At 65.0% G+C, this 56,276-nt stretch carries 50 protein-coding genes and 1 pseudogene (1 of these 51 only partly in view); 16 read left to right on the forward strand and 35 right to left on the reverse strand.

Annotated elements, in window-relative coordinates:
• Positions 1-152: 152 nt before the first annotated feature.
• The 3 genes and pseudogenes from RCI06_RS05730 to trxA all read right to left on the reverse strand — a co-directional run.
• Entirely contained in the window at positions 153-830 is a 678-nt protein-coding gene (locus RCI06_RS05730; protein ID WP_101551492.1) for a peroxiredoxin, read from the reverse strand.
• Positions 831-966: 136 nt separating this feature from the next.
• Positions 967-2,670, reverse strand: a complete 1,704-nt coding sequence (locus RCI06_RS05735; RefSeq protein WP_306574913.1) for an FAD-dependent oxidoreductase — start codon at positions 2,668-2,670, stop codon at positions 967-969.
• A 20-nt stretch (positions 2,671-2,690) separates the two neighbouring features.
• Positions 2,691-3,005 (reverse strand): annotated as a pseudogene (trxA, locus tag RCI06_RS05740) (thioredoxin); the annotation flags it as partial.
• Between the two features lie 160 nt (positions 3,006-3,165).
• On the opposite strand from trxA, the gene RCI06_RS05745 reads away from it, so the two are divergent.
• From RCI06_RS05745 to RCI06_RS05755, 3 genes are all read left to right on the forward strand, one after another.
• The gene (locus RCI06_RS05745) at positions 3,166-4,074 is read left to right on the forward strand and encodes an SDR family oxidoreductase (protein ID WP_306574914.1); all 909 of its coding nucleotides are present in this window, start codon (positions 3,166-3,168) and stop codon (positions 4,072-4,074) included.
• Between the two features lie 104 nt (positions 4,075-4,178).
• The gene (locus tag RCI06_RS05750) at positions 4,179-4,562 is read left to right on the forward strand and encodes a desulfoferrodoxin family protein (protein WP_306574917.1); all 384 of its coding nucleotides are present in this window, start codon (positions 4,179-4,181) and stop codon (positions 4,560-4,562) included.
• 17 nt (positions 4,563-4,579) lie between these two features.
• The gene (locus RCI06_RS05755; protein ID WP_101551502.1) at positions 4,580-4,762 is read left to right on the forward strand and encodes a hypothetical protein; all 183 of its coding nucleotides are present in this window, start codon (positions 4,580-4,582) and stop codon (positions 4,760-4,762) included.
• Positions 4,763-4,796: 34 nt separating this feature from the next.
• On the opposite strand, the gene RCI06_RS05760 is transcribed toward RCI06_RS05755, so the two are convergent.
• On the reverse strand, positions 4,797-5,009 hold the full coding sequence (locus tag RCI06_RS05760; protein WP_101551504.1) for a hypothetical protein: 213 nt from the start codon (positions 5,007-5,009) through the stop codon (positions 4,797-4,799).
• A 64-nt stretch (positions 5,010-5,073) separates the two neighbouring features.
• Between RCI06_RS05760 and RCI06_RS05765 the strand changes: the two genes are divergently transcribed.
• Complete coding sequence (locus tag RCI06_RS05765; protein WP_101551506.1) at positions 5,074-5,277, forward strand: hypothetical protein; 204 nt, start codon at positions 5,074-5,076, stop codon at positions 5,275-5,277.
• A gap of 59 nt (positions 5,278-5,336) precedes the next feature.
• Positions 5,337-5,489 (forward strand): hypothetical protein, encoded by a 153-nt coding sequence (locus RCI06_RS05770; protein WP_172439239.1) that lies wholly within the window; start codon positions 5,337-5,339, stop codon positions 5,487-5,489.
• Positions 5,490-5,565: 76 nt separating this feature from the next.
• On the opposite strand, the gene RCI06_RS05775 is transcribed toward RCI06_RS05770, so the two are convergent.
• From RCI06_RS05775 to RCI06_RS05810, 8 genes are all read right to left on the reverse strand, one after another.
• The gene (locus RCI06_RS05775) at positions 5,566-7,428 is read right to left on the reverse strand and encodes a bifunctional diguanylate cyclase/phosphodiesterase (protein WP_306574920.1); all 1,863 of its coding nucleotides are present in this window, start codon (positions 7,426-7,428) and stop codon (positions 5,566-5,568) included.
• Between the two features lie 251 nt (positions 7,429-7,679).
• Entirely contained in the window at positions 7,680-8,279 is a 600-nt protein-coding gene (locus RCI06_RS05780) for a GNAT family N-acetyltransferase (protein WP_306574922.1), read from the reverse strand.
• Between the two features lie 68 nt (positions 8,280-8,347).
• Positions 8,348-9,019 (reverse strand): HAD family phosphatase, encoded by a 672-nt coding sequence (locus tag RCI06_RS05785; RefSeq protein ID WP_306574925.1) that lies wholly within the window; start codon positions 9,017-9,019, stop codon positions 8,348-8,350.
• A 146-nt stretch (positions 9,020-9,165) separates the two neighbouring features.
• The gene (locus RCI06_RS05790; protein ID WP_306574928.1) at positions 9,166-10,347 is read right to left on the reverse strand and encodes an ABC transporter permease; all 1,182 of its coding nucleotides are present in this window, start codon (positions 10,345-10,347) and stop codon (positions 9,166-9,168) included.
• Positions 10,344-11,735, reverse strand: a complete 1,392-nt coding sequence (locus RCI06_RS05795) for an efflux RND transporter periplasmic adaptor subunit (protein ID WP_306574931.1) — start codon at positions 11,733-11,735, stop codon at positions 10,344-10,346. Before RCI06_RS05795 ends, RCI06_RS05790 begins: the two co-directional genes overlap by 4 nt.
• A 5-nt stretch (positions 11,736-11,740) precedes the next feature.
• Complete coding sequence (locus RCI06_RS05800; RefSeq protein WP_306574934.1) at positions 11,741-12,589, reverse strand: carbohydrate ABC transporter permease; 849 nt, start codon at positions 12,587-12,589, stop codon at positions 11,741-11,743.
• A gap of 144 nt (positions 12,590-12,733) precedes the next feature.
• Positions 12,734-13,579 carry a carbohydrate ABC transporter permease gene (locus RCI06_RS05805; protein WP_306574936.1) on the reverse strand — a complete coding sequence of 282 codons (846 nt, stop codon included), beginning with the start codon at positions 13,577-13,579 and terminating at the stop codon, positions 12,734-12,736.
• A 4-nt stretch (positions 13,580-13,583) separates the two neighbouring features.
• Positions 13,584-16,079, reverse strand: a complete 2,496-nt coding sequence (locus RCI06_RS05810) for an ABC transporter substrate-binding protein (RefSeq protein WP_306574939.1) — start codon at positions 16,077-16,079, stop codon at positions 13,584-13,586.
• A gap of 159 nt (positions 16,080-16,238) precedes the next feature.
• Between RCI06_RS05810 and RCI06_RS05815 the strand changes: the two genes are divergently transcribed.
• Both RCI06_RS05815 and RCI06_RS05820 read left to right on the forward strand, forming a co-directional pair.
• The gene (locus tag RCI06_RS05815; protein WP_101551523.1) at positions 16,239-16,919 is read left to right on the forward strand and encodes a response regulator transcription factor; all 681 of its coding nucleotides are present in this window, start codon (positions 16,239-16,241) and stop codon (positions 16,917-16,919) included.
• Entirely contained in the window at positions 16,912-18,210 is a 1,299-nt protein-coding gene (locus tag RCI06_RS05820; protein ID WP_306574943.1) for a cell wall metabolism sensor histidine kinase WalK, read from the forward strand. The genes RCI06_RS05815 and RCI06_RS05820 overlap by 8 nt, the downstream gene beginning before the upstream one ends.
• 81 nt (positions 18,211-18,291) lie before the next feature.
• On the opposite strand, the gene RCI06_RS05825 is transcribed toward RCI06_RS05820, so the two are convergent.
• The 3 genes from RCI06_RS05825 to RCI06_RS05835 form a co-directional block, all read right to left on the reverse strand.
• Positions 18,292-18,567, reverse strand: coding sequence for a hypothetical protein (locus RCI06_RS05825; protein ID WP_101551527.1), 276 nt, complete (start codon positions 18,565-18,567; stop codon positions 18,292-18,294).
• A 123-nt stretch (positions 18,568-18,690) separates the two neighbouring features.
• The gene (locus RCI06_RS05830; RefSeq protein WP_306574946.1) at positions 18,691-19,176 is read right to left on the reverse strand and encodes a sigma factor-like helix-turn-helix DNA-binding protein; all 486 of its coding nucleotides are present in this window, start codon (positions 19,174-19,176) and stop codon (positions 18,691-18,693) included.
• Positions 19,177-19,514: 338 nt separating this feature from the next.
• Complete coding sequence (locus RCI06_RS05835) at positions 19,515-20,018, reverse strand: nitroreductase (protein ID WP_306574948.1); 504 nt, start codon at positions 20,016-20,018, stop codon at positions 19,515-19,517.
• Between the two features lie 168 nt (positions 20,019-20,186).
• On the opposite strand from RCI06_RS05835, the gene RCI06_RS05840 reads away from it, so the two are divergent.
• Positions 20,187-20,612 (forward strand): Rrf2 family transcriptional regulator, encoded by a 426-nt coding sequence (locus RCI06_RS05840; protein WP_101551533.1) that lies wholly within the window; start codon positions 20,187-20,189, stop codon positions 20,610-20,612.
• 132 nt (positions 20,613-20,744) lie between these two features.
• Here the strand turns inward: RCI06_RS05840 and RCI06_RS05845 are convergent, their stop codons facing one another.
• Complete coding sequence (locus RCI06_RS05845) at positions 20,745-22,337, reverse strand: peptide chain release factor 3 (RefSeq protein WP_306574950.1); 1,593 nt, start codon at positions 22,335-22,337, stop codon at positions 20,745-20,747.
• A 195-nt stretch (positions 22,338-22,532) separates the two neighbouring features.
• Here RCI06_RS05845 and RCI06_RS05850 point away from each other — a divergent pair, with 195 nt between their 5' ends.
• Entirely contained in the window at positions 22,533-23,249 is a 717-nt protein-coding gene (locus RCI06_RS05850) for an MBL fold metallo-hydrolase (protein WP_306574953.1), read from the forward strand.
• Between the two features lie 53 nt (positions 23,250-23,302).
• Here the strand turns inward: RCI06_RS05850 and RCI06_RS05855 are convergent, their stop codons facing one another.
• The 9 genes from RCI06_RS05855 to RCI06_RS05895 form a co-directional block, all read right to left on the reverse strand.
• Positions 23,303-24,322: an electron transfer flavoprotein subunit alpha/FixB family protein gene (locus RCI06_RS05855; RefSeq protein WP_101551555.1), complete on the reverse strand. Its 1,020-nt coding sequence runs from the start codon at positions 24,320-24,322 to the stop codon at positions 23,303-23,305.
• Positions 24,323-24,339: 17 nt separating this feature from the next.
• Positions 24,340-25,122 (reverse strand): electron transfer flavoprotein subunit beta/FixA family protein, encoded by a 783-nt coding sequence (locus tag RCI06_RS05860; RefSeq protein ID WP_101551557.1) that lies wholly within the window; start codon positions 25,120-25,122, stop codon positions 24,340-24,342.
• Positions 25,123-25,138: 16 nt separating this feature from the next.
• Complete coding sequence (locus tag RCI06_RS05865; protein ID WP_101551559.1) at positions 25,139-26,278, reverse strand: acyl-CoA dehydrogenase; 1,140 nt, start codon at positions 26,276-26,278, stop codon at positions 25,139-25,141.
• A 102-nt stretch (positions 26,279-26,380) separates the two neighbouring features.
• On the reverse strand, positions 26,381-27,220 hold the full coding sequence (locus RCI06_RS05870) for a 3-hydroxybutyryl-CoA dehydrogenase (RefSeq protein ID WP_101551561.1): 840 nt from the start codon (positions 27,218-27,220) through the stop codon (positions 26,381-26,383).
• A gap of 35 nt (positions 27,221-27,255) precedes the next feature.
• Positions 27,256-28,032, reverse strand: coding sequence for an enoyl-CoA hydratase-related protein (locus RCI06_RS05875; RefSeq protein ID WP_306574958.1), 777 nt, complete (start codon positions 28,030-28,032; stop codon positions 27,256-27,258).
• Positions 28,033-28,120: 88 nt separating this feature from the next.
• Positions 28,121-29,305 carry an acetyl-CoA C-acetyltransferase gene (locus RCI06_RS05880; protein WP_256152379.1) on the reverse strand — a complete coding sequence of 395 codons (1,185 nt, stop codon included), beginning with the start codon at positions 29,303-29,305 and terminating at the stop codon, positions 28,121-28,123.
• Positions 29,306-29,531: 226 nt separating this feature from the next.
• Positions 29,532-29,885 (reverse strand): hypothetical protein, encoded by a 354-nt coding sequence (locus RCI06_RS05885; protein ID WP_121586491.1) that lies wholly within the window; start codon positions 29,883-29,885, stop codon positions 29,532-29,534.
• Positions 29,886-29,899: 14 nt separating this feature from the next.
• Positions 29,900-31,168: a DUF1576 domain-containing protein gene (locus RCI06_RS05890; RefSeq protein ID WP_306574961.1), complete on the reverse strand. Its 1,269-nt coding sequence runs from the start codon at positions 31,166-31,168 to the stop codon at positions 29,900-29,902.
• An 80-nt stretch (positions 31,169-31,248) separates the two neighbouring features.
• A complete protein-coding gene (locus RCI06_RS05895; RefSeq protein ID WP_306574964.1) occupies positions 31,249-31,641 on the reverse strand; it encodes a hypothetical protein in 393 nt (130 codons plus the stop codon).
• 209 nt (positions 31,642-31,850) lie between these two features.
• On the opposite strand from RCI06_RS05895, the gene RCI06_RS05900 reads away from it, so the two are divergent.
• Positions 31,851-34,190: a diguanylate cyclase domain-containing protein gene (locus RCI06_RS05900; protein ID WP_306574967.1), complete on the forward strand. Its 2,340-nt coding sequence runs from the start codon at positions 31,851-31,853 to the stop codon at positions 34,188-34,190.
• Between the two features lie 47 nt (positions 34,191-34,237).
• On the opposite strand, the gene RCI06_RS05905 is transcribed toward RCI06_RS05900, so the two are convergent.
• The 5 genes from RCI06_RS05905 to RCI06_RS05925 form a co-directional block, all read right to left on the reverse strand.
• Positions 34,238-35,161, reverse strand: coding sequence for a YitT family protein (locus RCI06_RS05905; protein ID WP_288234104.1), 924 nt, complete (start codon positions 35,159-35,161; stop codon positions 34,238-34,240).
• Positions 35,162-35,282: 121 nt separating this feature from the next.
• Positions 35,283-36,143, reverse strand: a complete 861-nt coding sequence (locus RCI06_RS05910) for a hypothetical protein (RefSeq protein WP_306574969.1) — start codon at positions 36,141-36,143, stop codon at positions 35,283-35,285.
• A gap of 152 nt (positions 36,144-36,295) precedes the next feature.
• Positions 36,296-38,602: a M56 family metallopeptidase gene (locus tag RCI06_RS05915; RefSeq protein WP_306574972.1), complete on the reverse strand. Its 2,307-nt coding sequence runs from the start codon at positions 38,600-38,602 to the stop codon at positions 36,296-36,298.
• Positions 38,603-38,628: 26 nt separating this feature from the next.
• Entirely contained in the window at positions 38,629-40,179 is a 1,551-nt protein-coding gene (locus RCI06_RS05920; protein ID WP_306574975.1) for a hypothetical protein, read from the reverse strand.
• Entirely contained in the window at positions 40,176-40,547 is a 372-nt protein-coding gene (locus RCI06_RS05925) for a BlaI/MecI/CopY family transcriptional regulator (protein WP_101551582.1), read from the reverse strand. The genes RCI06_RS05920 and RCI06_RS05925 overlap by 4 nt, the downstream gene beginning before the upstream one ends.
• 173 nt (positions 40,548-40,720) lie before the next feature.
• On the opposite strand from RCI06_RS05925, the gene RCI06_RS05930 reads away from it, so the two are divergent.
• The 3 genes from RCI06_RS05930 to RCI06_RS05940 are packed head-to-tail and all read left to right on the forward strand — an operon-like array spanning position 40,721 to position 43,926.
• Complete coding sequence (locus tag RCI06_RS05930) at positions 40,721-41,554, forward strand: purine-nucleoside phosphorylase (RefSeq protein WP_306574977.1); 834 nt, start codon at positions 40,721-40,723, stop codon at positions 41,552-41,554.
• A 24-nt stretch (positions 41,555-41,578) separates the two neighbouring features.
• On the forward strand, positions 41,579-42,670 hold the full coding sequence (gene mtnA, locus RCI06_RS05935) for an S-methyl-5-thioribose-1-phosphate isomerase (protein ID WP_306574980.1): 1,092 nt from the start codon (positions 41,579-41,581) through the stop codon (positions 42,668-42,670).
• Entirely contained in the window at positions 42,667-43,926 is a 1,260-nt protein-coding gene (locus RCI06_RS05940) for an amidohydrolase (protein WP_306574982.1), read from the forward strand. The genes mtnA and RCI06_RS05940 overlap by 4 nt, the downstream gene beginning before the upstream one ends.
• Before the next feature lie 66 nt (positions 43,927-43,992).
• Here the strand turns inward: RCI06_RS05940 and RCI06_RS05945 are convergent, their stop codons facing one another.
• Positions 43,993-45,234 carry an amidohydrolase family protein gene (locus RCI06_RS05945; protein WP_306574985.1) on the reverse strand — a complete coding sequence of 414 codons (1,242 nt, stop codon included), beginning with the start codon at positions 45,232-45,234 and terminating at the stop codon, positions 43,993-43,995.
• Between the two features lie 259 nt (positions 45,235-45,493).
• Between RCI06_RS05945 and RCI06_RS05950 the strand changes: the two genes are divergently transcribed.
• From RCI06_RS05950 to RCI06_RS05960, 3 genes are read left to right on the forward strand one after another with little or no spacing between them, the layout of a single operon-like run.
• On the forward strand, positions 45,494-46,423 hold the full coding sequence (locus tag RCI06_RS05950; protein ID WP_306574989.1) for a nitrilase-related carbon-nitrogen hydrolase: 930 nt from the start codon (positions 45,494-45,496) through the stop codon (positions 46,421-46,423).
• Positions 46,420-46,650: a hypothetical protein gene (locus RCI06_RS05955; RefSeq protein WP_276870650.1), complete on the forward strand. Its 231-nt coding sequence runs from the start codon at positions 46,420-46,422 to the stop codon at positions 46,648-46,650. Before RCI06_RS05950 ends, RCI06_RS05955 begins: the two co-directional genes overlap by 4 nt.
• A 21-nt stretch (positions 46,651-46,671) precedes the next feature.
• Positions 46,672-47,967, forward strand: a complete 1,296-nt coding sequence (locus RCI06_RS05960; RefSeq protein ID WP_101551598.1) for a uracil-xanthine permease family protein — start codon at positions 46,672-46,674, stop codon at positions 47,965-47,967.
• Positions 47,968-48,046: 79 nt separating this feature from the next.
• On the opposite strand, the gene RCI06_RS05965 is transcribed toward RCI06_RS05960, so the two are convergent.
• The 4 genes from RCI06_RS05965 to RCI06_RS05980 all read right to left on the reverse strand — a co-directional run.
• A complete protein-coding gene (locus tag RCI06_RS05965; RefSeq protein WP_306574992.1) occupies positions 48,047-49,171 on the reverse strand; it encodes a 4Fe-4S dicluster domain-containing protein in 1,125 nt (374 codons plus the stop codon).
• A 13-nt stretch (positions 49,172-49,184) separates the two neighbouring features.
• Positions 49,185-50,207, reverse strand: a complete 1,023-nt coding sequence (locus RCI06_RS05970) for a LacI family DNA-binding transcriptional regulator (protein WP_172439244.1) — start codon at positions 50,205-50,207, stop codon at positions 49,185-49,187.
• Positions 50,208-50,302: 95 nt separating this feature from the next.
• Positions 50,303-55,519: an Ig-like domain-containing alpha-2-macroglobulin family protein gene (locus RCI06_RS05975; protein ID WP_306574994.1), complete on the reverse strand. Its 5,217-nt coding sequence runs from the start codon at positions 55,517-55,519 to the stop codon at positions 50,303-50,305.
• A 23-nt stretch (positions 55,520-55,542) separates the two neighbouring features.
• Positions 55,543-56,276: the 3' portion of a transglutaminase domain-containing protein gene (locus tag RCI06_RS05980; protein WP_306574995.1), read on the reverse strand. It continues 439 nt past the right edge of the window; only the last 734 of its 1,173 coding nucleotides appear in the window; the start codon falls outside the window, past its right edge; the stop codon is at positions 55,543-55,545.

A 56,276-nucleotide genomic window follows, 5' to 3' on the forward strand; every position in this document is an offset into this window, starting at 1 on the left:
ACTTATCATATCCCATATAAAACAAAATTTTTTTTTGTTTTTGTACCGCCCCCCCCCCCCACCCCCCAAAACCGGGCCCGCCCCGGCGCTGGGGGGGGGGCCGGCCTCCAGGGGAGGTAAAAAAAATAAAAGATGTCAGCGTGTTTGGAGGGTCACTTTTTTTCGCGCCTGAAGCAGAGGAACCAGTCGAGGCAGTATTTTTCCTCGTCCTGCGACTCCATCCGCTCCTTGGCCACGCCGCAGGAGCCGGCGGTCGGGATGATGACGTCCTGTCCGGGGCGCCAGTTGGCCGGGGTCGCGACCTGCTCGGCGTCCGCCTTCTGGAGCGCGACGACGATCCGTTTGATCTCGTCAAAGTTGCGCCCGGTGGAGGCCGGGTAGTAGAGGATCGTGCGGATGACCGCCTCGGGGTCGATGACGAAGACCGCGCGCACCGCCTGGGTGGTCGAGGAGGAGGGCTGGATCATGCCGAACTTGTTGGCGACCTCCATCTTGATGTCCTCGATGAGCGGGAACTTGACCTCGACGCCCTTCATGCCGTTCCACTCGAGGTCCTGGATCTTGCGCAGCCAGGCGATGTGGGCGTAGAGGGAGTCGACCGACAGGCCGATCAGCTCGGTGTTCAGCGCCTTGAACTCGTCCGCCATCGTCGCGAAGGTCATGAACTCGGTCGTGCAGACGGGGGTGAAGTCCGCCGGGTGGGAGAAGAGGATCACCCATTTGCCCTTGTAGTCCTCGGGGAAGTTGATGGGACCTTGGGTGGTGACGGCGGAGAAGGAGGGGGCCTTGTCTCCGATGAGGGGCATGGTGTAGCTTCTGTTTTCTTCCATATTGCATTCTCCTTTTTTCGGGTCGGATTGTTGATGTTCGGGCAGTGGTAGTGAAGTGATTGATAACAGTAATTATTACTGTTTCTGTGTCTAAAGAATACCGCATCCGCGGCATCCTTTCCGTGACAAAGTCACTTTATTCCGTTTTGATTTTAACGCCGCAGGGATGGGCCGGCGAAAAGTCGTATCCCACCTTGCCCATGACCGATTCGTAGACCGTCCAGCCCCCCGAGAGGTTGTGGCACTCGTAGCCGTGCTGCATGAGGATGCGGCAGGCGAGGTAGCTGCGCAGCGCGGTGCCGCAGGTGAGATAGACCGGCTTGCCCCGCGGGAACTCGTCGAGATGATCGCGCAGCCCGTCGATCGGCACGTTTTTGAAGCCGTCGATGCGGCCCTGCGCGTATTCCTCCGGCGAACGGGTGTCGACGAGGGTGACGCTTCCGTCGCGCGGGAGGGCCGCGACCTCGTCCCAGTGGAACTGCCGCACCCTGCCGGCAAGGAGATTTTCGATCACGAAGCCCGCGATGTTGACGGGGTCCTTCGCGGAGGAGAAGGGCGGAGCGTAGCAGAGCTCGAGCTCCGCCAGGTCGGCGGCGGTCATGCCCGCGCGGATAGCGGTCGCCAGCACGTCGCAGCGCTTGTCGACGCCGTCGAAGCCCACGAGCTGGGCGCCGAGGATCTTCCCCGTCCCCCGCTCGAAGACCACCTTCATCTCGAGGTTCCGCGCGCCGGGGTAATAGGCCGCGTGGGAGGTCCCGTGGATGTGCACCTTGTCACAGTCGAGCCCCGCGGCCTTCGCCGCGCGCTCGTTGAGGCCGGTCGTCGCGACGGCCATGTCGAAGAGCTTGAGCACCGACGAGCCCTGGGTGCCGCGGTATACGCTGGGGATGCCCGCAAGGTTGTCGGCCGCGATGCGGCCCTGCTTGTTCGCCGGGCCCGCGAGCGGGATGTAGCCAGGCGCGCCCGTCACGAAGTCGGTGATCTCCACCGCGTCCCCCACCGCGTAAATGTCGGGATCGGAGGTACGCATGTGGGGATCGACGACAATCGCGCCGCGCGGGTTGACCGTAAGCCCCGCCTCCTTCGCAAGACGGCCGTCGGGGCGTACCCCGATCGACAGCAGCACGAGGTCGGCGTTCAGGACGCCCCGCTCGAGGGAGACGGTCACGCCGCCGTCCGGCGCGGGGGGAAAGGCCTTCACGCCGTTTTGCAGCAGCAGGCGCACCCCCTTGGAGGCAAGGTAGCGCTCGACGAAGCTGGCCATGTCGTAGTCGAGCGGGCCGATCACATGGTCCGCCAGCTCGACGACGGTGACCGATAGCCCCGCCCGCGTGAGGTTCTCCGCCATCTCGACGCCGATGTATCCGCCGCCGACCACCACCGCCGTCCTGGGGCGCGCCTCCTCGACGAAGGCGCGGATGCGGTAGGTGTCTGGAACGGTGCGCAGGGTGAAGATCCGCTCGTGTTCGATGCCGGGGATGGGGGGCCGCAGCGGTTCCGCGCCCGGCGAGAGCAGGAGCTTGTCGTAGGCTTCGGTGTAGCTTTCGCCGGTCGCGGCGACGCGGACGGTCACCGTCCTCTTCGCGCGGTCGATCGAGACGACCTCGCAGCCGGTGCGCACGTCGATGTTGAAGCGCTCCTTAAAGCTCTGCGGGGTCTGGAGAGTCAGCGATTTCTTGTCGGTGATCTCGCCGCCGATATAATAGGGCAGCCCGCAGTTCGCATAGGAGATATACTCGCCGCGCTCAAAAACGACGATCTGCGCCTCTTCGTCCAGCCGGCGCAGCCGCGCCGCGGCCGACGCGCCGCCCGCGACGCCGCCGACGATCAGTACCTTCATTTCGCTCCCCTCCTTTCCGATCAGCCGAGCATGTTCAGGATCGCCTGTTTGCTCTGCACGCCCACGCGGGTGGCGACCGCCTTGCCCTGCTTCATCACGACGAGGGTCGGGATGCTCATGACGCCGAACTGCGCCGCGAGCTCGGGTTGCTCGTCGACGTTCACCTTGCCGACCTTCGCGCGCCCGTCGACCTCCGCCGCCACCTGGTCCACGATCGGGGAAACCATGCGGCAGGGCCCGCACCAGGGCGCCCAGAAGTCCAGGAGCACCGCCTGGTCGGACTGTAAAACCTCTGTGGTGAAATTATCCTTGGTCAAAGTTTTGACTGACATATCATCTGCCTCCTTGTTTTGCGGTTGTTTGGTATGGCTCTATTATATACCTTTTTGGTGTTGTTACGGTGACTAGGTCACACTTCCCCCGGGGGCGCATGGAAAGCGGGCCCGCGGCATATGATTCAGCATGGTACCCAACTTTATCACAAGGGGTGGCAAGATGTATCCCGTCTACGACTATCTCAAAACCGAAACGAAATGCGAGGAGGTGCCCGTCGCCTTCCCGCCCCAGCAGCAGGACCGCCAGCCGGGCATGGAGGCCGTCATGCAGCCCCGGCCGATCTCGGAGAACGCCTGCGCCGCCGGGGGCGGCCGCCTGTGCGACCGGGTCGCGCTCATCACCGGGGGCGACAGCGGCATCGGGCGCGCCGTCGCCTACGCCTTCGCGAAGGAGGGCGCGGACCTGGCGGTCGCCTACCTCTGCGAGGAGCAGGACGCCGCCGAGACGAAGGCCCATGTCGAGGAGCTCGGGCGGCGGTGCCTGCTGCTGCCCGGCGACCTGCGCGACCCCGCCTGCTGCCGCGCCGCCGTCGAGCGGACGGTGGGGTGCTACGGCAAGCTGAACGTTCTCGTCAACAACCACGCCGTCCAATTCATCCGCCGGAGCATCCTGGACATCACCCGAGAGCAGCTTCTCGCCACCTTTGAAACGAATATCCTCTCCTATTTCTATCTCATCCAGGCCGCGCTCCCCCATCTCGGCCGCGGCAGCTCGATCATCAACACCACCTCCGTCACCGCCTACGCGGGCGAGCCGCTGCTCATCGATTACAGCGCCACCAAGGGCGCGGTCATGGCGCTCACCCGTTCCCTCTCCCTCTCGCTCGAGGGACAGGGCGTGCGCGTCAACGCCGTCGCCCCCGGCCCCATCTGGACCCCGCTCATCCCCGCCTCCTACTCCGCGCGGGAGGTCCAGACCTTCGGCACCGATACCTCCCGCGTGCCCATGCTGCGCGCCGGACAGCCGTTCGAGGTTGCCTCCAGCTACGTCTTCCTCGCGTCGGACGACGCGAGTTATATGAGCGGCCAGGTCCTGCACCCCAACGGCGGGAAGATCGTCGGGTCCTGAAGACGCGCAAAATCGAAAACGCCCGTTTGACAACGGGCGTTTTTTTGCATATTTTCCTGCCGCGCGCAAACAATAATCCCATCAAAAATCCGGGAGGTCACGCTATGGAACATCCAACCTTCCTCTACTGTGAGGACTGTAAAAAAATCGCCGCCGTCATCGAGGGCAGCCCGACACTCGCCTGCTGCGGCGACCCGATGAAGGCGCTGCGCGCCAACACGTCGGACGGCGCCGCCGAAAAGCATGTCCCCGTCGTCAAAAAGCAGGGAAACACCGTTGAAGTCTGCGTCGGCGACGTGCCGCACCCGATGAGCAGGGAGCACAGCATCGGCTGGGTCTGCCTCGTCACGAAGGAGGGCTGGCAGCTCAAAAAGCTGCCCGTCGACCGCGACCCGGTCGCGAAGTTCGCCCTCTCCGAAGGCGACGCGCCCGAGGCGGCCTACGCCTGGTGCAACCTGCACGGCCTGTGGAAGGCCGACATCCATTAAATCTGCGAGGTGAGAGTATGCCCAGATCCAACTATCCCGGCGGGCTGAACGAAATGCTCAGCTGCGACGATACCGCCAAATCCTATTTCATGTCCCTGCCCGACTACGTGCAGGGGATGATCCAGCAGCGCTGCGGCAACGTCCACAGCATCGACGAGCTGCACCGCTACGCCGAAAACCTCATGGCCGGCGACAAATAAAAAACGGCGGAGGGTGCGCCCTCCGCCGAAAAAGCTACAGTTCTTTGAGCCGCGCGACCACCCGGTCGAGCTGCGCCCGCGGGACGAAGCGCCCCGCGTACTGCATCGCCGTGCCCAGCTGCATGCCGCGGAACCGCGCCGCCATCGGGCTGGCGAGCACCTTTGGGTAGGCGCGCTGTATCATCGCGCGCGCGTTCGGATTGGCGAGGATCTCGCCGATCGTGATGCGCCCGTTTCTCAAATCCATTGCTTCACCTCCCCGTTTGGGGGATAGCCCATTGTATGCCGCGCGGCGGAAAGGAGTTCCCACCATGCAAAACTATGCTAACGGTCCCGAGATCCCCATGGGGTTCGGCATGGCGCTCGCCGAAAACATGCCCGCCATGGAGTATTTCGCCTCGCTGAGCCACGAGCAGCAGCAGGCCGTCATCGCGCACACCCACCAGATCCGCTCCAAAAAGGAGATGCAGGCCTACGTCCGCAGCCTTGTGGAGCAGCCGCCCTCCTTTTATTAGGAGAACTTTCCAGTTTAGGGGGCTTTCCCCCGTCCATACTATTACCGGAGGTGGCAAACATGCCCGAATGTTTTGAAAATCCGCAGATGCAGCAGTATTTTTCCTCCCTGCCCGTCTATGTTCAGGAGACGATCAAGCAGAGCGCGCCCAAGATTACCAACGAGGACGAGCTCCGCAAGTTCGCGGAAAACCTGATGCAAAGCAACGGATAAAGCCCGAAGGCCCCCCGCTGAAGCGGGGGGCCTTCGCTTTTTCCGGGCCGGCCGGCACGCCGAATAACGCGTGCCGTCAGCCCGGGGCTTGCTCTTTTCCGCAGCGGGAGGGCGCGGGGGTCTCCTCCTGGCGCCGCAGCTCCCGTTCATAGTCCTCCTGTGTCATGGGGTGGTAGAAGACGAAGCCCTGGACATAGTCGCAGCCCACTTCCCGCAGCCGCCGCACCTGCTCCGGCGTCTCGATCCCCTCCGCCACCGCGTGGATGTGAAATCTGTGCACCAAATCGACGACGCCCTGGATGATGGCCCACTCCCGCTCCTCGTCCGTCCCGTCCTCGAAGAAAAAGCGGTCGATCTTCAGCGCGTCCGCCGGCAGGTCCTTCAGCAGGCTCAGGGAGGAGTAGCCCTTGCCGAAATCGTCGATCGAGCAGGCAAATCCCGCCTGCTTCAGCGCGTTGACCGTCCGGAGGAGCAGGCCGGCGTTGTCGAGGACGATGGACTCGGTGAACTCGATCTCCAACAGCTCCGGAGGGATTTGGAACCTGTCCCGGATCTCCACATAGCGGTCCACGAACCCCTCGTCATAGAACTGCAGCCGGGACACATTGACGGATACCGGCAGCGCGGACTCCCCCGCGTCCAGCCGGCCGCGCAGCCAGCGGCAGACCTCCTCCATGACGTACTGGTCCAATTGCCCGATCATGAACTTCCGCTCAAAGACCGGGATGAACTGATCGGGCGGGATGACCCGCCCCCCGCTGAGCTTCCAGCGGACCAGCGCCTCGGAGGAGGCGATCCTCCCCGTGCGCAGGTCCACCTTCGGCTGGTAATAGACGACGAACTCCCGGCGCTCGAGGGCGGAAGCCATCCGGCTCTCGATGTCCTTCTCCTCCCACAGCTTGCGGCGGATGCTGTCGTCGTAATAGACATAGTTGGGGCTGGTTTTGGTTTTGACCATCTTGCGCGCAAAGCCCGCCCGGTCCATGAGCCCCCCGACGCCGAGCTTTTCGACCACGTCCCCCACGCAGCAGATTCCGCAGCAGGTGGACAGGCTCTGCCGTCCGGGCGAGCTGCGCATATATGCGGTAATCTTCCGGTCGGCCTCCCGCTGGCGCGCGGCCGCCTCCTCCTTCCGGTCATACCGCAGCAGCAGCACGAAATTGTCGGCCGAGACCCGGCCGCACAATTCCCGCTCCCGCAGCCCGGCGCGAAGGATCTCCCCATACCGGGCCAGCACCTCGTCGCCGTAGGCGTACCCGAACATGTCGTTGATATACTTGAAATCCACGAAATCCGTACAGATCACGGCGTACCGCTCATTCCCCGCCCGGTCCAGCAGGGTCTGGGCCTTCTCCTTGAAGGCGTCGATCTGGTAGGCCCCGGTCAGCGGATCCCGCTGCGCCAGATCGCTCAGCCGCTGGTTGGTGCTCTCCAGCAGGAGCAGCTTTTTCGAGGCCGCCCAGAAGATGAACAACCAGGTCGCCAGCATGATGCCCAGCATGACGGCGCACGCCGCCAGCAGGGTTTTCGACTGGCGGGTGGTATAGGCCTCGGCGGCAAAGACCGTGTCGTTGGCCTGCTCGAAATAGCGTTCGCTCAGCGTGAGCAGCGGCCCGCTGTCCTCCGCTCCCGCCCGGTACGCGTCGATGTGGTCCTTCACCTGGACCCACATGCCCTTGAGTTCCTCCAGCTCCCGCCGGTACGCCGCGTCCTTGGGGTTCGGCAGGCCGTATTCCCCACCCTCTCCGGACAGGTCCGCCAGGATGCCGTCCAGATATTCCACAAGGCCGTCGCCTGGTTGGTCCATCAGCTCCAGCTTCACCAGCCGCTGCGTGGCGCCCCGCACAATGCCCACATAGTTGATCAGCCTGCCGTAGCACTGCACCTGTGTGACCGCGTGGACCGTTATGCCGCCCAGCAGCAGCAAAGAAATGAACAAAGAAATAAGGCCGCCCTTTGCGTATCGCCTCACGACGCTCATCCCCCACCGCTTCCGCCGGCCGCCCAGAACAGATCGCTGCCGATCCGGCTATCGTTGTTACAGTTAAGCAACATTATACTGTAATCGGCGGGAATAAGCAAGTTTTTTGTGACAACATCATGGATCCTGCGGAAAAACGGCACCCACGCGCAAACAATACGATAAAACAGCCGCCCGGATGGGCGGCTGTTTTAATCCCGTGAGCCCGGTCATGCGGCCGTTTCTACAAAATGCACGGCGGAATGATCCCAATACTTTCGGTAAACGACTTCATCTTGTTTTCCATGAAAATTCAACTGGTACATCCGGAATGTCACCGGAATATTTTTCGGCTGCCACTGCTCCTCGTAGGAATATTGATAGCGCATCCCCAACCGGACCATGACCGCGCCGCTGCGCGGATTGTTCCGGTCGTGCGTAGCGGTAACGTATGGAAGCCCGTCCGCCTTTACACGCTCGATGACAGCCCCGCACGCCTCGGTCACAATACCCCCGTGCCAGAACTCTTTGCGCAGCCCATAACCCAAATCATGGTGTTCTTCCATGCTGACGTTCACATAACCGATCGGAATGTTGTCACTTTTCAGACAAACGGCGTATTGATAGGCCCGCTCCTGCCTGTAGCGTTCCGCGTACCGCTCCTGCCAGAAGGCCCGTGCTTCATCCATGGACCGTAATGGAAACCACGGCAGAAAACGGTTTACCTCCCCGTCGCTGAAAATGGCAAACAAAGCGGGCAAGTCGTCTTCCGCAAATCTTCTCAAGGTCAGTCGCTCTGTCTCCAACGCGGGGGTGTTTACAGTACGCAAACCACATCACCTCGGATTTTCAATTTCTCGGCCCGCGCCTCATCCGTCCGGCGCGGACGGACGTCTCCTTATTCCCGCAGCAGGAGACGGTCGAATTCGTGGAAGTTCGGGATGACCTCATACACCTCCGGCATCCGCTCAAACGCCTCCCGCCGCTCCTCCGGGGCGACCGCGATCACCTTCCCCGCGCCCGCCGCCGCTGCCGCGCGAAGCCCCGAGACCGCGTCCTCGAAGACGATGCAGTTCTTCGGCTCGAGCCCGAGCGTCTCGGCGGCCCGCAGGTAGAAGTCCGGCGCCGGCTTCCCGAGAATGGTGCCGTCGTCGTAGACGAGCTTTTCAACGTCGAACCACCGCTCCAGGCGGAAGCTCTCGATATAAAAATCCACGTTGCCCCTGCGGGAAGCGGTCGCGATCGTCCGGGGGATCCCGCGCTCGCGGAGCTCGTCCAGAAGCTCCTCCGCGCCCAGCGCGAGGTGGAAGCGCGCCGCGTCCTTCCGGCAGAGCCGCCGGTAGATCGTCTCCTTTTCCTCGACGTATTCGTCGACCTGCCGCGCGCTCAGAGCCTTCCCGGCGAGATGCTGCATGGTAAAATCGTTGTTGCGCCCGTGCACGCACTCCCGAAACTCCCCGTCGGAAATCTCCTTCCCAAACGCCTCCCGCGCAAAGAGCCGCCACGCCCGCTCCTGCTGCTCCCCGTCGAAAAAGAGCGTCCCGTTAAAATCGAAAATGACTCCCATCATAATGCCGGTTCCTCCCAGGCCGGGGGATTCCCTTCCCGCCGGCCGATTGTAATGTTCCGTTCCAGTATAATGCTCTCGGTCGAAAAATTCCAGCGTTTTGTTACCATATCCGGAAGAAAAGGGCGGAGCAGCCCGCTCCGCCCTTTTCAATCCGGTATCTTTTCCACCGCGCGGCACGCCGCCAGCCAGAGGGGCGCCGTCAGCCAGAGCATCGGCAGGTCGCGTGCGAGCAGCTCCCCCCCGCCGACCAGCGCCACTCCCGCGAAGCTCCCGCAGAGGCAGGCCGCGAGCAGGAACGCGAAAGCCCGGGGGCCCGCCGCCGGGCGGCGCAGCGCCGGGCGCGCCGCCAAGAGGAGCGCGGCGAGCGAGCAGGTAGCCGCCTTGAGGAGCGCGGTCAGCAGCAGCACGTCGGGGCGTTCCTTCTTCATCCAGAGGTAATCCGTCCACTCGGCGCGCCGCTCGGTGAAGAGGGTCTCCCAGAAGGAAAAATCCGACCAGCGGGTCGGGATCAAATCCTGCGGGACCGCGGGGCGCACGCCCGCCAGCCAGAGGACGGCCGCGGCCGCGGCGACCGCTGCAATCCAGAGCAGCGCCCGCTGGACCGGCCAGTCACGGCGGACGCGGGCACGGCCGAAAAAGCGCACGGCGAGCGAGCAGGCCGCCGCCAGCGCGGGCAGCAGGCAGAAGAAGCGGGCGAGCGCCGCGAGGCCGCCGTACTGCACGATGCGTTCCCCGGGCAGGCCGTGGCGCATGGCGAATTCCTCCGCGCGCCCGCGCGGGTTTTCCTCCCCCGAAAGGTCGAGGGTGACGCGGTCGAAGAGGACCTCCGACGCGGGGTCCGCCTCCACGGCGAGGGTGGCCTCCGGCGCGTCGAAGACGCCCCGGACGGTGTAGTCCCGGCCGTTCCAGCGCACCTTCTGCCCCTCGGCGCGCGCGTCCCCGAAGAGGGAGAGCGCCGTCGTCCGGTCGATGAGACAGCCGTTCCCCGCCGCGGGCGCGAGGGAGGGGCGCGCGTCCGGCAGGAGCAGGGCGCTCTCCCCCCACAGCGTGAGAACGGACACGGTGCGTTCCCGGCCGAGCGCGGGGCTTTCGACCGTCTGCCCGTCCTCCTGCCGCCAGAGGGTGAAGGCGAGCGGATGCTCCGTGCGCGCCTCGGCGGCGGCCATCTCCCGGGCTGCGGGGACTCCCGCCGGCGCGCCGCCGATTTGGAGCGCGGCGCGCTCCCCGAGCGGCGCGGCCGCCCCCGCGAAGAGGCAGGCGCCCGCCCAGAGGGCCAGCGCCAGCAGGAGCGCCAGCGGCCCCTCCAGACGGCGCAGGACGGTGGTCATGTGGCCTCCGGGCGGACGCGGTCGTTTTCACGCACCGTCTTGTTGCCGCCCGTGATGATCCAATCGTCGGTCGTGAGCGGCCCCTCGACCGCCGCGGTCGTCTCGTTGCGGTCGAGCAGCGTCACGTCGAGCCGCTCGGCGCTCTGCTCCACGCCGAGCACCGACTCGGTCTCCCGCACCGCCAGGACGTAATACCGCTCCCCCTCCTTATGCAGCGCCGATACCGGCACCGTCGTGCGGTACTGCTCCGAACGGGTGGTGGCGGACAGTACCGCCGGCATCCCGGCCTCCCCCTTCCCGGCGGGGAGGGAGACCGTCACTTTGGCAAAGCCGTTCTTGTCCGCCAGCGCGGCGATGCTCTCCACCGTGCCGTCCGCGCGTTTGTGGCCCGGGAGCTCGAGCTTCACCTTGTCGCCCGGCGAGAGGTACTCCCGCTCGTCGTCGGTGATCTCACAGGTGAAACGGAACCCCGCTTCCGCACCCGCCAGCAGCAGCGCCGCTTCGTCTGCCGTCCGCTTTCCGGGCGCGACGGAGAGCGCCGTCACCGCGCCGTCGATGGGCGCGTAGATTTCGCCGCCCGCCTCGGAGAGCGCCTGGAGCCGGGAGAGCTCGAGCTGCCGGAGCCGCACGTCGATCCCGAGCGTCGCCGCGCTGTTGTCCGGGTCCTCCAGCTCCAAATCCTCCAGCACGCGCTCCGCGTCCACCTTCGCCCGGTCCTGGTCGCTCAGCGCCTCCTCATAGGCGCGCTGCTTGGCGCGGTAGTCGTCCCGCAGCGCGATATAGGTCGGATCGAGGTCCTCGTCGTCCTCGTCCTCATCCACGTCGTTGTCGTTTTTGTAGTCGCGCAGCGCCTGCCGCGCCCGGCGGCGGTCCTCCCCCGCCTGCTGCAGCTTGAGGCGGCTGCGCTCCATCGCCATGTCGTAGTCCTCCTGCGCGCGCAGGGCGGACAGTTCGTCCTTCTCCTCCCCCAGCGCGGCCTTCTGCTGCGCCTCCTGGAGCTGGAGCTGGGCGCGCTGGAGCTCGAGCTGCTTTTCCAGCACCTGCCGCGCGAGATCGTCCGCGTCGAGGGTGAACAGCAGGTCTCCCGCTTTCACCTGCTGCCCCTCGCCGACGGCAACGCTCCCCACGAGGATCCCGCCTTCCGCCGTGACCGGGCGCTCCTGCGCCGGTTCGAGCCGGCCGTCCTTCTCCACTGTGTGCGGGATGGCCGCGCGCGCGGGCTTTTCGGTCGTCACCTGCGCGACGGTCAGCGAATCGGCCGCGCGGGAGAGCAGCGTGCAGGCCAGCATGAATACGAGAAAGCCCGCCAGCAGCCGCAGGGCGCGCCGTTGGATGGTAACCGGACGGGAGCGGTCGGTTTTGTATGTAAAGATCGTTTTCAGATTCATCGGTTTCATTCCTTTATGCCCGCGGCAATAATTCCCTGTTCAAGGTAGCTCTGCCCGTAGAGGAAGACGAGGATCGCCGGGATGAGCGCCACCACCGAGGCGGCCAGCGCCAAGCCCGCGCGGCCCGTCACGACCTGCGGCAGATAGAGGGAGAGCGGCCAGAGCGCTTTGGTCTTGAGATAGGTCATCGGCGGTTCGATGAGGTTCCAGCAGTCGAGGAAGCCCAGCACCACCGCCGACATCACGCCCCCCGCGCCGAGCGGCAGGCCGATCGACCAGAAGATGCGGAAGCTCCCCGCGCCGTCCAGCTCGGCCGACTCGATGAGCGCCTGCGGAATCCCCCTGAAAAACCGGTACATGATGAACACCGGAAAGGTGGAAAACGCGGCGGGCAGGATGATGCCCGTCAGCGTATCGAGCAGGTTCAGCCGGTCGAGCACCAGATAGGTGGGCATCATCGTCACCTGGAAGGGCATGAGCATCAGCACGATATAGAGGGTGAACAGCAGGTTTTTGCAGGGGAACTCATGCCGGGCGAACCCCCACGCGGCGGGCACGCCCACCAGGAGCTGCCCGGCCAGCGTCCCGAGGGTGATCTTCACCGAGTTCCAGAACATGACGAAGAACCCGGGCGAATCGAGCAGCAGCTCCACATAGGGGCGCAGCGTCGGGTAGAGGGGGATGAGGTCCCACCGCGCGAACCCCTCCCCGCCCGAAAGCACGGGCGCGAGGTTCGCGGTGAGTTCCGCCTCCCCCATGAAGGAGCCGCCGACCAGAAAGACGATCGGCAGCCACACCGCCGCCGATAAAACCAGCGGGAGGAGAAGCGGCAGGCTTTGTCGGATTTTACGCATCACAGCCTCCTTGCGCGGATGAAAAGTTGGGGCGGGGCGGGAAACCGCGCCCGGCCCCGCCGGGCGCGCGGGCCGCGAAGCGGCCCGAAAACGGCTTTGCCGTTTGGTTTCCCGCCCCCGCGGCGATGGGCGCGCGGCGGGCGGCTATTCCGTCTCCCACGCGCGCCGCAAAAGCAGGATGAGCAGCAGGATCACGGCCGCCACGAGCACCGCGGCCGCCGCGAGCTTATCCATCGACAGCTCGCGGAACCAGTTGCTGAAGAGGTGCTGGAGCAGGTACATGCTGCTGTGGGGATAATCCCCCGCCACGAGGTAGGCCTCGCGGAAAACCTTGAAGGAATTGAGAAAGCTCAGCACCGTGATCGTGTAGAGGGAGGGCAGCAGGTTGGGGAGCGTCACCCGCGTGAAGGTCGTCCATGCGCCCGCCCCGTCGATCGCGGCCGCCTCGTAGATGTCGGTCGAGATGTTCGCGAGCCCGGCCATCCAGAGGATGACGTCGTAGCCGAGGTTCTTCCAGATGTAGCTGCCCACCAGCACCCAGAAGGCGGCGGAGCTCTGCATCCAGTCGGTCCCCTGCCCGCCGAGCGCCGTGATCCAGGAGTTGACGAGCCCGTCCGCGTGGAAGAGCGCTTTCCAGATCAGGACGATCGACGCGACGGGGATCGCCATCGGGATGAGGAAGGTGGTCTTGAAGAAGCCGGCGCGGCGGGGGTTGCCGTAGAGGATGACCGCCACGAGCAGCGAGAGGGAGATGAGCAGCGGCATGCAGAACGCCACGAACCGCAGCGTGTTGCCCGCCGCGAGGCGGAACGCCCCGTTGGAAAAGACGTCGGCATAGTTTTTGAGGCCCACGAAGGCGCCGTTCATCGCCCCGGTGAAGGAGCGCCGGACCACCTCGAGGAAGGGGGCGAGCACGAAGACGCCCACCCCCAGAAGACTCGGGAGGATGAAAAGCAGCCCCCGCATACGGCCGGCCGTACGGCTGTTCACGGCCCTACTCCGCAAGATAGATGTTGAGCTTCTCGCGCAGGGCGGTCACCGCTTCGTCAAGGGTCCGCGTCCCGTCGAAATAGCCCGCCGTCTCGTCGAGCACCATCTGTTTGACCACCTCGTCGGAGGCGGAGGGGGTGTCGAGCGCGGTGATCCAGTTCTCGGCGTTCTCCATGAACGCGTCGGAGGGCCAGGTCACCTGCAGATCCATCGAAATCTCCTCCCCGTCCTCGCCGGTCCAGGAGGAGCCGTAATACATCCCGTCCGGATCGCCCGGATTCGGGTTGACAAAGCTGTTCGAGAAGACCGCCGCGTTGACCGGCATACCGTCGTCAAAGTTGTTTTTCTGCACCTGCTCGGACAGGACCAGCCCGAGGAAAGCCTGCGCCATATCCGCCTGCTTGCTCTCCGCGTTGACGCCGAGGATGGTGCGCGGCACGAACACGCCCGAGACCTGGCCGGGCAGCGGGGCGAGCTCTCCGCCGCCGTGTTTGACGATGCAGGCGTCCGGCGCCGCGAGCGCCTTCACCGAGTCGAGGCTTCCGGCCGCCGCGCCGAGCATATCATAGGTCCAGCGCAGGCCGTCCCACAGCAGATCGTAGGAGGCGGCGCCGGTATATTCATAGGCGGCCTTGCTCTCCTCCGCCTGCTCGCCGGTGGCGCTGCCGGCAATCCGCTTGAGGTCGGTCAGGAAGGCGCGGAACGCCTCCTCGTCCATCGAGCCGTCCGCCTGGAACCAAGCGGGGGAGCAGACCGGGTAGAAAAGGTCGATCATCGCGGCGGGATGGACAATGCTGAGCGCGCCGCCGTGGATCCCGGGGAACCGCCCCGCCTGCGCGGCCAGCCAGTCGGCAAGCGCGGTCAGATCCTTCGCCCGCGCGGCTTCCTCATCGGCCAGGATGACCGGCACCGAGAAACGCGCGGGTACCGCGTAGATCCTGCCGTCGGCGGTCTTGAAGCTCTCCGCCTCGGCCTTCAGCCATTCGCCCGAGGCGGTCTTGCCGCCGACCGGCTCGGAAAGGTCGAGCAGGACGCCCTTTTCAACATAGCTGTCGATCGGCATGCCGTCGAGCACGAGCAGGTCGGGGCCCTTGCCGGCGAGCAGCTCGTTGGCCAGCGTGCGCAGCGCGTCCGACGCGGTCACCGCGTCGGCACCCGTCAGCGCCACGTCATAGACCACGTGCACGTCGGGGTTCTGCCGCTGGAAGAGGCCCATCGCCTGGCGGATGGTCTTGTTGTCCCGCAGGGAGAACACCCTCAGCTCCTTGTCGGGCACCGTCGGGGTGTCCGCCGAATAGGTGTAGTTCATGAGCGTCCGGTCCATGCCGTCCGCGTAGAGCAGCAGCAGACTGCCGTCCTCTTTCACGATCAGGTCGGTCAGCCGAAGCGCCGGCATATTGAGGGAACAGAGTTCGCCGTCGATCAGCCGTTCGGTCACCGCGCCGTCAAGCAGGTGCCGGTAGACGCCCGTGCTGTCCGCGAAGTAGACCGCCCCGTTCTCCGGATCGGAGGCGAGCACCCGCTCGTACGACGCCGATTCGGCCATCGTCGCACCTTTCGGGCCGCCATCCTCAGGCTGCTGCCCGGCCGTGGAGAAGGAGCCTGTCTGCTCCCCCGTCGTGAGGTCGTAGAAGGTGACGAGGTCGCCGTCGGTCATCGCCAGCGTGTCCTGGAGGGTCGTATAGGAAATCGAATTGGCAAAGGCCTCCGGGTCATAGAGGTGCTTGCATTCGCCGGTGGCCGGGTCAAACTGCGCGAGGACGAAGGCGCACTCCGCGATGAGGTCGCCGTTTTCCGCGACCTGCAACCCGCGCGCGCCCAGCGTCCCGTAGTCCATCTGCGCCTCCAGCGTGAAGCCGAGCTCCTCCACGTTCCCCGCCGGGTCCACCTTGACCAGCTTGGAGCTTGGCATCTGCGGGCCCGAGGTCAACCCCTCGTCCCCGTTATCCCCGGCGTCCTCCCCGTCCGTCCCGGCGGCGTCCCCTTCGGGCGCGGGGGCGTCCGAGGACGCGGAGGTTTCCGCGGATTCGGCGGCCGCGGCGGACGCGCCGCCTCCTTTGGCGGCTTCCATCTGCGCCATCAGCGCGTCAAACTCCGCCTGCGTCATCGGCATGTACTGCATGTAGAGGTTGCCCGCCCTGTCCCACGCCGCCGCTTCGACGGTGAGCAGCTCGCCCAGGCCGTCGAGCCAGGGGGTCTCCTCCTGCATCCAGCGCCTGCCGCCGTCCGTCGAGGCATAGACGTACCACTTGCCGAGCATCATCTCCTTGTCGAGGTTGCACAGCAGCCTGATCGAGCCGTCCTCGGCGCGGTGGACGGCCGCCACATAGCCCACCCCTTCGGGGAGCGTGTATTCCTCTTCGATATAGCGGCCCATCGCCGCCTGCCCGCCCGGGGCGTCGCCGCCCGGCGCGGAGGGGGAATTGTCCCCGCAGGCGGAGAGCGCCAGCATCATGCCCGCGAGCGCCAGCGCGCCCAGCCGTTTCAGTCGCTTTCTCATATGATCGTATCCTCCAAACTGGTTGTTGGTTTTTGCCTACCGCTACTCTATCACCCGAATCTCTAAATTTTCTCCAAAGATTTAAAGGAATTTTCCAGATTCGCGTGCTATACTACAAACAGTAACGGTGGGGGAACCCGCCGCACGGAGGATATCGATATGCGGATTCTGCTCGTAGAGGACGATGTGAAGCTGTGCGAGGCGGTCGCCTTCGCGCTGAACGAGGAGGGGTTCGAGGTCGACGTCTGCCACGACGGCGACGACGGCCTGCGCTGGGCCCGGGAGGGCGCGCACGACCTCATCCTGCTCGACCGGATGCTCCCGGTCATGGACGGCGTCACCGTCCTGCGCAAGCTCCGCTCCGGCGGGATTTCCACCCCCGTCCTGCTCGTCACCGCGCTGGGCAACATCGGCCAGCGGGTCGAGGGGCTCGACGCGGGCGCGGACGACTACCTCGTCAAGCCGTTCGCCGTGGAGGAGCTGCTCGCGCGGGTGCGCGCCATGTGCCGCCGCCCCCGCCGCTGGGAGAGCTCCGACGTGACCGAATACGGCGACGTCGTCTTCGACGCCGCCAAAAAATCCCTGCGCGGTTCGTCGGGCGGCTGCGCCCTCTCCAAGCGGGAGGCCGCCCTGCTCGAAACCCTGCTCAAGAACCCCGGCCAAACCCTGCCGCGCGCCGTGCTGCTCACCCGGGTGTGGGGGCCGGACGCAGGCGTGGAGGACGGCAACCTCGACAACTATATCCACTTCCTGCGCCGCAGGCTCCGCTCGGTCGGCAGCCGCATCCTCATCCAGACGGTGCGCGGCGTCGGCTACCGGTTGGAGGAAGGCGATGTTTAAGCGGCTGCGCGTCCGGCTCACCGTCGTGTGCGCCCTCATCACCAGCGTCATCCTCATCGGCATGGCGGTCTCCTCCTTCCAGATCTCCGCCTACCAGCTCCGCCAGCGGGCGGACGAGTCCTTTGCGAGCGACCTCTCTGCCGTCCTCAGCCACCTGGGCAGCCAGCGCGTCCTCGACCACACCTGGCTTTCCCAGACGGAGGCGGGCGGCCTGCTGCTCTGCATCGAGGACGCGGGCAGGCCGCTGCTCTACCGTGGAAGCTGGACCGCGCCCTTCCGCCAGGAGGTCTCCGACCGGGTCAAGCAGGCGGCGCTCGACCGCTTCGGCTTCGACGCAAACAAGCCCCCCGACACCCAGCTGCACCCCCGCACCCTCTCCTTCTCCTACGCCGACCCCTCCCTCGGCGCCTGTCACGCCGCCGTCGCGTCGGTGCCGATCCCCGGCGGGTGGGTCTCCCTCGCCCTCGTCAAGCCCAAGGCGCCCGAGCAGGCCCAGACCGCCCGCCTGAGCTGGGCGTTCACCGGGCTTTCGGCCGCCGCCGTGCTGCTGCTCTCCATCTTCTGGTGGTTTTTCGTCAAGTTCGCCATCCGTCCGGTCGAGGAGAGCCGCCGAAGGCAGATGGAGTTCGTCTCGGCGGCCTCCCACGAGCTGCGCGCCCCCCTCGCGGTCATCGGCACGAGCGCGTCGGTCATGCGGCGCGCCTCCCCCGAGCAGGCCGACCGCTTTGCCCAGACGATCTCGCAGGAGTGCTCCCGCATGTCCCGGCTGGTCGACGACATGCTCATGCTCGCCAGCGCCGACAACAGCAGCTGGTCGGTCCAGAAGGAGGAGACGGACCTCGAAACCCTCCTGCTCGACGCGGCCGAATGGTTCGAGCCCGCCGCCGCGGAAAAGCAGATCCGCATCTCCGTCTCGCTGCCCGAGGAGACCCTCCCCCGCTGCCGCTGCGACCAGCAGCGCATCCGGCAGGTGCTCTCGATCCTGGTGGACAACGCCGTCAGCTACGCCGGGGAGGGCGGCAGGGTCGTGCTCTCCGCCGGGTGGAAACGCGGGTGGTTTTCCATCCGCGTGGCCGACAACGGTCCCGGCATCCCCGACGGGGAAAAGGCGCGCGTCTTCGACCGCTTCTACCGCGCCGACAAGGCCCGCAGCGGCCGCGAGCACTACGGGCTGGGGCTGTCGATCGCGCGGGAGATCGCCGCGCTCCACCGGGGCAGGCTCACAGCCGGCGACACGCCGGGCGGCGGCGCGACCTTCACCCTTTCGCTGCCGGGCGGAAATCCGGAATAAAACAAAGGGCGCACCTTCCGGTGCGCCCTTTGTTTTGGAGAATTAGGAGATTATTTACCCAGGAAAGGGAGGAGAAAGCAATCAGACGGCGGCGTCCGCCGCGGGGATGGCCTCCCGGCGGCTCTGCGCGACCGCTTCGAGGTGCGCGCGCAGCTGCTCGGGCGTGATGTCGACGTGGTCGAGGTCGACCGAAAGCTGTTCGTGGTATTTGGCGTTCACCTGGTCGACGACGTCCTGGTATTCCGAACGGTCCGCGCCGCACCCGCCGAGGAGCAGTCCCCCCGCGATCAGCAGGGCGAGACATCCGAGGATCAGCGAGCACCAGGAGAGGACATGATCTGCAAGCAGTTTTTTCATTCCGGCGGCCTCCTTTCCAGTCACTGTGGCCTTTCTACCTATCATAACGATCCGCGCGGCCAAATTCGGACAGTTTTTGTAAAAAAACCTTCCAAAAAACCGCACAAACTTTTTATCAATATTTTATGAAATCTGCTGGCCCGCCGCGACCGGCTGCCCAACGCAGGCACAGACCTTTTCCACTGCGCGGCGCAGTCGCATGCCGGCCGCCCACTCGGACATCCCCAGGATGCGCGCGATCTCGCAGACCGAAAAGTTCTGCACCGCCGACAGGACGACCAGCTCCCGGTCCTCGAAGCAGAGCCCGCCCAGCTGTTCGAGCAGCGCGGCGCCGCGCGCGTCCACCTCCTCCGCCAGCGCGGAGGAATAGCCGCCAAGTCCCCGGTCGGCCCGCTCGCACATCTTGCACAGGCGGCGCGCCGCCTCGACCGCGAAGGCCCGCTCGTCCGCCGTGCAGGCCGCCGCGGCCGTCCGGGTGAACGCCTCCCCCGCCGCGCGGGCGGCGGCTTTGCCGTCCCCAAGCAGGTAGAGGGCCGCGCGGTAAAGCTGGGGCAGAAAACGCCCGTAAAGCCGGTCGAACTGCTGTTTGCCCATCGGCTGCCGCTTCATTTTGCGTCCCTCCCTCCGGTTTTCCCGCCTGGTAAATGGTTCTATCTCTTTAACCATATTTCCCATGGATATGGGACACTCCTCAGAGGGAAATTTTTCAAAGCGGACACAATCCCGGGGCGGCCCTGCGCCCGGTTTGCGCGGCTTCCCCGGCTTCCCGGGAAATACTGTACCGCTGTACTAGTGATATTAGTACTATGATACACCATAATTTCCCGGCTGTCAAGCCGGACGCACAAAATTCCCCTCCGCTCCTTGCGGATCAGGCAAAAAAAGGAGACTGCCGCAGAGATCGCGGCAGTCTCCTTTTTCGATGCTTCGGTTCCGGCTTGGGCGGGTCAGACTTTGATGATGTAGCCGGATTTCCTGGGCGCGGCGTCCGGGTGCGGGCAATCGGCATAGCCGAGCGCAATCGAGCAGACGCTCCGCATGGTTTCGGGCAGGCCCCATTTTTTGAGGAGCGCCTTGCCCTCCTCCGATTCGAACATCTCCTTGCTGCGGTGGATCCAGCAGGACCCGAGCCCGACGGCATAGGCGGCGTTCAGCAGGTTGCCGCCGATCGCCGAGCAGTCCAGCTCCCCCTGCGCGTCCTCTTCCGGCGCCATCACGAGCAGAATGGTCGGCGCGCCGTAATAGGGATGCGCGGATGCGTTTCCCATAACCTTTGCGTTCATGGCGTCCAGTGCCGCAACCGTCTCCGCGTCCTGAACGGCGACGATCACCGGGGCCTGCCTGCCGCCGGCGGTAGGCGCGTAGGTGCCGGCTTCCAGAACCGTGTCCAGCTCTTCCGCCGAAATCTGCCGGGACTGGAATTTACGGATCGAACGGCGATTTTTTAACACTTCCAAAGCTTCTTTTTTCATGGCAGACGCTCCTTTGCAGATTGAATTACAGCTGATCTGACAACAATCAATATAGCACCTTTATTTTGTAGTGTCAATAGCTACGATTGACTTCCGCGGTCTGTGGCGGTATACTGTTTTTAGTCGGGCGCAAGGGGGCCGGGAAGCATGAAGATGAATACGCAGTTTACCGTGGCGATCCACACCATGATGCTGATCATGATAAACCCGGACCGGAAAATGACGAGCGAAATGATCTCGGAGAGCACCGGCGCCAACCCCGTTCTCATCCGCCAGATTTTCGGGAAGCTGAAGACCGCCGGCCTGCTGCAGATTTCCACGGGGCGCGGCATAACCAAACTGGCAAAGGCCCCCGATGAAATCAATTTGTGGGACGTCTATACGGCCGTGGAGGGAGACCACGCGGACGAGCTGTTTACCTTTCACCAGAACATCTCCAAGGAATGCCGGGTCGGGTGCTCCTTCAAGGAGATTTTGAATCCCCATGTCGACAAAGCCCTCCGGGCGATGAAGGACGAACTGTCGGCCGTGTCCTTGGAGCAGCTCCTGCGGGAATGGGACGCAATCAAATAAATCCCGCCGTTTACAAACGCCCTCCATTGGGAGGAAGAAAACGACGGCCGCCTCCGTAGAGGCGGCCGTCGTTTTGATGTGCACCGGCGATGGGAACCGGCCGGGAGGCGAAAAGGGGCGCGGTTGGTTCCGTCAGCGCCCGAACTCGGAGAGCTCGAGCCATTTGTTGTGCTCCTGCGCCCAGCGGATGTTCCACTCGTCGGTGAAGAGGAGCAGGTAGCGGTCCTTAAAATCCTGGACCAGCTTGGTGTCGGAGGAGATGTCGAGCTGTTTGGGGTCGAACTCCTCGTTTTCGATCCAGCGGATATACTGGTAGGAGAGCCCGTCGCGGCGGATGTCCACGCCGTACTCGTTTTTGAGGCGGTACTCGAGCACCTCGAACTGGAGCACGCCGACCACGCCGACGATGACCTCCTCCATGCCGGTGTTCGGCTCGTGGAAGATCTGGATGGCGCCCTCCTGGGCGATCTGCGTCGTACCCTTGACGAACTGCTTGCGCTTGAGGGTGTCGGTCTGGCGGATGCGCGCGAAGTGCTCGGGCGCGAAGGTCGGGATGCCCGCGAACTCAAACTTGCGGTTCGCCGTGCAGATCGTGTCCCCGATCGAAAAAACGCCCGGGTCGAACACGCCGATGATGTCCCCCGCGTAGGCCCTGTCGATGATCTCGCGGTCCTGCGCCATCAGCTGCTGGGGCTGGGAGAGCTTGATCTTCCGCTCCCCCTGGACGTGGTAATACTCCTGCGCCTTGTCGAACTCCCCCGAGCAGATCCGCATGAACGCCACGCGGTCGCGGTGGGCCTTGTTCATGTTCGCCTGGATTTTGAAGACGAACGCCGAGAAGCCGGGATCGAACGGATCGATCTCCCCCTCGCTGCTTCCGCGCGGCAGGGGCGGCGTGGTCATCTTGAGGAAGTCCTCCAAAAACGGCTCGACGCCGAAATTGGTGAGCGCGGAACCGAAAAACACGGGCGAGAGCTTTCCGTGGCGCACCTCGTCCATATCGAATTCGTAGGAGGCGCCGTCAAGCAGCTCCACGTCGTCCACCAGCGTTTCCCGCAGGCTCTCGCCGAGCATCTCGCCCAGACGCGCGTCCGACATCGAGAGCTCGACCTTTTCCACCTGACGCACCCCGTTGGCGGTGCCGTCCCCCAAAAAGGAGATGATCTCCCGCTTGTGGCGGTCGTAGACCCCTTTGAATTCCCTGCCGCAGCCGATCGGCCAGTTGACCGGGTAGGTGCGGATGCCCAGCTCCTGTTCGATCTGCTCCATCAGGTCGAACGGGTTGCGCGCCTCCCGGTCCATCTTGTTGACAAAGGTGAAGATCGGGATATCCCGCAGCAGGCAGACCTTGAAGAGCTTGCGCGTCTGCGCCTCGACGCCCTTGGCCGCGTCGATCACCATCACCGCGCTGTCCGCCGCCATCAGCGTGCGGTAGGTGTCCTCCGAGAAGTCCTGATGTCCCGGCGTGTCGAGGATGTTGATGCAGTAGCCCTCGTAGTTGAACTGCATGACCGACGAGGTCACCGAGATGCCGCGCTGCTTTTCGATCTCCATCCAGTCGCTCACCGCGTGGCGGGCGTTTTTCTTTCCCTTGACCGCGCCCGCGAGCTGGATCGCCCCGCCGTACAGCAGGAACTTTTCCGTCAGCGTGGTCTTACCGGCGTCCGGATGCGAGATAATCGCAAAGGTCCGCCGCCGTTCAATTTCGTTTCTGATGTCTGCCAATCGAATTCCTCCAAAATCTCCGTATGCTCTAACCTTGTTATATTACCATTTTTGCCCGCCGCGCGCAATACATACCGGGAAATTCCGTGTCTGCCGGCGGACGGCCTCCCCCCGCGGCAAAACGCGCGGGGCGAGGTTGCCGGGCGGGCCGGACATGTTGTATAATGGCGGTATCAGACACGAAGGGGGATTCTCATGTTGCAGCAGCTGACCGACCGCGTCTTTTTTTTGCCCTGCGACCCCGCCACCGACCGGCCCTGCCTCGGCTACCTGCGGGGCGACCGGTTTTCGGTGATGATCGACGCGGGCAACTCCCCCGCGCACGCCGCCCTCCTCCTGGAGGAGCTGCGCGGGGCCGGGCTTCCGAGGCCCCGGTTCGTGGCGCTCACCCACTGGCACTGGGACCACACCTTCGGACTTCCGGGGCTCGACGCGGCGGCCGCCGCCTGTTCCCGCACCGGGCGGATGCTCGAACGAATGCTCGGGTGGAAGTGGGACGACGCTTCGATGGCCGAACGGCTGCGCGCCGGCGAGGATATCCTCTTCTGCGACGAGATGATCCGCCGGGAATATCCCGACCGCGGCAAAATCGCCCTGCGGCCCGCCGACCTCCTCTTTGAGGACCGGCTGGACCTCCTCCCCGGCGGATGCTCCTGCCGGCTCCTGCAGGTGGGAGGGCCCCACTCGGACGACTGTGTTGCCGCGCTCATCCCCGAAGAGGGCGTGCTTTTCCTTGGGGATGCGTACTGCGAGGACATGCACCACGGGGAACCCCACTATCCCCGCGCGGCCACCGAGCGGCTGATTTCCAACCTGCGCGCGCTCGACTTCACGGTCGCCGTCGGCGGCCACTGCCCGCCGCTGTCCCGCGCGAACCTCTTCGGATATCTGGAGGGCGTGGAGAAAAGATGACGATAAAGGGGCCCCTTCCGAACGGAAGGGGCCCCTTTGATTCGCGGGAAAAATCAGGCGTTCGCCTTCTGGGTGCGCACGCGGCGAATCTCCTCGGTGAAGAGGGGCACGATCTTGCAGACGTCGCCGACCACGCCGTAATCCGCGACCTCGAAGATCGGGGCGGAGGGGTCCTTGTTGATGGCGATGATGATGTCGCTCTCCTCCATGCCGGCGAGATGCTGGATGGCGCCGGAGATGCCGCAGGCGATGTACAGGTTCGGGCGGACGGTCTTGCCCGTCTGGCCGACCTGGCGGTCCTTCTCGACCCAGCCGGCGTCGACGCAGGCGCGGGAGGAGGAGATGGTGCCGCCGAGCTCGTCGGCGAGTTCCTCAAGCAGCTTGAAGTTGTCGGGGCAGCCCATGCCGCGGCCGCCCGAAACGAGCACCTTCGCGTCCTGGATGTCCATCTTCTCGCTGACCTTCTTGATCACCTCGAGGATCTCGACGTTCTTGCGGGAGTCGAGGTTCGGGACCTCGAACTTCTCGACCGGGCACTCGGCGCCGTCGATCGGGGAGATGCGCTGCATCACGCCCGGGCGGACCGTCGCCATCTGCGGACGGTGGTCGGGGCAGAGGATCGTCGCCATGATGTTGCCGCCGAACGCCGGACGGGTCATCATGAGGTTCTTGGTCTCGGGGTCGATCTCCAGCCCGGTGCAGTCGGCGGTCAGGCCGGTGTGCACGCGCGCGGAGACGCGCGGGGCCATGTCGCGGCCGATCGCGGTCGCGCCGTAGAGGACGACGGCGGGCTTTTTCGCCTGGATGACCTCGTACATCGCCTCGACGTACGGCTCGGTCATATAGGTCTCAAGCGCGGGATCGTCCACGACAATCACGCGGTCGGCGCCGTAGCGCGCGAGCTTTTTGGCAAGGTCGGTCACCTGATGGCCCAGCAGGACCGCGGTCACCTCGTCGCCGAGGTCGGCGGCGAGCTGCTTGCCCTTGCCGATCAGCTCATAGGAAACGCCGGTGATCTTGTTGTCGACCTGCTGCGCGAAGATAAATACGCCTTTATAATCAGAAACAGCCATTTCGTTCACCACTTTCCTCACAGAATGAATTTTTCTTTGAGCCTGTCGACCAGCCAGTTGGCCGACTCCTGCGGGTCGAGGGTCACGACGGTGCCCTTGCCCTTGACGGCCTTGGTGAACGACTTGAAGACCCGCGTCGGGGAACCCTTGAGGCCGATGTTGCCGTCGTCGACCTTGAGGTCGGGACGGGTCCACACCTTGACCTCTTTCTCACGGTAGGCGTCGAAGATGCCGCCCGGGGTCATGTAACGGGGCTCGTTCAGCTCGCTGAGCGCGGTGATCAGGCAGGGCATTTTCGCCTTGAGGATGTGGTAGCGGTCCTCGTACTGCCGCTTGACGATCACATAGCCGTCCTCGACCTTGAGGTCCTCGGCATAGCTGATGTTGGCCAGGCCCAGATGCTCCGCGATCTGCGGGCCGACCTGGGCGGTGTCGCCGTCGATCGCCTGACGGCCGGTGATGATGAGGTCGTACTCGAGGTTCTCGATGGCGGACGCGATGGTCGACGAGGTCGCCCAGGTGTCCGCGCCGCCGAACGCGCGGTCGGTGACGAGGATCGCCTCGTCCGCGCCCATCGCCAGCGCCTCGCGCAGCGCCAGGTCGGCCTGCGGCGGGCCCATCGAAATGACGGTGACATGCGCGCCGTACTGGTCCTTAAGACGCAGCGCGGCCTCGAGGCCCGCCTTGTCGTCCGGGTTGATGATGCTGGGGACGCCTTCACGGATCAGCGTTCCGGTCACCGGATCGAGCTTGACCTCGTTGGTATCCGGGACCTGCTTAATGCAAACGACTACTTTCAATTCCTGCAACTCCCTTCTACTTCAAGAACGATCCGGAAATGACCATACGCTGGACCTCGCTGGTGCCCTCGTAGATCTCCGTGATCTTCGCGTCGCGCATCATGCGCTCCACGGGGTAATCCCTCGTATAGCCGTAACCGCCGAAGAGCTGCACGCACTTGGTGGTGACTTCCATCGCGGTCTCGGCGGCGAACAGCTTGGCCATCGCGGCGTCGACCGAGAAGCGCTTTTTGGTGTCCTTGGCCACCGCGGCGCTGTAGACGAGCAGGCGGGCGGCCTCGATCTTGGCCTTCATGTCCGCAAGCTGGAACTGGGTGTTCTGGAACGCCGAGATCGGGCGGCCGAACTGTTTGCGCTCCTTGACGTATTTGACCGTCTCGTCAAACGCGCCCTGTGCGATGCCCAGCGCCTGCGCGGCGATGCCGATGCGGCCGCCGTCGAGGGTGCCCATCGCGATGCCGAAGCCCTTGCCCTCCTGTCCGAGGAGGTTCTCCTTCGGGACGATGCAGTTTTCAAAGATCAGTTCGCAGGTGGAGGAGCCGCGGATACCCATCTTGAGCTCCTTCTTGCCGATCGAGAAGCCGGGGAACTCCTTTTCGACGATGAACGCCGAAATGCCGCGGTTGCCCTTGGATTTATCGGTCATCGCGAAGATGACGTATACGTCCGCCTGGCCGGCGTTGGTGATGAAGATCTTGGAGCCGTTGAGCACATAGTGGTCGCCGTCGAGCACCGCCTTGGTCTGCTGGCCGGAGGCGTCGGTGCCGGCGCCCGGCTCGGTGAGGCCGAACGCGCCGAGCTTTTTGCCCTGCGCCATCGGGACGAGGTATTTTTCGATCTGCTCGGGGGTGCCGTACTTTTTGATCGGGTCGCAGCCGAGCGAGGTGTGCGCCGACACGATGACGCCCGTCGTGGCGCAGACCTTCGACAGCTCCTCGACGCACATCGCGTAGGTCAGCGTGTCGCAGCCCTGACCGCCCAACTCCTTCGGGAACGGGATGCCCATAAAGCCGAATTTCTGCATCTTCGCGACCGTCTCGGCCGGGAAGCGCTCTTCCTCATCCACTTCCTGAGCAAGGGGCTTCACTTCCTTTTCCGCGAAGTCACGGAAAAGCTGTCTTGCCATCTCCTGCTCTTTGCTGAGTACAAAGTCCATGCAAGTTCCTCCCTAATATGTTTATATTTCCTGCGAAAGCTGCCCGCGCCAAGCCGCGCGGCACATCGGATGCGCCGCGCGGCCTGCGGAGCGGGAGCGGATTTACCTGGAGTAGTCGTAGAAGCCCTTGCCGGTCTTGCGGCCGAGCGTGCCGCCGCGGACCATCTTGCGGAGCAGCGGATGCGGGCGATATTTCGGATCGCCGAACTCGTTGTAGAGCACTTCCATGATCGCGAGGCAGACGTCCAGGCCGATCAGGTCGCCGAGCGCGAGCGGGCCCATCGGGTGGTTCGCGCCGAGCTGCATGGCGGAGTCGATGCCCTCGACCGACGCGACGCCCTCGGCGTAGATGCCGATCGCCTCGTTGATCATCGGGATGAGGATGCGGTTGACGACGAAGCCGGGGGCCTCCTTGACTTCAACCGGGGTCTTGCCGATCTCCTTGGAGATGGCGACGATCTTTTCGACCGTCTCGGGAGCGGTGTGCAGGCCGGCGGTGACCTCGACCAGCTTCATGACGGGCGCGGGGTTGAAGAAGTGCATGCCCACGATCGCGCGGTCAAGCCCCTGGGACATCTCGGTCAGGGAGAGGGAGGAGGTGTTGGACGCGAAGATCGCGTCCTTCCTGCAGATCGTCTGCAGCTTCGCGAAGAGCTCCTTCTTGAGGTCCATCTTCTCGAGCGCCGCCTCGACAACCAGGTCGCAGTCGGCCACCTTGTCGTTGAGCCCGGTGGTGATCTTCGCCAGGATCGCGTCCGCCTTCTCCTGCTCCATCTTGCCCTTGGAGACGAGCTTGGTGAGGGATTTCTCGATCTTCTTCTTGCCGCCCGCGGCAAATTCCTCGGTGATGTCGCAGAGCACGACCTCGTAGCCGTCAGTGACCGCGAATGCCTGCGCGATGCCGGAACCCATCGTTCCCGCGCCGATAACGCCAACTTTCATTTCAGTTACCTCCATATGTAAATATCAGGATCGCATTACCTGTTTTCGAACGGGGCGGGCTTCTCCTTCGCCACAAACGCCTTCATCGCATTCTGCTGGTCCTGCGTCTCGAAGCAGCTGCCGAACAGCTCCTCCTCGATCGCGACGCCCTCATCGATCGAGACCTGCAGGCCGTCGTTGATCGCCTTCTTGGTGGCGCGCACCGCGATCGGCGCGTTGCGGGCGATCTTCTCGGCCAGCTTCATCGCCTCGTCCATCAGGATTTCCAGCGGGACGACGGCGTTGACGAGCCCGAGCGCGAGCGCCTCGGGGGCCTTCACCTTGCTCGTGGTGTAGAGGAGCTCCTTGGCCTTGCCCACGCCGATCGTGCGGGCCAGCCGCTGGGTGCCGCCGAAGCCGGCGGTGATGCCGAGCGAAACCTCCGGCTGCGCGAACACCGCGTTTTCCGAAGCGATGCGGATGTCGCAGCTCATGGCCAGCTCGCAGCCGCCGCCGAGCGCGAAGCCGTTGACCGCCGCGATGACCGGCACGGGCAGCGTCTCAATCTTGCGGAAGATGTCGTTGCCCTTCTTGCCGAACGCCTTGCCCTCGGCCTTGGTGAGCCCGGACATCTCGGCGATGTCCGCGCCCGCGACGAACGCCTTCTCCCCCGCGCCGGTGATGATGACGCAGCGGGTCGCGTCCACGTCGATCGCGTCGACGACCTTCTCGAGATCGCCGAGCACCTCGCTGTTCAGCGCGTTGAGCGCCTTGGGCTTGTCGATGGTGATTACGCCGACGAAGCCCCTCTGTTCGTAGGTGACGTAACTCAAGTTTTTGCCTCCGTTCCTGTGTGTATTTTCGCTTTTGTACAGCTTTCAGGCACCCGGAGACCCGGATGCCTGAAACTGATTTTCCCTGTTACTGGATATTTTCGACAACCGTCGAGCAGCCCATGCCGCCGCCGATGCAGAGGGTCGCGAGCCCCAGCTTGGAGCCGCGCTTCTTCATCTCGTGCAGCAGGGTGACGAGGATGCGGCAGCCGGAGGCGCCCACCGGGTGGCCCAGCGCGAGCGCGCCGCCGTTGACGTTGACCTTGGAGGCGTCCCAGCCGAGCTCGATGCCCACGGCCAGCGACTGCGCGGCAAACGCCTCGTTCGCCTCGATGAGGTCCATCTGGTCGATCGTGAGGCCGGTCTTGTCAAACAGCTTCTTGGTGGAGAAGGCGGGTCCGATGCCCATGATGGAGGGATCGACGCCCGCGGTCGCGCCGGCGACCCATTTGGCCATCGGCTTGATGCCGAGCTCCTTGGCCTTGTCGGCGCTCATGACGACGATCGCGGCGGCGCCGTCGTTGATGCCCGAGGCGTTCGCGGCGGTCACCGTGCCGCCCTCCTTAAAGGCCGGGCGCAGCTTGGCGATGCCCTCGGCGGTCACGCCGTCGCGGGGGAACTCGTCGGTGTCGAAGAGGACGGTCTCCTTCTTGACCTTGATGGGGACCGGGACGATCTCGTCCTTGAACCTGCCGGCCTTGCGGGCGGCCTCGCACTTCTGCTGGCTGGACGCGGCGAACTCGTCCTGCATCTCGCGGGTGATGCCGTATTTCTCGGCGACGTTCTCCGCGGTGATGCCCATATGATAGTTATTGAAAGCGTCCCAGAGGGAATCCTTGATCATGCAGTCGATCAGCTTGCCGTCGTTCATGCGGTAGCCGTAGCGCGCCTTGTCAAGCGCGAAGGGGGTCGCGGACATGTTCTCCATGCCGCCGGCGACGATGATGTCCGCCTCGCCAGAAGCGATCATCGCGGCCGCGAGGTTGACGCACTTGAGGCCGGAGCCGCAGACGATGTTCAGCGTCTGCGCGGGGACCTCGATGGGAAGGCCGGCCTTGAGGGCGGCCTGGCGCGCGACGTTCTGGCCCTGCGCGGCCTGGAGCACGCAGCCCATAAAGACTTCGTCAACCTGCTCGGGTTTCACGCCCGCGCGGTTGAGGGCTTCCTTGATTACGATAGCACCGAGCTGCGCGGCGGGGACACCCGTGAGGGAACCGCCCATTTTGCCGATTGCGGTGCGGCAGGCACCGGCCAATACGATTTCCTTTGACATGTTGACGCCTCCGATTTTTCTTGAAATTCTCAGGTTTGGGGCCGGACCGGCCCTTCGATTATCAGTATACTACAAGGGTTTTGAAATTGCTATATTTTTAACAAACTTTTCACGATTTTTATGAGTTTGTCTAAATCTCCCCCCTCGCCCGAAACCGCTTTTATGCACTTTTGAAACAAACGGCCCAAAGGCCCCTGTTCATGCGGGTTTGAAAGGGAAATTCAGGTCATTCCCTGCGCTTAAAAAGCGTGAGCTCCACCGTGTCGGCGCCGATCTCCAGCCTGCGGCAGTCGACCATCTGCCCGATCAGGTGCAGCTCGCTGTCCTGTCCCAGCCCGCTCACCCCCGCGAGCTGCCAGAAGAACTCCTCGAGCCCCTCGTTTTTCTCCGCCTGGTTGAGGAAGCGGTCGAGGTCGTTCACCTTCTTGCGCTCCGCCGGGTCGTACCGGCTTTTGAGCGAGAGCTCGTAGCCGTCCTCCAGCTTGCGCAAATCCATCCGCACCCCGTCCGAGCCGACGCTGAAAAAGAACACGATCAGCTCGTCGATCACTTTCGTCATCTTTCTCGCCGTGGCTTCCATATCGATTCCCCCCGTTATTCCCGGTCCCGGCGCAGCGCCTCGATGAGCGGCACCAGCACGATGCACACGAGCCCCGCCGAAAAACCGTTGTTGTAGAGATTGAGCCCCCCGTGCAGGAAGCCGGTGTTGAGCACCACCGAGGCATGGATCACGCCCGCGGCGGTCCCCCATTTCCAGCCGAACTGCCCCGCGATGGGGGCGAGCCCCGTCGCAAAGAGGGCCGCCAGCAAAACGTTGGGCTCGTTCAGCGACCACACCATAAAGAAGGAGCTGATCACCACGCCGAGCACGACGGGGATGATGTTCTTGAGATGCTTGCCGAACGCGCCGAACCCGCAGATCGTAAAGACACCGCCGATGGTCGGCCCGTTGAGGTCGCCGCCCACCACCAGCACGTAAACGGTGGCGGCCGCGCCGATGATTCCCATGTTGATGAGCGTCACGGGCAGTCCGTCGAGCTGGACGAAGTCGGCCACGAGGCGGCCCGAATGACGGGTGATGCGCGCGACGTTCCGGAAGCTGCGCCCGTTCCACCAGAAGCCCGCCAGCGCCATCAGGGCGAACAGACCGAACAGGAAGGCGGCGAGCGGCAGGTTGTTGCCGGTGCTCCACGCGAGGCGCGCCTCGAAGGTGTGCCCGAAGGATTTGAAAAAGGAGGCGAGCACCATGCCGATCAGCCCCGCCGTAAAGCCGACGTTATAGAGGTTGTAGCCCTGGTGCACCCGCAGCGTGAAGGAGGCGACGGCGGGCAGCAGAAAGCCGACGGCCACGCCGATGCCGACCCCGAGCAGGTACCAGAGCAGCTTGTCCCGTTCGCGGCCGACGGTGACGATCTCCGAGACCACGGGCGCGAGCGCCGTACCGAAGAGGGAGATGTAGACGTAGCGGCCGAAATGCTCCCGCTTATAGCGGGAATAGAGCCATCCGCCGAAAATGATCGGGAAGATGTTCCAGACGTCCTTGCCGAAGAGGGAGAACCCGGCCATCAAAAAGAGGCTCGCCACGCTGATGCCCGAAAAGTTCATCCGGACGGCGCGCAGGATGCCGATCGACAGCAGCGTCACCAGGCCCGCATTGACAAACGCGGCCCCCATGCCGCCGACGCTGATCGAGTCGGTGATCAGCCCCGCCTGGGTGCGGATGATCTTCCAGATGCCCGAAACGACGCCCGCGGGCGTGTCCCACAGCAGCCCGAAGCCGATCAGCGCCAGCGCGAAGGCGGTCATCGCCCAAAAGAGATAGCGTCCCTGCCGCTCCGGGCGATAGGTCAGCAATCGGTCCAAACCCTTCTCCCTCCATCTCCGGTGTCTCAGCTCATTTTAACATACGCGTGCCGGTGGAAAGGCGAATATTCTGTAAATTTTCACGTCCGCCGGACGAATTCCACCCGGCATCGCGGGCAGGTGATGCAGATCTTCCCCTTCCCGCGCGGCACCCGCACCTTCTGCCCGCAGGAGGGGCAGCGGAAACGCCGGTGGGCCCGCGCGTCCCGCAGGGCGTCCGCCCAGGAGGAAAAGCGGCGCGCCAGCGGCCGCCACAGCACCATAAAACGTCGGTTCTCCTCATAGCGGCGCCCCGCGTCCCGCGAGAAAAAACGCAGGAAAAAGACCGCCAGCAGCACAAACGCCAGCGTCCAGAAGAGCCGATACCCCGTCGCGCGGCGCAGGGCCATCGAAACCGCCGCGCCGGCCAGCAGCGCCCAGCCCAGCCCGTCGAGCCCCCGCCTGCCCGGCATCATCCGCCGAAACCAGTCCATCCGGTGATCATCCTTTCCGAAGTAATCCTATTTTGCAGTGTAACATGTCCCGGCTTTCGTTGCAAGGACCTCCCGGACGATGAAAAAATGCGTCCTTTCCAGAATTTCGATCATAAACTCTGGCCTTTTTTATAAAGATATGGTAATATTATGACAGCTGTTTTGTCCGGACCGCGGTCCGGACGTTTTCCTGGAAGGGAGGAAATCCGATGAACGATCTGGAGACGCGCGCCGCCGAATTCGTGCGCGGCGTCTGGCACGACTACCTGGAGGCCCGCGATTATTCCGGGATCATCCGGTCTTTTGACGAGGAGGTCACCTGGATCGGCACCGGCGAGGGGGAGCTCTGCCTCAGCCTCGGCGACGCCGTGCGGATGCTCGGCGCGGAGTCCCAGGAGTGGAGCGGGCATTTTTCCATCGTCGGCGAGGATTACCGCGCCCGGCAGCTCTCCGACGATCTCTTCCTCACCTTCGGCACCATCCGCGCGCGGGAGGAGAGCGGCGGGCAGGACCGCGTCGTCGCGGACCTCAACACCCGGTTTTCGGGGGTCTGCCGCCTGCGGGACGGAAATTTCTCCGTGCTGCACCTGCACCACTCGGCGCCCGACCGCTACCAGCGGGAGGGCGAATTCTTCGCCAAGAGCCTCACCGAGCAGAGCAACGCCCTGCTCAAGAAGAAGATCGCGGAAAAAACCGCCGAGCTCGAACGGCTCAACGACGAGCGCAGGGCCGACGAGACCCGCTACCGCTTTGCGCTCGAGGCCACGAGCGACCTTGTGTTTGAATACAACGCCTCCAACGGGCTGGTCACCGCCAACAGCGCCCTTTACCTCGGCGGCAAGGACCCGGCGGGGTTCCTGCCGGACGACGATTTCCCCCACGTGTATCCTGAGGACCGCGACCGCCTCCGCGAAAGCCTGTCGTCCGAGCGGGTCCGCCAGGCCTTCGACGATGGAGAGACCGCCCTCTCGGCCGAATACCGCACCCTCGACGGCGAAGGGCACTACACCTGGGTGCGCATCACCCTCGTCCCCATCCGCGGCTCCGACGGGAAGTACCGGCGGCTGATCGGCAGCATCAAGGACATCGACCGGGACAAGCGCCGGGAGCAGGAGTTCAAGGACCAGTCGCGGCGCGATCCGCTGACCGGGCTCTACAACAGGCGCTACACCGAGGTCATGGTCAACCGCTTCCTCGAAAAGAGCGGCCCCGCCGCCTCGGGCGCCCTCTTCATCATCGACATCGACGACTTCAAGGCGGTCAACGACCACCTCGGCCACCTGCTCGGCGACGCCGTGCTGCGCGACGTCTCGGAGCGGATCACCCAGCTGTTCCGGTCCACCGACATCGTCGGGCGGATCGGCGGGGACGAGTTCGTCGTCTTCCTCAAGGGCGCGGACGACGAGGAGGTCATCGGCGAAAAGGCCGGGGCGGTCCTCAACGCCTTCCGCAGCACCCTCGCCGGGCACAACGCCGGGCACGCGATCTCGGGCAGCATCGGCATCGCCCTCTGCCCGCGCGACGGCGGCGACTACCGCGCCCTCTTCGAGAAGGCGGACAGCGCCCTTTACAGCGCCAAAAAGCTCGGCAAGGACCGCTGCCAGTTCTACGACGGCGGCGGCGACCCCTTCCTCCCGCCCGGCACACGGCGCGGGGAGGAACCGGACGTCGGGCGCAAATCCTTCACAGAGCATATCGCGGAATACATCTTCCAAATCCTCTACGACTCGGACGACATCAACAAGGCGGTAAACGCGATCCTCGCGATCGTGGGGCGGCATTTCGACGTGAGCCGCGCCTACATATTCGAGAACACCGAGGACGGGCTCGCCTGCAACAACACCTTTGAATGGTGCAACGAGGGCGTCTCCCCCCAGATCGACAATCTCCAGCGGGTCCCCTATTCCCTGATCGGCGACTATGCCGCCAACTTCAATGAGGACGGGGTCTTCTACTGCGACGACATCTCCCGGCTCACCGTGAAGGGGCTCCACGACGCTCTCGCGGTCCAGAATATCCATTCGATGCTCCAATGCGCCCTCAAAAACGACGGCGTGTTTTCGGGGTACGTCGGCTTCGACGAATGCAGCGCCCAGCGATTCTGGACGCAGGAGGAGATCGACACCCTCACCTTCATCTCCAAAATCCTCAGCACCTTCCTGATCAAATGGCGCACGCAGGAAAAGCTGGCCGAGTCCTTCCGGGTCACCCGCGCGGTGCTCGACCATCAGAACCTGTGGACCTACGTCATCGGCGGGGACCACCGGCTGCTCTACATCAACCGGAAGACCCTCGAGCTGGTGCCCGGGGCAAAGGTCGGCGCGTGCTGCTACGAGGCCTTCTGGGGAAACCGCGCGCCCTGCCCGCAATGCCCGATGCGCGAGATGGACCGCACCGGCGCGGGAAGCTGCACGATGGAGCTCCACAACACCCAGCTGTCCGTCTGGACGAGCGCCACCGCCTCCCGCATGACCTGGGTCGACGGGCAGAGCGTCTGCCTCATGTCCTGCGTGGACATCACCGCCTACAAGGAGCCCGACCGTTCCTGAGCGGAAACCGGTATCAAAAAGGGACGCCCGCGGGCGTCCCTTTTCTGTCATGCCTGTTTTTTGCGCGCCCGGCGGAGCAGGTCGGCCAGCGTCAGGTCGGACGGCGCGTGCTCCCGGAAGCCCTCCCCCGAAATCTCTCCCGCGTCCCCCACGATCACGAACGCGTTCGGGTCGATCGACCGCACGATGTCGCCCACCTTGCACACCTCATAGCGGCGCACCGCGCAGAGGAGCAGCTCCCCCTCCCGGCCGCTGTAGCCGCCCCGCGACTTGAGGAAGGTCACCCCGCGGTCGAGGTCGCCGAGGATCTGGCGCGCAATCTCCTCGTTTCTATCCGAGATGATGTAGAGCATCTTTCCCGTGCCCACGTCGGTGCCGTAGAGCACCGTGTCGATCAGCTTGGTCGCGACGAAGATGACGATCAGCGCGTACATCGCGCTCTCAAGGCTGCGGTAGACGATCCCCGACAGGGCGACGATGAGGATGTCGATGCACATCATGAGCTTCGCCATCGAGATGTGGCGGAAATGCCGGCCGAGCAGGCGCGCGATCAGGTCGGTGCCGCCCGTCGTGCCGCCGCGCATGAAGATGAGCGAGAGCGCGAAGCCCTCCGCCACCCCGCCGAACACCGCCGCGAGGATTTCGTTGCCGAGATAGGGCCGGATCACAAGGCTCATCAGGTCGATGGCCGCCGAGGACAGCAGCGTCGCCGCGACCGTCTTGACCACGAGCTTGTAGCCCACCGACGATACCGCCCACACGAACAGCGGGATGTTCATCAGGAAGATTACCGTGCCGATCGGCGTGCCGAACAGGTAGTTGACCAGGGTCGAAAGGCCCGTCAGCCCGCCCGGCGCGATATGGTTGGGCGCGGTAAACATATTGACCGACACCCCGTAAAGCAGGCTGCCCGCCAAAAAAAAGGCCAGATCGGTCAACCGTTCCCCCCAGGCGCTCTTCGCCCTCCACATGGCGCTTCCCCCTTTCATCCGTACCGTATTATTCTACCCGGATTTTTGGGAAATGTGAAGTTCCGCCTGATAATGCGCAAAAGCCCCGCCGGACGGCGGGGCTTTTCGCCCGGAAAAACGGTCAGTTCGAAAGCAGCGCGGCGAGCGTGTCGGTCAGCTCCTTCAGGAGCGCCGCGTCGTTGGCGGTGTAGCAGAGGTCGTAGCCGATGCTGTCCACCGAAATCCAGATTTCGCCCTTCCCGTCGGTAAGGCTGTTCGGAATCTGGAGCGCGTAATAGTCCTTTTTGCCGTCCTCAAAGCTCATGGAAATCCGGTAGGCGCCGTCCGTCCGCGCCTTTTCCATCTCGTCCCCATTGAACCGCCGGACGGTGCCGACCTTGACGTTTTTCAGCTTGGCGCAGAGGTCCAGGATCTTGTCGCGCTGCGCCTGGGACGCGGCGGAATCGTAGGAGGCGCTCCTTTCTATGACCACGTCGCCGTCCCATGCGGCACCCGAAAGCTCCGCCTTCGTGACGCGGTAGGGGTTCATGTAGCCGAGCCACTCGATGTTCGCCGGGTATGTCTGCTGGCAGCGGGACATTGCGGCATAGAGGCCGTCAAGCTGTCTGCCGTTCGCCTGCCAGCCTCCGTCCGACTGGAGGACGCCGTCCTCATAGCACCAGTAGTTGCAGCGGTCGCCGTTCGTCATCAGCACGGTCAGCAGCCGCAGGCCGTCCTCCTCGCCGCGCTCCTTTCTCATGGGCGCGACGGTAAGCGCGTTCAGCGCGCTGATGATCGCGGCGCGGTCGTTCTGGTTCGTGACGGCGTAGCTGACGTGCAGCTCGCGGTTGATGACCTGAATGTCCTGCACCTGTTCGATGTCATGGTTGAAGCTCGTGTCCTTCGCCGCGCCCGTGTCGGCGGCGACGGGGACGGCGAGGGCGGAGACGAGCAGCGCGGCCGCGAGCAGGGATGCGAGGGTGGATTTGAGATGCTTTAACATGGTGATGCCTTCTTTCTTAAATGTAAAAATATTACTTATTTTATATAATTTGCCATTCAGAAGGGTAAAAACAGTTCCCCCGTCGCGATAACGAGCCGGGTGGAGCTCCCCCCACGGGCGGCGTTCCCGCCGCCCGTGGGGAAGGTGTGCGCTTACGCCGCGGCGTATTTTGTAAGCGCGTCGGCCAGCGCATCCAGCGTCCCGTCGCCGATGGTCTCATAGGCGAGATGGTAACCCGGGATGCTGCTGACGAGGATTTCGATCGACCCGTCGAGGTAGACGGTGACCGTGTATTCCACGACGCCGTCCTCGAAGTTCAGAACAGTCTGGAAGAGCGGGGTGGAGTCGTGGGCCGCTCCGGGCGCGAGCGTCTCGGTGGAGGAGGGCTTGACCGTCACCGCCTTGAGCAGCGCGGCGACCTCCATGATCGTCTCCCGCTGCTGCTCCGAGGTCAGCGCGCGGTACTGCCCGTGCGTGCCTTCCGAGAGGTCGTCGACCGCCATCCCGGTGATGCGGTAGGGGTTCATATAGCCGAGCCACTCGGCGGTGGCGCGGTTTTTCCCGTAGGTCTCCTTCTCGATCTCGTAGAAACTGTCGTAGAGGTCCCGCAGCCGGGAAGCGTCGGCAAGCGGCGTCTCCCCCTCCATCAGCAGGTTGCTGTGGCACCAGAAGTCGTATTTCGTCCCGTCGAGCAGCCGGACCTGCAGAAGGCGCAGGCCCGCCTCGTCTGGCGTGACCGAAAGGTCCTCCTGCGGGGTCAGGGAGTTGAGCCGCGCGAGCACCGCGCCGCGCCGTTCGCCCGTCACCGGACAGCAGGTGCGGCTCTCCCGGTCGATGAGGTTCACCTCCATGACCTCGTCGTAGGGGATGCGCAGGCAGGGCGGGTTCCCCTCGATGAGGGGCGGAAGGTCCGCCGCGCGGGAGGCCTCCCGCGCGGCGGGGGAAGAAACCTGCGGCGCGGAGGATTCGGCGGGGGTCTGCGTGAGTTCCCGCGCCGGGGCGGGCGCGCTCTCCGCCGGGGCGAGCAGGCCGAGCGCATAGGCGCGCAGCGCGGACACGTCCGCCTTGTAGACGTAGACGGTGCTCTTGTCCGCGAGCTTGGGCGCCGTGCCGCTCAGGCGGACGCTGTCCGCCCGCAGGGAAACGGCGACCTGCTTTCCGTCCTTGCGCGTGATCACGATCTCCACCGGCTCCGACTCCCGGTCGGTGCTCTCCCAGCCGAGGGTGAGCTCCTGGAGCCCGCCGATCACCTCGCCGTAGCCGTCGGGCGGGATCTCCGCCTCGGGGGAGTCGCCGAGCTCCCCGTAACGGACCCGCATCTCGGCCACATCCTTTTCCCGCAGCGAACCGAGCACGCTGTAGGTGAGCTTCATGTCCGCGGCCACGTCCTCCGGCACCTCCGCGCCGGGAAGGTCCGCGGCAGAACCGGACGGCGCGGTCTGCGCGGGGGAAATCTGCGGGTTGGTGAGGAAAACAACCGCGAGACCCGCGACGACCGCCGCCGCGATGATCGTTAGAATGATCGTGTTTTTCCTGACGTGCATGATCGATTTGACCCTTTCCTTGAGCGCGCACTCCCCGAAGGCGAGGAATCCTCCCGCGAAGGCGCTGCGGCTTCGTTCTGCCATGTTCACGAGGCTATAGGCGTAAGCTTTCCGGTCGGTTTCCGGCCGCCGCACGACCGCCTCGTCGCAGGACGCCTCCATGTCGGTGACGTACCAGCGGTAGAAGAGCCAGACGAGCGGATTGAACCAGTGGAGGTAGAGCGCGAGGGTGGCCAGCGCCTTCCAGAGGTTGTCGTGCCGGCGGATATGGGTGAGCTCGTGGGTGACGACGTGCGCCACGTCCTCCTCCTCGACGAGGCCCGATAGCACCAGCTGGGGCCGGACGAGCCCGCAGACGACCGGGCTTGGAAAGAGGTCGCTCACATAGAGCCGCACCCGGTCCGGCCGCACCCCCACCCGCCGGAAAATCTCGTCGATCGCGGGGGTGTGCGGGAGCTGGCGCGCCCGCCGCAGGCGGTGCGTCGTGTAGAGGTAGCAGAAGAGGCTGTAGAGGAGCAGGAGCGCCGCGCCGCACAGCCAGATGGACGACAGGATCACGGTCAGCGGGACCTTCGCCGGGGCGACCACCGGGCGTTCGGCGGGGGCGTCCGACCCCGTCCCCCGCGGGGTCTGCAAGGTCGGGAAGTCGACCGCCGCGCCGGGGTCCTCCACAAACCGGAGGGCGGCGCGCCGTCCCGTCTCGACGGTGCGCGCGGCGGGGATGGCGTTGAAGGCGCTCACCGGCGACGGCACCGAAAAGGGAACCAGCAGCCGCACGAGCACGAGCCCCCACAGCAGGCAGAAGGTCCAGCGGGGCAGCCTCCCCTTGAGGAGCGCCCGCAGCAGCAGCACCGCCGCACCGAGCACCGACGCCGCCAGCGACATATTCACCAGGCGCAAAAACAGGTCTTCCATAGCTTCCTCCCGCCGCTGCGTATTTTTCAGGCGCGGCTGCCGCCCCACTCCACCACGGTAAAGCCCCGGCGGACAAAGCCGCCCTCAAGCTCCTGCGCCCGGATGGGACGCGGCGCGTCCAGCCCCCGGTAGACCATGTGCACCCGCAGCAGGCTGTCGGGCGCGGGAGAGATCTCCATCGGGGCGAGCCGCTCGTACTGTTCTGTGGAAAAAGTGATGAGATTGCAGGCGTTTTGCTGCATCTCGGGCAGCCAGTAGTCGAGAAATTCCGCCGTTTCACCGGCGTTCAGGCCCAGAAGGGCGAGCTTTTCGCGCAGAAACCGTTCGGTGTCCGCGCCAGCCACGCAAAATCCCTCGGAAAAGTCCCAGTCGACCGGCGTGTTCCCCTCCCAGAAGAGGTAGGGGTAACTCCTCCCGTCCGCCCTGTCCACGAGGGCGCCGCCCGGATGGGCGGTGACCTCCCAGCCGTCCCGGTAGGCGGGGATCGTCTCGCTGAAGCTCCCGCGGTAATCGACCCTCACCGACACGTCCGTCAGCCGCTCGGGATAGAGGTAGACGACCGGCTTGCCGGTCAGCGGGAGCATCTTTCCCGCCGCGATGTCGTCCAGCTCCCGCAGCGTCGTGTCCTCGTGCTTGAGCGGGTAGCGCAGCGCGTGGTCCATGTCGCTCGCCGCGACCAGCAGGGCGGTTTCGTTCACCTCGACGCGGTAACGGATGCCGGTGGCAAAGTCGATGTCGATCCGCGCGGCCCCCTCGAGACGGCTCTCCCTGCCGACCCGTTCGGCGCTGCCCGGCCTGACCGAGATGTCCAGCCCCGAAAGCGCCCAGTCGAACCGTTCGTCGTCAGGCAGGTAGACGGTTTCGCTTTCGCCGTCCGACGAGCGGAAGGCGATTCCCGTCACGCGGGATTTCCGGATGACCCTGAGCCAGCTCGGGAACCAGAGTCCCTCGCCCATGCGAACCCGCTCGAGCCCGATGAGCTCGGCGTAGGCCTTCGGGTCGACGCGGTAGCGGACCGGTTCCCCCGCGTCGGCGGCTGGGAGCGATTTCGCGACCTCCAGCCCCTCGGTATAGAAGGTGTAGGTATATTTCGTGTCGTCCTCCAGTTCGAGGATCAGAACGTCGAAGTCGGAGAGGCGCTCCCCGATCTCATCGGCGGGCTCCGGTTCGAGCTTTTGGAGGTGGAAGGGCGTCTCCCAGCTGCTCCCCACGGCCACCTGGTCGGAATAGCGGTAGACCGAGCCACCGTTCACCCGCACGCCGCCGCACAGGAACACCCCGGAATCGGGGCCGGCGGTGAAGTTGAAGCCGTCCGGAAGCGCGGCGGCGGGAGCGGCGGGCGGGGTCGAGACTGCCTCGGCGGAGGGAACGCTCCCGGCGGGCGGCGCCTCTTCCGGGGCGCTCTCCGGCGCGGGCGGCACGGGTTCCGGTTCCGGCGCGGGCGGCGCGGCTTCCGGTTCGCCCGGCAGCTCCATGGAGGAGACGGGCGGCACCGGTTCCCGGGCGGGCTCCCCGCCGCAGGCGGCGAGGGAACCCGCCAGCGCGGCCGCCAGCAGGGCGGCAAGCAGGCGTTTCATCGTTCCTCCCCCTCGTCGATCAGGCGCCTGATCTTCGCAAGCTCGTCGTCCGAGAGCTCCTCGTTCTCCACGAAGGCGGAGAGGAAGTTTGCCGGCGAGCCGCCGAACAGCCGGTCGATCAGCCCGCGCGTCTCCGCGCGCTGGACCTCGCCGCGCTTTAAAAGGGGAACGCAGACGAAGTTCGGCTCCTCCCGCCTGAGGTAGTCCTTCTCGATCAGGGCTTTGAGGATCGTGTAGGTGGTGTTCTTGTTCCAGCCGTAGCGCGCGGCGGCCTCGAGCGCGACCTCCTTGGCGGGGAGCTGCCCCTTCTCCCACAGGACGTTCATGATCCGCGTCTCGGAATTGTTGAGTTTGATCTGGTCGTTCATGCCGTTCCTCCGTCAGACGATGTTTATAGTCTGTTCTATGGTTATAGTATAGCACCTTCCCGGCGCTTGTCAAGACTATATTTATAGTCTTGTGCAAATTCTTTCTTTTTCTTTGGAAATACGGCGGGATATGCTATACTGTAGATACCTATTTTGAAACAGGAGGGACCGCTATGCGTCCATATGAAAAACTGCTTCGCTGCTACGACTGCTTCCGGGAAAAGATCGATTTTCAGCCGCTCATCGGCATGACCCTCGGCTCGGGGCTCGGCGACTACGCCGACAGCATCGACATCGCCGCCACCCTCGACTACCGCGACATCGAGGGCTTTCCCGTCTCCACCGCCCAGGGCCACCGGGGCCGGTTCGTCTTCGGCTATGTGGAGGGGGTCCCCGTCGTCGTCATGCAGGGACGCATCCACTACTATGAGGGCTACGACATCACCGACGTGGTGCTCCCCACCCGCCTGATGGGGCTCATGGGGGTGAAGGCGCTCTTCCTCACCAACGCCTCGGGCGGGCTCAACCCCGACTACGGCCCGGGTGAATTCATGCTCATCTCCGACCACATCGCCGACTTCGTCCCCTCCCCCCTCATCGGGCCGAACATCGACGAGCTCGGCACCCGCTTCCCCGACATGACCGACCTCTACAGCGCCCGCCTGCGAAAGGTCGTCCGCGGCGCCGCGAAGGAGCTGGCGATCCCGCTGCGCGAGGGGGTCTACGTCCAGCTCACCGGTCCCAACTTCGAGACGCCGGCCGAGGTGCGCATGTGTCGCATCCTCGGCGGCGACGCCGTCGGCATGAGCACCGCTGTCGAGGCGGTGGCCGCCCGCCACATGGGGATCGAAACCTGCGGCATCTCGCTCGTCACCAACCCCGGTGCGGGCCTCTCCCCCCAGCCCCTCTCCCACATCGAGGTGCAGGAGGCCGCCGACCGCGCGGCCCCGCTCTTTAAACAGCTTGTCACCGCGTCGGTCAGGGGGATCGCCGAGGTGATCGGCTGAACCCGGATGAAAGGCAGGTGCGCGATGGACAGGCTGGTTCAATCGATCGATAACGTGCGGCTGACGGACGCGGAGGACGCGGTCGTCATCCTCGACCAGTCGCTGCTGCCGGGCAGGACGGAATACCGCGTCCTTTCCGACGCCGAAAGCCTCCGCGAGGCAATTTTTTCCCTGCGGGTGCGGGGCGCGCCCGCCATCGGCATCTGCGCGGGCTACGGCATGTACCTGCTCGCGCGGCGGATCAAAACGGAGAGCGTCCCGGAATTTCTCGCAAAGCTCCGGGCCTGTAAGGACTACCTCGACGCGGCCCGTCCCACGGCGGTCAACCTGAGCTGGGCGACCGCGCGGATGGTCCGTCGCGCCGGGGAGAACGCCGGCAGGCCGGTCCCGGAGATCGTCCGGCTCCTCGGGGAGGAGTGCCGCCGCATTCAGGCGGAGGACGCGGAGATGTGCCGCGCGATCTCGGAGCACGGCCTCACGCTCCTCCGCGACGGCGACGGGGTGCTCACCCACTGCAACGCCGGGCCGCTCGCGACCTCCCGCTACGGGACGGCGCTCGGGCCGCTGCTGCTCGGGACGGAGCGCGGGATGCGCTTTCGCGTCTTCGCCGACGAGACCCGCCCGCTGCTCCAGGGCGCGCGGCTCACCACCTATGAGCTCTCCCGCGCGGGGGTCGACGTGACCCTCATCTGCGACAATATGGCGAGCATCGTCATGAAAAACGGCTGGGTGAACGCCTGCTTCGTCGGGTGCGACCGGGTGGCCGCCAACGGCGACGCCGCCAACAAGATCGGCACGAGCGGGGTGGCCATCCTCGCCCGGCACTATGGGATCCCCTTCTATGTGCTCGGTCCGACCTCGACGATCGACCGCTCCTGCAAGACGGGCGCGGAGATCGAAATCGAGCTGCGCGACCCGGAGGAGATCCGCTCGAAATTTTACCGCGAGCCGATGGCGCCCGAAGGCGTCAGGTGCTACAACCCCGCCTTCGACGTGACCGACCACAGCCTCATCACCGGCATCGTGACCGAGCGCGGCGTCTGCCGCCCGCCCTATACCGAAAGCCTCGCCGCGCTTTTTTCCGGCGGGGACGACCACAAGGAGGGACCCGTATGAACATCCGATTCTATAACGCGCGCATCCTCACGATGGAGGAGGGCGCGGGCGTCACCGAGGGGGAGCTCTGGGTGAAGGGGAACCGCATCGCCCCCGCCGGCCCGCCGGACGGCACCGTCTGGGACCGGGAAATCGACGCGCGGGGCAACCTGCTCCTGCCCGGCTTCAAAAACGCGCACACCCATTCGGGGATGACCTTCCTGCGCTCCTACGCGGACGACCAGCCGCTCCACGACTGGCTCCAGGAGTGCTTCCCGATGGAGGCGAAGCTCCGGCCGGGCGACGTCTACGACCTGACGCGGCTGGCGATCATGGAATACCTGACGAGCGGCGTCACCGCCAACTTCGACATGTACATGTTCCCCGACGAGATCGCGAAGGCCGCCGCCGACTGCGGCTTCCGCACCGTGCTCTGCGGCTGCGTCAACAACTTCACCTACGACCTGCCCTTCATGGAGAAATGCTGGGACGAGTACAACCGCTATGACGAGCTCGTCTCCTTTATCCTCGGCTTCCACGCCGAGTACACCTGCTCCCGGGAGCTGCTCGAGGGGATGGCGGCGCTCGCCCACAAGTATGAAGCCCCCGTCTTCACCCACAATTCCGAAACCCGCCTCGAGGTGGACGGCTGCCTCGAGCGGTGGGGCATGACCCCGACCGCCTTCCTCGACAGCCTCGGAATGTTCGACTACGGCGGCGGCGGATACCACGGCGTCTACTTAAACGACGCCGACCTCGAAATCTTCCGCCGCCGGGGGCTGTGGATGGTGACCAACCCCGGCTCCAACGTCAAGCTCGCCAGCGGCATCGCCCCTCTCCAAAAGATGCTGGACGCGGGCGTCAATCTCGCGCTCGGCACCGACGGCCCGGCCAGCAACAACTGCCTCGACTTCTTCCGCGAGATGTTCCTCGCCACCGGGCTGCAAAAGCTCCGGGAGGACGACGCGTCCGCCATGCCCGCCGACCGCGTGCTCGAGATGGCGACGGTGGGCGGCGCGCGGGCGATGGGCCTTTCGGACTGCGACACCCTCGCGCCCGGGAAATGCGCCGACCTCGTCATGCTCGACCTGCACCAGCCCAACATGCAGCCGCTCAACAACATCGCCAAAAATGTCGTTTACAGCGGCAGCAAGCAGAACGTGAAGCTCACGATGGTGAACGGCCGCATCCTCTACGAGGACGGGCAGTTCCACATCGGCGCGGACCCGGAGGAGGTCTACCGCCGGTGCAACGAAATCATCGACGCGAAACGCTGAACCCCGATGAACCGCAAAAAAGCCCCGGAAAGGCTGACTGCCTTTCCGGGGCCCTTTTTATGTAGTTCAGCCGAGGTTCATCCTGGTGTCGACCGTCGTCTCCGCCAGGACGCGGCCGTCGCGGATGACGGTCCGGCGCGGCGGGCAGAGGCGGATGGCGTCGCGCGCGTCGCGCGCGTCGATGATGAGCAGGTTGGCGCGGCAGCCGGGCTCGAGGCCGTAGCCGGGGATCTTGAGGATCTTGTTCGCGTCGCCGGTCACCATGTCGTAGAGCTTCTCGATCTCGCCGGGCAGGCTCATCTGCGCGGCGTGCGCCACGACGTTGGCCACCTGGAGCATGTCGGCGCTGCCGTAGGGGTAGAAGGTGTCCTTGACGCAGTCCTGGCCGAAGGAGACGTTCACGCCCGCCGCGAGCAGCTCCTTGACGCGGGTGATGCCGCGGCGGATCGGCTGCTTGTCGAGGCGGCCCTGGAGCATCAGGTTGGTGACCGGGTTGGTGATCACGTTGATGCCCGCGCGCTTCACCTTCTCGATGACATAGCCCGCGTAGTGGTCGTCGTAGGCGGCCAGCGCGCAGGTGTGGCCCGCCGTGACGGTGCCCGGCGCGAAGCCGCGCGCGATCGCCTCGTCGGCGATCATCTCGAGCGTGCGGTAGAAGGGATCGTCCGTCTCGTCGACGTGCATGTCGATCTCGGCGCCGTATTTCTCCGCGATGTCGAAGCAAAGCTTGACATGCGCGCGGCTGTCGTCGGGCGAATTCTCGTTGGCGGGCATGCCGCCCACGATGTCGGCGCCCGCCTCCATCGCCTCCCACATCAGCTTGTCGCAGCCGGGGTCCTTGACGATGCCCTCCTGCGGGAAGGCGACGATCTGGATGTCGATGACGTCCTGATACTTCTCCCGCAGCGCCACGACGCCCTCGAGGGGACGCAGGCCGCCGATCGTGTCCACGTCGACATGGGTGCGGATCGCGAGGGTGCCGTTTTTGATCGCCTTGAGCACCACGTCCTCCGAACGGGTGACGATGTCCTCGACGGTGTAGACGCGCTTCTGGTCCCAGAGGATCTCGATCGCTTCCTTGAGGGTCCCGCTCACGTTGGGGCGCACCACGTCGAAGACGTTCACCTTGTCGAGGTGGATGTGCGGATCGATGAGCGACGGCGTCACGAGGCATCCGGCCGCGTCGATCGTCCGGTCGGCGGCGGCGTCGATGCGCCCGCCGACGCGGCTGATCTTCCCTTCTTCGATCAGGATGTCGGCAGGCTCTTTCCGCCCGCGCAGGATGGCGTTTTGAATCAGCAGCTTCATTAAATCTCTCCCGCTTTCATAAAAAATTCTACACAGTTTGCTTGACAAGGCTCATGAAACATGATACATTGTTGTTACAAAAAATATATCATGTTCCACTTCGTTTGTCTAGTGTCTGCTCAATTTTTTGTCAGAATTGACTATAAATTGGGAGGGCAAAATGGAAAATTATTCCTATTTTATGTCCTTTCATGTTACATAGTTTCACGACCACTGCTTTGCGGCGGCGAGATATCAAACCATAAAGGAGGAGGAGCAAATGATCATTGGAAGCAGCCATGGTGTCGGCGGCAAGGTGGAGACCGAGGTCCTGAGCGTTGTGTGTGCGCAGATGGAACCGATTCACGCCGACTGCATGGAGGAAGTCAACCAGAACATCGACACCGTCATCCAGTTCATGGAGACGGGCGCGCGCGGATTTCCGGGTTACGACCTGTTCGTAACGCCCGAGTTCGCCGTGCAGGGGATGCATCCGACCAAGCGCCTGAACGTGGTGCTCACGCTCGACTCGCCCGAGGTCGGGCGTCTCAAGGAGGCGTGCGCGCGCCTGCGCGTGTGGGGCATCTTCAGCGTCATCCTGAAGCTCGACGGGCACGACAGCCCGGGCAACTGCGCGATCATGATCAACGACCAGGGCGATGTCGTGCACCGCTACGTCAAGATGAACCCGTGGATCCCCACCGAACGGCACTATCCCGGCTGGGAGTGCCCCGTCACGCCCGGACCCAAGGGCTCGAAGATCGCGACCATCGTCTGCGCGGACGGCGACTATCCCGAGATCTGGCGCGAGGCGGCCTACAACGGCGCGAACATCATCGTGCGCCCCACCCACTACATGAGCCCCTGGGAGAACGGCTGGGACATCACCAACAAGATGGGCGCCTACTGCAACCAGTGCTATGTGGTGGCCGTCAACTGCGTGGGCGTCGAGGCGGCCTGCTCCGCGTTCGGCAAGAGCATGATCGTCGCGCCCGACGGCAACGTCATCACCCAGGCGCCGGCGGGCGTCCCCTACCTGGTCAAGGCAGACCTCTATCCGGGTCTGGTGGATAAGCTGCACGAGAGCAGCGTCACCAATACCTTCCTCTATTCCTTCCGTCACCGGGGCGCCTCCTGCCGCGACCTGGGCGGAAAGGGCGAACAGCGCAACCAGTACAACGCCTACGATTTCGGAGGTGAAGGAAAATGAGTTACATGCGTGAAATCCCCTACCTGCTCACCGGGCACTACGTGGCGATCGCCATGCGCCCCATCACCTTCCCCGCGTCCAAGGCGGAGATCATCGAAAAGGTGGGCGGCGAGCCCATCCGCACCTCCCCCGACGGCTACACCCCCTTCCGGGAGCTGCTGGCGAAGGTGCCCCTCGACGAATTTTCCTGCGCCGCGGAATTTTACTGCGCGTTCAACGCGAGCTGATGAAAGAAGGAGGCAGTATCCATGAGTGACAACGTCAACACCTCGGCCGCCACCCAGGAGCCGGTTTTCGTCTCCCCGAGCGACCTTTCGGTAAACTTCACCAAAAAGCAGATGGTGTTCCTCGGCCTGCAAAACACCGTGGCCATGAGCGGCGTCATCATCGTCCCCATCCTCTGCGGACTCAACGTGTCGGTCACCCTCTTCTGCGCGGGCATCGGCACACTGATCTACCAGTTCGTCGACAAGGGCATCGTCCCGGCCTTCCTGGGCGGTTCCTTTGCCTTCATCGCCCCGCTGACGGTCATCATCAGCGAAATGGGCGTCCCCTACGCGCAGGGCGGACTGATCTTCGTCATGTGCTTCTATTTCCTCTTCGCCCTGCTCTTAAAGCTGCTGGGCACCGAGCGGATCCATAAGGTCTTCCCGCCCGTCATCACCGGCCCGATCATCATGGTCCTCGGCCTCTGCCTCGCGAACGTCGGCGTCTCGTCGGCTTCCGAGCACTGGATCGTCGCGCTGCTGACCTTCGGCATCGCCATCGTGGTCAACATCTTCGGCAAGGGCCTCACCAAGATCCTCACCATCGTGCTCGCGCTGGTCGGCGGCTACCTCATCTCGATCCCCTTCGGCCTCGTCGATTTCTCCGGCGTGCTGGCCGCGCCCTGGTTCGGCGTCCCCAACTTCACCCTCCCGAAATTCGACGTGCGCGCGATCATCATGATCGCCCCGGCCGCCATCGTCCCCTGCATCGAGCATATCGGCGACGTCATCGCGGTCGGCACCACCGTCGGCAAGGACTTCACCAAAAACCCGGGCCTGCCCCGCTCCCTCTTCGCCTGCGGCTGCGCCACCTGCGTGTCCGCCTGCCTGGGCGGCCCGTCCCTCACCATCCACAGCGAGAACACCGGCGTGCTCGCCGTCACCCGCATCTACTCCCCCTTCGTCGTGCGCTGCGGCGCGGTGTGGATGGCGCTCTTCGCCTTCGTGCCCAAGTTTGAGGCGCTCTGCCGTTCGATCCCCAATCCGGTCATCGGCGGCGTGGGCATCCTGCTCTACGGCATGGTCACGAGCGTCGGCGTGCGCACTGTCGTGGAAAACCGCGTCGACTTCTCCAAGCCCAAGAACCTGATCGTCGCCAGCGCCATCCTCATCCTCGCGGTCGGCGGCGCGACCTTCACCTTCCCGGGCGGCATCAGCCTCGGCGGCATGGCCATCGCGGCCATCGCGGGCATCATCCTCAACCTCGTGCTCCCCAACAAGAGCGCGGAGGAGCGTGCCGAGGAAGCCAAGGCGAAGGAAGCCGCGAAAGCGGAATAACCCGACCGACCCCTTTCCTGAAATAGAATGCGGCCCCGCCGGCGTCTGCCGGCGGGGCCGCATTGCTGTTACGGGATATTCAGGCCCGGGGGGCCTTTTTCAGCTTGAGGATGCCCCTGGGGCAGCGCTGGACGCACAGCCCGCAGCCGGTGCAGAGCGCCGGGTCGCATCGGACCCCGTCCTCTCCGAAGGTGAGCGCCTCGTACATGCAGCCGCGCACGCACAGCCCGCAGGCGCGGTCGCCGCACGGCTCGGTCAGGCAGCTGACCGCACGCATCCGCTCGATCTTCTCGTAGGGGGAGAGGGTCGGGAGCGCCGCGCCGATGATCTCGCCGTAGCTTTGGCAGCCGTGCGACTCCATCCAGCCCGCCAGACCCTTCACCGTCTCGGTGATCACGTCGTAGCCCTTGAGCATGATGACCGAGCCGAGCTGGGCGGTGGCCGCGCCGAGCATCATGAATTCGAGGATGTTCTCATAGGTTTCCACGCCGCCCACGCCGCAGATCTGGCAGTCGGTCATCTGGGAGAGGGTCGCGGTCGCCGCCAGCGAGACGGGACGGATGTGCTTGCCCGTGTAGCCGCCGTAGGTGGGCATCTTAGTCCGGCGGTTTTCAAGGTCGACGCCCGAGATCCCGCGCAGGCTTTCGATCGCGCTGATGGCCGACACCCCCGCGCGCTCGAGCGCGCGGATGTAGGCGGTCGAGGCGCTGATGTTGTGGGGCAGGCGCGCCATGACGGGGATCTTCACCGTGCCGGTCACGCATTTCGTCATTTCGTAGAGCTTTTCGGGACGCATGTTGATCTCCTCGAGCATCGCGTCCATCGGCGCGAAGAGGTCGAGCTGGAGCGCGTCCGCCCCCAGCCGCTCCGCGCGGCGCGCGATGTAGGCGAGCTCCGACGGGCTCGACCCGCGGATGCTGCAGATGAGGAAGCTCCCCTTCTTGTGGATGCGCTCGACCTGCTCCTCCCACTCCTCGAGGGGCCGGTGCCCGTAGAGGGAGATGTTGAGCAGCTCCTCGTTTTCATAGTAGACCCGCGGCCCGAACAGGGCGGATTCCTCCATGACGATCGTCTCGGTGATGACCGCCGCCGCGCCCGCGTCGATGCACTTCTGAATGCTGCGCGCGTCCCCGGCCCACGGCCCCGCGGCCACGATGACCGCGTTCTTGAGCGGCAGGCCCATAAAATCCAGCTTGTATTCCAACTTCCTCACCTCGCTATTCAAACAGCGTATTGATCGGTTTGCGGTTGCCGCACGAGTTCCGGACCTTCAGCTTGGGCAGCAGCACGATCTCCTGCGGCGTACCGTCAAGCAGGCTCTCGTCGTCGATCAGATCAAAAAGCATACGTGCCGCGACCATGCCGAGGCGGTGGGTCGGCTGCTCGACGGTGGTCAGCTCGGGGGTGACCACCCCCGCGACCGGCGAATCGGTGAAGCCCGTCACCGCAATCTGCCCGGGCACCCCGACCCCGTTCTCCTGCAGCGCCTTCATCAGCCCGAGCGCGAGCTCGTCGCTCGAAGCGAACACCGCGTCCGGCCGCTCCCCGGCGAGCACCTCCCGCGCGGCGTCGTAGCCCGCGCGGATCGAGCCGCCCTCGGCGTGCAGCACCCGGTCGCCGCCCGGCCCGGTCATCAGCTCCCGCCGCGCACGGCAGAGCCCCTCCCACATGCGCGCCTCAATGTTGGGCGAGCCCGCCTCGCAGAGGAGCAGGAACTTCTGGTGTCCCAGCTCGAGCAGGTGGCGCACCATCCGGTAGCCGCCCTCCTCGTAGTTGATGTAGCAGGCGTTATGCCGGGGCGCGGCCTCGCTCCGCCCCACCAGCACAAAGGGCACCCGCCTGCGCTGCAGGTCGGCGGCGTCCTCGGCGGAGAGGGTGTTCGTGTAGATGACGAGCCCCCGCATCCGCTGTTCGAGCGCGCCCGCGATCGCCTGCCGTTCCCGGTCGGGGCCGCCCTTGGTGCTGCAGAGGTAGACCGCGTGCTCCCGCCGCGCCGCGACGCTCTCGATGCCCGCCATCAGACGGATGGCAAGGTAGTCCTCCGCGTCGGGCACCAAAAGCCCGACCGCCTTGGGCTGCGCGCCCCCGCCCGCGTGGGGCGCCGGGCTGTAGCCGACCTTGCGCATCACGGCGAGCACCTGCTCCCGCGTCTCGGGCAGCACGACCTCCGGCCGGTTGATGACGCGCGAGACCGTCGCGATCGAAACGTTCGCGAGCTTTGCGATCTCCCTGACATTCATGGCGCCACCTCCCGTCCTGTTTTTCCCCATTGTAACAAGTTTCATGCCGAAAAGCAAGGGGCCCGCAAACCGCGTTTGCGGGCCCCCTGCGCTTTTCAGCCGAGGGTGGAACGCTCGGTGTTGGCGTTCTCGCCCGAATCGGCGCAGATGACATAGGTGCGGTCGACGACCGCCTCGGCGTCGTAGGTCTTTTGGATGTAGTACTCGATGAGCACCCGCGAGGGGCTGCGCTCGTCGCGGTAGAACTCGAAATACATCTTCTGGTTCTCCTGCGTCCAGTTGACCCAGAACTGGTTGCTCTGCGGCTGCTTCGCCACCGTGTGCAGGCGCATGTTGGAGGGCACCCAGTCGCTGACGTTCCAGTAGCCGTAGGAGGCCGCGTCCTCAAAGTCGACGGTCAGCGTGACCTTGTATTTGCCGCCCTCCATCGGGAGGAAATCCTTCCGGACATGGACGGTGTCGGACTGCTTGATGCCGACCTCGGACGGTTCGCCGATGTAGTAGGCGGTCGCCCTGACCGTGTCGGGGACCCCATGGAAGGCGAGGCCCTCCATGTCGCCGCGGTTGAGGGTGATCGTCGCGCGGCCGGTCGCGCCCAGGTCGACCGTGCGGGTCTCGCCGCCCGCGGTGCAGGTGAACTTCGCGGGGGCGGGCACCGGCCTGTCAAAGTTGGCGACGTAGATCATGCACTCCAGCACCGAGCCGATCCGCCAGCGGTCCCGCGCGAAATAGTAGGCGTAGGCGTCCGCGTCGGAAAGCCCCAGCTCGGAGGCGGTGATCCACGCGAGCGTGGTGCACCGGCGGTTCTCCGCGCTGCGCTGGTAGTCCTTGGGCAGGTTGGAAAACTCCAGCCACTTCTCCTGCCCGTGGGTACGCTGCCTGGGCGTGACGATCCCGTCATAGAGCTCCCGCGCCTCCTGCCGCTCCCCGGCGGCGGCGAGGCCCGCCATGTAGTAGAGCTGCTCCTCGAACGGGACGTTGCCCGCCGCGAGGATCTCACGGATCTTCGCGGTGTGGGACGGGTCGAGCACCGCCAGTCCCGCGTGGGCCGCCGCCCGCGCAACGGGGTCTGCGGAGGAATCCTCCGCGGCCGCGGCGAAGTAGACGCGCATCCGCGGCTTGCTGTACTCGTCCCCCGCCGCAAGCAGGATTTTAAAGGTGACCTCGGGGTCGCTCGGCCCGTTCACATACCAGCCGATGCCGCCGTCCGCGTTCTGGAAGCCCGCAACGTCGCCGTCGTCCGCGCGGATGTGCTGCGGCAGCTGCTCGGGCTCAAGGTGGGACGAGAGCGCCCGCTTGGCGACATAGCGCGACATGCGCTGGTCGACGCGGAAGCAGTAGTGGGTGAGCAGCGAGGAGACGCTCAGGTAGTAGGGCTCGAACTCCTCGTCGTACATCGTGATGGTCACGGGGTAGCGCATCGCCTGGATGTCGATGGGCTTTTGCAGGTCGATCTCCCGGTTGACGACAAGCTCGAGGTTGCTGTGGATGACCGCGAGCGGCAGCTCCACCGTGTCGCGCATCCCGCCGAACTGCGCGGTTGACGTGACGGTGTATTCGCCCTCCGCGAGCTTGCCGAAGTTGAGCTGGACCGGCTGGTAGGCCCTGCCCGTCTCGTCGAAGGTCCGGTCGACCCCGTCGCCGGTTACGCGGACCTGGTAGGAAATCTCATCCCCCTCGGAGAGCGCGTCGCCGTGGCCCTGCACGAGGACGGCCACCTCGTCGCCCGCGATGTATTTGGGGCTGATGACCGGCTTTACGAAGAAGGGCAGCGTCGCGGCGAAATTCGTCTTGGAGGACCCGGCGTAGAGGTTGTCGCCGATCGCGATCGTTGTGATCCGCCAGGAGGTGACGTTGTCGGGCAGCGTGAAGGTGACCGACGCGTCCCCGTTCGCGTCGCTGCGCAGCGGATAGAAGGCGGCGGTGTCCTTGAAGTTCTTGCGGAAGCTGTCGTAGGCCGCCAGGTTGTCGCCGTCCCCCTTGCCGCCGTCTCCGCTCTGGTTGAAGGGGTCGATGTCCCCGGCGGAGGTCGTGTATTTATAGACGTAGTAGGTGTAGAAATCGAGCTCGCCGTAGAGCTCGTTGAGCACGTCGAAGTACTGCTCGCGCAGCGCGAAGATCGCCTCGTCCACGACGCTCACGACCATCTCGCCGCTCACCGGCCTGCCGGCGCGGTCGGTGACCTTCGCCTTCACCGTCACCTGCTCGCCCGGCCGGTAGGCCTCCTTGTCGGTAGACGCCTCGACGGTGAGCGCCATGCTCTCGTTTTTGGTGCGCACGTAGGCGTTGCTGACCGCGTGCACGTCGCGCCCGTCGAAGTAGGCGGCCACGACGAGGATGCTGTTCGCGTGCTGCTGGCCCACCGTCAGCTCAAACCCGTCGCCCGCGTCGCCGCGCCCCACGATCTCGTCCTGGAGGAAGGTGTAGAGCATCCGGCCGTTCGCGTCCCCGACCGGCGCGCCCTCGTGCCGCAGTTCAAACCGCAGGGTGTCCCCCACGTCCGCCTCGACGAAGCTGCGCGCGAGGTACTGCTCATACTGCTGGACCGGCTTGCGCGCGCCGTTTTTGTAGATGTCGAAGGTGTAGCCGCGGATCGCCTCCTTCTCGGCGTCCCGGTCGCCCGGCCACGGCTTGCCGTTGTCGGCGTAGGCCCCCGCCACGATCTCGCTGCCGTTGGCCCGGTAGGAGACGCTCGCGCTCACATAGGCGTAATAGTTCCCGTCGAACTCCTGCTCGATGAGGGCCTCCCGCGTCCCGCGCCCGGCCGTGAGCGGAACCATGCCGCCGACCTTCCCGCTTTGGTACTCCCCTTTGGGATCATAATAGTCGTACCGCGCGTCGAAGGAGAGCTGCATGTCGACCGGCTCGCCGACGAGGACGTCGTACTTCCTGTCGTAGTTGTCGTTGTAGTCGTAGTAGCCGCCGATCAGGCCGTCCGCCTGCTCCCGGCTCGTGACGCGGCTCAGGTCGATGCGGTTGGCGAGCACGGTGAGGGAGGCGTTGCCGTCCGCGCCGAAGCGCAGCGAGGGGCGCAGCATCACGTTGGCGGGGACGTAGACGTACCGGCCCTGGAAGGTGACGTTTTCCCCGTCGTTTGCGATTTTGACGTAGTAGTAACCGGCCCGGGGCGTCCAGGAGGACTTGCCCTCGGTGACCCCCTCCCCCGCCTTGAAGGTGACGCGCGCCACCCCCTGGGCGTCGGTCGTCACGGTGCGCACCGCCTCGAAGTTGCCGCTGTAGGGGTTGAAGAGGCTGAATTCGAGCGGGTAGTTCGGGAGCGGTGTCCCGTCGTAGAAGGTGGGGGTGATCGTCGCCGTCACCTCGTCGCCGTAACGGTAGATGATCCCGTCGACCTCGCCCGCGATCGTATAGGCGGGGGTGGTGAACTCCTTGACGTCGATGTAGATCGAATCAAGCGTGCGGGTGGTCACCACCTCGCCGCTGTAGGGGTCGGTGTAGGGGGTGCAGGGGATGGTCGCCTGCACAATGTAATCCTGGCTCACGATCTGCTCAAAGGAGAATTCCCCCGTGAAGGTGCCGTCCGCCTGGACCGCCGCCCGCACCTGCTGGTTGACGCCGTCCGGGTCGAGGGTGACCGTCACGGCCGACGGCATGGCTCCGCGGTTCATCCGGTAGGGCTTCAGGTAGCCCCAGAAGTGGACCGTGTCGGTCGGGCGGTAGAGGGCCCGGTCGAGATAGAAGAAGGCATAGTAGCGGTCCTCCCTGCGCCCGAAGTCGCCGCCGTAGTAGTACGCCTCGGTCGTCATGCCGCGGGTGACGTCCGCGTAGACCGGCACGCCCGACGGGTCGTAGATCGTGAAGAGCACCGGCTTGGCGGGGGGCATCCCCTTGCCGTAGTAGCTTTCCGCCGCGGCCGGGTCCTCATAGGCGGGCGGCTCAAAGGAAAAGACCGCGCTGCCGTCCTCCCCCGTCACGGCGGAGGCGACCTCCTTCCCGTCCTGGGTAAACCTTACGGTGTGGCCCGCGAGGCTGCCGCCCGTGGCGGAGTCGTTGAGCCAGAGGAGCATCTGCTTTTGGGCCGACTGCATGTAGAGGGAGGCGGTCGCAACCTGGAAGGCCTTGTAGTCGGTGACCGGCTCCTTCGTCTTGGTGTCGATGACCGTCGTCACGACCGCGTAGTAGCCCCTGCCGGGGTTCGGGAAGGCGACCGTGTTGAGGCCCTCCTTCATCTGCTCGGTGCGCGCCTGTCCGATCGCCTCGGGTGCGCTCTCCGGGTCCCGGCCGAGCAGGATGTCGGCGTACTGGTCGAAGCCGGTCAGCCGGCAGAGGGTGACGGTGGCCTCGCGTCCCTTTTTGGCGACGGTGTCGAGCTGGTATTCAAGCGCGACCTCGTCGTCCGGGTGGAAGGTGTTGACCCCGCGGTTGGTCATGATGAGGGAGAAGTCGCGCGATTCGGTGCGCACCTCCATCACCCGCGCCGTCGAGAGGGCCAGGCCGTTCTTCGAGGCGAAGCCCGCCGGAACCGTCACGGAGTAGTTCGTGTTATAATCGAGCATCGCCTCGGGCGCGAGCTTGACGAGATTGCCCTCCGCGCTCACCCGGCAGGGGACGCTCCTCCCCTTGCCCTCCGCCTCCGCGTCGGGGCCGGACGGCAGGCGCAGCTGCACCTGTCCCGCGACCGACGCGGGGTCGAGCTCGTCGGAAAACTCGACGAAGATCGGTCCCTCGATCGGGATTCCAGCCGCCCCCTCCCCGAGGCTCACCCGTGCGGAGAAGTGGGAATCCACCACCGTTTCGTAGTCGTAGTCGCTGTTGTAATAGCTGATTTTGAGCCGGGCGTCCCTGAGGTTTTTGCCGTCCTCCACATACAGGAGGAAGCACTTCTCATCCTCCTGCCCGACGGTGAATTCCACCGGCGGGTCGAAGGTAACCTTCTCCTCAAGGAAGCCGGCCGACAGGCCGTTTTGGGAGGCGGGAACGTCGCAGCGGACGCGGACCGCCCCGTCGAGCGGCAGGTAGAAATCGTCGACGGTGAGCGTCTTCATCGCGTCCTGCGAGGGGTAGCTCCACTCGCCGGACGGCTCGGATTCCACGGGCGCCGCCGGGGCGTTGACGGGGTTTTTCGGGAAGCTGAGGGTGATGCACCAGCCCACGATCCCGATCAGTACAAAGACCGCCAGCACGGCCAGCGCGATCAGCGCGGGACGGCTGAGCTTCGGCTTCTTCCCATCGCGCGGCGGGGGCGCGGCCCCCGCGTCCTCCCCAGAATGCCCCGGCGCGGGGCGGGGCTCCTCCTGCGGGGAGGGGTCCCCGTTTTCATTCTGCGGGCGGTTGTCGTCAAACTCAGACATGGCGCGCTCTCCTTTCCGGTCGTTCATACGGACGCCGACGCGTTCGGAAAGAGCGTCAGCACCTGGGTATTGTCGTTGTAGTTATATTCGATGTAGCCGGTCGTGTCGATTTCCACCGGGATGTTTTCCTCCTCCAGCCGGGCGGAAACCGCACGCAGCAACGGGAAGATGTCCCTGTGGTAGATATCCCGCCAGCGGGTAAACGCCTCGTACTCCCCGAAGAGCTTGATTTCGAGGAAGACGGGCTGCCTGGCCGCCGGAAGCGGCTGGTCCGCGAGCCGGCGGGCGAAGCCCGCCGCCATCGCCGCGACCGGGTCGGGGTCGCCGAGGTCGGCGCAGTAGCCGAACTGCCGGTAGTAGCTGTAGCGGTCGGAGTCCCCCGGCGGCAGCTCGCGGTACTGCCCCGGCTCGGGGAAGTGCTCGAGGGAGATCTCCTCCAGCGTGACGAGCAGGTAGTCGTGGTAGAGGTAGCCGGTCTCGTCGGGCAGGTCGTCCCATGTCGCGTCGACGTAGTACCACCCGTCCTCCAGCTTCACCGCGTTCCACGCGTGGGGGACTCCCCGCACGCTCGTGCCGCTCAAAAAGGCGCAGGGCACGCCCAGCCGCTGCATGAGGTACTGGTAGGCGCGGCTGTAGGCGCCGCACACCCCGCCGCAGCGCACCAGTCCGCCGTAGAGGTTGCCCGCGTCACCGTCCTGCGCGCCCTCCTCATAGGAGACGCGGCGCAGGAGCGCGTCGTGCGCCCGCACGGCCGCCT

It is taken from the genome of Anaerotruncus massiliensis (ex Togo et al. 2026), from assembly GCF_030825285.1.
GTDB classification, from domain to species: domain Bacteria; phylum Bacillota; class Clostridia; order Oscillospirales; family Ruminococcaceae; genus Anaerotruncus; species Anaerotruncus massiliensis.

Excerpts from the sequence above, each read along its gene's own strand:
- RCI06_RS05850 (WP_306574953.1), top strand. The coding sequence starts at position 22,533 with ATGTTGCAGCAGCTGACCGACCGCGTCTTTTTTTTGCCCTGCGACCCC.
- RCI06_RS05785 (WP_306574925.1), bottom strand. The coding sequence starts at position 9,019 with ATGATGGGAGTCATTTTCGATTTTAACGGGACGCTCTTTTTCGACGGG.
- RCI06_RS05855 (WP_101551555.1), bottom strand. The coding sequence starts at position 24,322 with ATGGCTGTTTCTGATTATAAAGGCGTATTTATCTTCGCGCAGCAGGTC.
- RCI06_RS05810 (WP_306574939.1), bottom strand. The coding sequence starts at position 16,079 with ATGAGAAAGCGACTGAAACGGCTGGGCGCGCTGGCGCTCGCGGGCATG.
- RCI06_RS05960 (WP_101551598.1), top strand. The coding sequence starts at position 46,672 with ATGAGTGACAACGTCAACACCTCGGCCGCCACCCAGGAGCCGGTTTTC.
- RCI06_RS05760 (WP_101551504.1), bottom strand. The coding sequence starts at position 5,009 with ATGGATTTGAGAAACGGGCGCATCACGATCGGCGAGATCCTCGCCAAT.
- RCI06_RS05755 (WP_101551502.1), top strand. The coding sequence starts at position 4,580 with ATGCCCAGATCCAACTATCCCGGCGGGCTGAACGAAATGCTCAGCTGC.
- RCI06_RS05730 (WP_101551492.1), bottom strand. The coding sequence starts at position 830 with ATGGAAGAAAACAGAAGCTACACCATGCCCCTCATCGGAGACAAGGCC.
- RCI06_RS05885 (WP_121586491.1), bottom strand. The coding sequence starts at position 29,885 with ATGGAAGCCACGGCGAGAAAGATGACGAAAGTGATCGACGAGCTGATC.
- RCI06_RS05895 (WP_306574964.1), bottom strand. The coding sequence starts at position 31,641 with ATGGACTGGTTTCGGCGGATGATGCCGGGCAGGCGGGGGCTCGACGGG.
- RCI06_RS05950 (WP_306574989.1), top strand. The coding sequence starts at position 45,494 with ATGATCATTGGAAGCAGCCATGGTGTCGGCGGCAAGGTGGAGACCGAG.
- RCI06_RS05955 (WP_276870650.1), top strand. The coding sequence starts at position 46,420 with ATGAGTTACATGCGTGAAATCCCCTACCTGCTCACCGGGCACTACGTG.
- RCI06_RS05830 (WP_306574946.1), bottom strand. The coding sequence starts at position 19,176 with ATGAAGCGGCAGCCGATGGGCAAACAGCAGTTCGACCGGCTTTACGGG.
- mtnA (WP_306574980.1), top strand. The coding sequence starts at position 41,579 with ATGGACAGGCTGGTTCAATCGATCGATAACGTGCGGCTGACGGACGCG.
- RCI06_RS05920 (WP_306574975.1), bottom strand. The coding sequence starts at position 40,179 with ATGAAACGCCTGCTTGCCGCCCTGCTGGCGGCCGCGCTGGCGGGTTCC.
- RCI06_RS05970 (WP_172439244.1), bottom strand. The coding sequence starts at position 50,207 with ATGAATGTCAGGGAGATCGCAAAGCTCGCGAACGTTTCGATCGCGACG.
- RCI06_RS05750 (WP_306574917.1), top strand. The coding sequence starts at position 4,179 with ATGGAACATCCAACCTTCCTCTACTGTGAGGACTGTAAAAAAATCGCC.
- RCI06_RS05940 (WP_306574982.1), top strand. The coding sequence starts at position 42,667 with ATGAACATCCGATTCTATAACGCGCGCATCCTCACGATGGAGGAGGGC.
- RCI06_RS05865 (WP_101551559.1), bottom strand. The coding sequence starts at position 26,278 with ATGGACTTTGTACTCAGCAAAGAGCAGGAGATGGCAAGACAGCTTTTC.
- RCI06_RS05820 (WP_306574943.1), top strand. The coding sequence starts at position 16,912 with ATGTTTAAGCGGCTGCGCGTCCGGCTCACCGTCGTGTGCGCCCTCATC.
- RCI06_RS05910 (WP_306574969.1), bottom strand. The coding sequence starts at position 36,143 with ATGTTAAAGCATCTCAAATCCACCCTCGCATCCCTGCTCGCGGCCGCG.
- RCI06_RS05880 (WP_256152379.1), bottom strand. The coding sequence starts at position 29,305 with ATGTCAAAGGAAATCGTATTGGCCGGTGCCTGCCGCACCGCAATCGGC.
- RCI06_RS05870 (WP_101551561.1), bottom strand. The coding sequence starts at position 27,220 with ATGAAAGTTGGCGTTATCGGCGCGGGAACGATGGGTTCCGGCATCGCG.
- RCI06_RS05795 (WP_306574931.1), bottom strand. The coding sequence starts at position 11,735 with ATGAATCTGAAAACGATCTTTACATACAAAACCGACCGCTCCCGTCCG.
- RCI06_RS05900 (WP_306574967.1), top strand. The coding sequence starts at position 31,851 with ATGAACGATCTGGAGACGCGCGCCGCCGAATTCGTGCGCGGCGTCTGG.
- RCI06_RS05915 (WP_306574972.1), bottom strand. The coding sequence starts at position 38,602 with ATGGAAGACCTGTTTTTGCGCCTGGTGAATATGTCGCTGGCGGCGTCG.
- RCI06_RS05745 (WP_306574914.1), top strand. The coding sequence starts at position 3,166 with ATGTATCCCGTCTACGACTATCTCAAAACCGAAACGAAATGCGAGGAG.
- RCI06_RS05825 (WP_101551527.1), bottom strand. The coding sequence starts at position 18,567 with ATGAAAAAACTGCTTGCAGATCATGTCCTCTCCTGGTGCTCGCTGATC.
- RCI06_RS05770 (WP_172439239.1), top strand. The coding sequence starts at position 5,337 with ATGCCCGAATGTTTTGAAAATCCGCAGATGCAGCAGTATTTTTCCTCC.
- RCI06_RS05765 (WP_101551506.1), top strand. The coding sequence starts at position 5,074 with ATGCAAAACTATGCTAACGGTCCCGAGATCCCCATGGGGTTCGGCATG.
- RCI06_RS05790 (WP_306574928.1), bottom strand. The coding sequence starts at position 10,347 with ATGACCACCGTCCTGCGCCGTCTGGAGGGGCCGCTGGCGCTCCTGCTG.
- RCI06_RS05930 (WP_306574977.1), top strand. The coding sequence starts at position 40,721 with ATGCGTCCATATGAAAAACTGCTTCGCTGCTACGACTGCTTCCGGGAA.
- RCI06_RS05840 (WP_101551533.1), top strand. The coding sequence starts at position 20,187 with ATGAAGATGAATACGCAGTTTACCGTGGCGATCCACACCATGATGCTG.
- RCI06_RS05945 (WP_306574985.1), bottom strand. The coding sequence starts at position 45,234 with ATGAAGCTGCTGATTCAAAACGCCATCCTGCGCGGGCGGAAAGAGCCT.
- RCI06_RS05905 (WP_288234104.1), bottom strand. The coding sequence starts at position 35,161 with ATGTGGAGGGCGAAGAGCGCCTGGGGGGAACGGTTGACCGATCTGGCC.
- RCI06_RS05975 (WP_306574994.1), bottom strand. The coding sequence starts at position 55,519 with ATGTCTGAGTTTGACGACAACCGCCCGCAGAATGAAAACGGGGACCCC.
- RCI06_RS05925 (WP_101551582.1), bottom strand. The coding sequence starts at position 40,547 with ATGAACGACCAGATCAAACTCAACAATTCCGAGACGCGGATCATGAAC.
- RCI06_RS05735 (WP_306574913.1), bottom strand. The coding sequence starts at position 2,670 with ATGAAGGTACTGATCGTCGGCGGCGTCGCGGGCGGCGCGTCGGCCGCG.
- RCI06_RS05815 (WP_101551523.1), top strand. The coding sequence starts at position 16,239 with ATGCGGATTCTGCTCGTAGAGGACGATGTGAAGCTGTGCGAGGCGGTC.
- RCI06_RS05800 (WP_306574934.1), bottom strand. The coding sequence starts at position 12,589 with ATGCGTAAAATCCGACAAAGCCTGCCGCTTCTCCTCCCGCTGGTTTTA.